This window comes from Streptomyces sp. G-G2, from assembly GCF_030063135.1.
Classification (GTDB): domain Bacteria; phylum Actinomycetota; class Actinomycetes; order Streptomycetales; family Streptomycetaceae; genus Streptomyces.
In genome coordinates, this window is the sequence record NZ_JASISO010000001.1 from 253181 (window position 1) to 310851 (window position 57671).

Annotated in this window: 51 protein-coding genes, 1 pseudogene and 2 riboswitches (2 of these 54 running past the window's edge); of the genes and pseudogenes, 35 read left to right on the forward strand and 17 right to left on the reverse strand. The window is 71.0% G+C overall.

Annotated elements, in window-relative coordinates; translation table 11 throughout:
• From cbiQ to gcvT, 9 genes are all read right to left on the reverse strand, one after another.
• Positions 1-616 carry the 5' portion of a cobalt ECF transporter T component CbiQ gene (gene cbiQ, locus QMF80_RS01130; protein WP_283448693.1) on the reverse strand. 134 nt of this gene lie to the left of the window's left edge, so 616 of the gene's 750 nt are visible here — the first part of the coding sequence; its start codon is at positions 614-616; the stop codon falls past the left edge of the window.
• A gap of 3 nt (positions 617-619) precedes the next feature.
• A complete protein-coding gene (locus QMF80_RS01135) occupies positions 620-1003 on the reverse strand; it encodes an energy-coupling factor ABC transporter substrate-binding protein (protein WP_283448826.1) in 384 nt (127 codons plus the stop codon).
• 11 nt (positions 1004-1014) lie between these two features.
• Positions 1015-1716, reverse strand: a complete 702-nt coding sequence (locus tag QMF80_RS01140) for an energy-coupling factor ABC transporter permease (protein WP_283448695.1) — start codon at positions 1714-1716, stop codon at positions 1015-1017.
• Positions 1717-1746: 30 nt separating this feature from the next.
• A riboswitch (cobalamin riboswitch) is annotated at positions 1747-1939 on the reverse strand.
• Between the two features lie 93 nt (positions 1940-2032).
• The gene (locus QMF80_RS01145) at positions 2033-2521 is read right to left on the reverse strand and encodes an AMIN-like domain-containing (lipo)protein (protein ID WP_502962736.1); all 489 of its coding nucleotides are present in this window, start codon (positions 2519-2521) and stop codon (positions 2033-2035) included.
• Between the two features lie 289 nt (positions 2522-2810).
• Complete coding sequence (locus QMF80_RS01150) at positions 2811-4193, reverse strand: L-serine ammonia-lyase (RefSeq protein WP_283448698.1); 1383 nt, start codon at positions 4191-4193, stop codon at positions 2811-2813.
• A gap of 130 nt (positions 4194-4323) precedes the next feature.
• Positions 4324-6018 (reverse strand): APC family permease, encoded by a 1695-nt coding sequence (locus QMF80_RS01155; protein WP_283448699.1) that lies wholly within the window; start codon positions 6016-6018, stop codon positions 4324-4326.
• Positions 6019-6187: 169 nt separating this feature from the next.
• Positions 6188-7444 (reverse strand): serine hydroxymethyltransferase, encoded by a 1257-nt coding sequence (glyA, locus tag QMF80_RS01160; protein ID WP_283448701.1) that lies wholly within the window; start codon positions 7442-7444, stop codon positions 6188-6190.
• Between the two features lie 17 nt (positions 7445-7461).
• Positions 7462-7845, reverse strand: a complete 384-nt coding sequence (gene gcvH / locus QMF80_RS01165; protein WP_283448702.1) for a glycine cleavage system protein GcvH — start codon at positions 7843-7845, stop codon at positions 7462-7464.
• A 103-nt stretch (positions 7846-7948) separates the two neighbouring features.
• Entirely contained in the window at positions 7949-9064 is a 1116-nt protein-coding gene (gcvT, locus tag QMF80_RS01170; protein ID WP_283448703.1) for a glycine cleavage system aminomethyltransferase GcvT, read from the reverse strand.
• 172 nt (positions 9065-9236) lie between these two features.
• Positions 9237-9337, reverse strand: a riboswitch (glycine riboswitch).
• 265 nt (positions 9338-9602) lie between these two features.
• Here gcvT and QMF80_RS01175 point away from each other — a divergent pair.
• The 11 genes from QMF80_RS01175 (at position 9603) to QMF80_RS01225 (ending at position 21760) form a co-directional block, all read left to right on the forward strand.
• On the forward strand, positions 9603-10307 hold the full coding sequence (locus tag QMF80_RS01175; RefSeq protein ID WP_502962730.1) for an AAA family ATPase: 705 nt from the start codon (positions 9603-9605) through the stop codon (positions 10305-10307).
• A gap of 62 nt (positions 10308-10369) precedes the next feature.
• Positions 10370-11104: an enhanced serine sensitivity protein SseB gene (locus QMF80_RS01180; protein WP_283448705.1), complete on the forward strand. Its 735-nt coding sequence runs from the start codon at positions 10370-10372 to the stop codon at positions 11102-11104.
• A gap of 84 nt (positions 11105-11188) precedes the next feature.
• The gene (locus tag QMF80_RS01185; RefSeq protein ID WP_283448707.1) at positions 11189-11929 is read left to right on the forward strand and encodes an enhanced serine sensitivity protein SseB C-terminal domain-containing protein; all 741 of its coding nucleotides are present in this window, start codon (positions 11189-11191) and stop codon (positions 11927-11929) included.
• 567 nt (positions 11930-12496) lie between these two features.
• Entirely contained in the window at positions 12497-13489 is a 993-nt protein-coding gene (locus QMF80_RS01190) for an ABC transporter permease (protein ID WP_283448708.1), read from the forward strand.
• A 25-nt stretch (positions 13490-13514) separates the two neighbouring features.
• Positions 13515-15308 (forward strand): ABC transporter substrate-binding protein, encoded by a 1794-nt coding sequence (locus QMF80_RS01195; RefSeq protein ID WP_283448709.1) that lies wholly within the window; start codon positions 13515-13517, stop codon positions 15306-15308.
• A gap of 117 nt (positions 15309-15425) precedes the next feature.
• A complete protein-coding gene (locus QMF80_RS01200) occupies positions 15426-16427 on the forward strand; it encodes an ABC transporter permease (RefSeq protein ID WP_283448711.1) in 1002 nt (333 codons plus the stop codon).
• On the forward strand, positions 16424-17509 hold the full coding sequence (locus tag QMF80_RS01205) for an ABC transporter ATP-binding protein (RefSeq protein WP_283448712.1): 1086 nt from the start codon (positions 16424-16426) through the stop codon (positions 17507-17509). The genes QMF80_RS01200 and QMF80_RS01205 overlap by 4 nt, the downstream gene beginning before the upstream one ends.
• Before the next feature lie 14 nt (positions 17510-17523).
• Entirely contained in the window at positions 17524-18582 is a 1059-nt protein-coding gene (locus QMF80_RS01210) for an ABC transporter ATP-binding protein (protein ID WP_283448828.1), read from the forward strand.
• A 266-nt stretch (positions 18583-18848) separates the two neighbouring features.
• Positions 18849-19505: a trimeric intracellular cation channel family protein gene (locus tag QMF80_RS01215; RefSeq protein WP_283448714.1), complete on the forward strand. Its 657-nt coding sequence runs from the start codon at positions 18849-18851 to the stop codon at positions 19503-19505.
• Between the two features lie 124 nt (positions 19506-19629).
• A complete protein-coding gene (locus QMF80_RS01220; RefSeq protein WP_283448829.1) occupies positions 19630-20466 on the forward strand; it encodes a thioesterase family protein in 837 nt (278 codons plus the stop codon).
• A 130-nt stretch (positions 20467-20596) separates the two neighbouring features.
• On the forward strand, positions 20597-21760 hold the full coding sequence (locus tag QMF80_RS01225) for a cysteine desulfurase family protein (RefSeq protein ID WP_283448716.1): 1164 nt from the start codon (positions 20597-20599) through the stop codon (positions 21758-21760).
• Positions 21761-21804: 44 nt separating this feature from the next.
• Here the strand turns inward: QMF80_RS01225 and QMF80_RS01230 are convergent, their stop codons facing one another.
• A complete protein-coding gene (locus QMF80_RS01230; protein ID WP_283448718.1) occupies positions 21805-22431 on the reverse strand; it encodes an N-acetylmuramoyl-L-alanine amidase in 627 nt (208 codons plus the stop codon).
• 68 nt (positions 22432-22499) lie between these two features.
• On the opposite strand from QMF80_RS01230, the gene mnmA reads away from it, so the two are divergent.
• From mnmA to QMF80_RS01255, 5 genes are all read left to right on the forward strand, one after another.
• Positions 22500-23633: a tRNA 2-thiouridine(34) synthase MnmA gene (gene mnmA / locus QMF80_RS01235; RefSeq protein WP_283448720.1), complete on the forward strand. Its 1134-nt coding sequence runs from the start codon at positions 22500-22502 to the stop codon at positions 23631-23633.
• 145 nt (positions 23634-23778) lie between these two features.
• Entirely contained in the window at positions 23779-25101 is a 1323-nt protein-coding gene (locus QMF80_RS01240; RefSeq protein WP_283448722.1) for an AAA family ATPase, read from the forward strand.
• Positions 25098-25910, forward strand: a complete 813-nt coding sequence (locus tag QMF80_RS01245) for an RloB family protein (protein WP_283448724.1) — start codon at positions 25098-25100, stop codon at positions 25908-25910. The genes QMF80_RS01240 and QMF80_RS01245 overlap by 4 nt, the downstream gene beginning before the upstream one ends.
• Before the next feature lie 106 nt (positions 25911-26016).
• Positions 26017-28638: a type I restriction-modification system subunit M gene (locus QMF80_RS01250; protein ID WP_283448726.1), complete on the forward strand. Its 2622-nt coding sequence runs from the start codon at positions 26017-26019 to the stop codon at positions 28636-28638.
• A complete protein-coding gene (locus QMF80_RS01255; RefSeq protein WP_283448727.1) occupies positions 28628-29914 on the forward strand; it encodes a restriction endonuclease subunit S in 1287 nt (428 codons plus the stop codon). Before QMF80_RS01250 ends, QMF80_RS01255 begins: the two co-directional genes overlap by 11 nt.
• On the opposite strand, the gene QMF80_RS01260 is transcribed toward QMF80_RS01255, so the two are convergent.
• Both QMF80_RS01260 and QMF80_RS01265 read right to left on the reverse strand, forming a co-directional pair.
• Positions 29873-30016, reverse strand: a complete 144-nt coding sequence (locus tag QMF80_RS01260) for a DUF397 domain-containing protein (RefSeq protein WP_283448830.1) — start codon at positions 30014-30016, stop codon at positions 29873-29875. The genes QMF80_RS01255 and QMF80_RS01260 overlap by 42 nt on opposite strands.
• Positions 30017-30085: 69 nt before the next feature.
• Positions 30086-30937, reverse strand: a complete 852-nt coding sequence (locus tag QMF80_RS01265) for a helix-turn-helix domain-containing protein (protein WP_283448729.1) — start codon at positions 30935-30937, stop codon at positions 30086-30088.
• Between the two features lie 351 nt (positions 30938-31288).
• Here QMF80_RS01265 and QMF80_RS01270 point away from each other — a divergent pair, with 351 nt between their 5' ends.
• From QMF80_RS01270 to QMF80_RS01280, 3 genes are all read left to right on the forward strand, one after another.
• Complete coding sequence (locus QMF80_RS01270) at positions 31289-31747, forward strand: ATP-binding protein (protein WP_283448831.1); 459 nt, start codon at positions 31289-31291, stop codon at positions 31745-31747.
• Positions 31748-31841: 94 nt separating this feature from the next.
• Complete coding sequence (locus tag QMF80_RS01275; RefSeq protein ID WP_283448730.1) at positions 31842-35447, forward strand: type I restriction endonuclease subunit R; 3606 nt, start codon at positions 31842-31844, stop codon at positions 35445-35447.
• Positions 35448-35491: 44 nt separating this feature from the next.
• Entirely contained in the window at positions 35492-36226 is a 735-nt protein-coding gene (locus QMF80_RS01280) for a M48 family metallopeptidase (protein ID WP_283448731.1), read from the forward strand.
• Between the two features lie 20 nt (positions 36227-36246).
• Here the strand turns inward: QMF80_RS01280 and QMF80_RS01285 are convergent, their stop codons facing one another.
• On the reverse strand, positions 36247-37170 hold the full coding sequence (locus tag QMF80_RS01285; protein ID WP_283448733.1) for an NADP-dependent oxidoreductase: 924 nt from the start codon (positions 37168-37170) through the stop codon (positions 36247-36249).
• 113 nt (positions 37171-37283) lie between these two features.
• Here QMF80_RS01285 and QMF80_RS01290 point away from each other — a divergent pair, with 113 nt between their 5' ends.
• From QMF80_RS01290 to gatB, 10 genes are all read left to right on the forward strand, one after another.
• Positions 37284-38252, forward strand: a complete 969-nt coding sequence (locus QMF80_RS01290) for a GlxA family transcriptional regulator (protein ID WP_283448735.1) — start codon at positions 37284-37286, stop codon at positions 38250-38252.
• 83 nt (positions 38253-38335) lie between these two features.
• Positions 38336-38680 (forward strand): DUF1330 domain-containing protein, encoded by a 345-nt coding sequence (locus QMF80_RS01295; RefSeq protein ID WP_283448737.1) that lies wholly within the window; start codon positions 38336-38338, stop codon positions 38678-38680.
• An 89-nt stretch (positions 38681-38769) separates the two neighbouring features.
• The gene (locus QMF80_RS01300) at positions 38770-39459 is read left to right on the forward strand and encodes an SDR family oxidoreductase (RefSeq protein WP_283448739.1); all 690 of its coding nucleotides are present in this window, start codon (positions 38770-38772) and stop codon (positions 39457-39459) included.
• Positions 39456-40451 carry a methionine synthase gene (locus tag QMF80_RS01305; protein WP_283448740.1) on the forward strand — a complete coding sequence of 332 codons (996 nt, stop codon included), beginning with the start codon at positions 39456-39458 and terminating at the stop codon, positions 40449-40451. The genes QMF80_RS01300 and QMF80_RS01305 overlap by 4 nt, the downstream gene beginning before the upstream one ends.
• Positions 40452-40481: 30 nt before the next feature.
• Positions 40482-42740 carry an NAD-dependent DNA ligase LigA gene (gene ligA / locus QMF80_RS01310; protein WP_283448741.1) on the forward strand — a complete coding sequence of 753 codons (2259 nt, stop codon included), beginning with the start codon at positions 40482-40484 and terminating at the stop codon, positions 42738-42740.
• A 409-nt stretch (positions 42741-43149) separates the two neighbouring features.
• On the forward strand, positions 43150-45552 hold the full coding sequence (locus tag QMF80_RS01315; RefSeq protein WP_283448743.1) for a putative bifunctional diguanylate cyclase/phosphodiesterase: 2403 nt from the start codon (positions 43150-43152) through the stop codon (positions 45550-45552).
• Between the two features lie 189 nt (positions 45553-45741).
• Complete coding sequence (gene gatC, locus QMF80_RS01320) at positions 45742-46038, forward strand: Asp-tRNA(Asn)/Glu-tRNA(Gln) amidotransferase subunit GatC (RefSeq protein WP_073772988.1); 297 nt, start codon at positions 45742-45744, stop codon at positions 46036-46038.
• On the forward strand, positions 46038-47543 hold the full coding sequence (gatA, locus tag QMF80_RS01325) for an Asp-tRNA(Asn)/Glu-tRNA(Gln) amidotransferase subunit GatA (RefSeq protein WP_283448832.1): 1506 nt from the start codon (positions 46038-46040) through the stop codon (positions 47541-47543). The genes gatC and gatA overlap by 1 nt, the downstream gene beginning before the upstream one ends.
• Complete coding sequence (locus QMF80_RS01330; protein WP_283448749.1) at positions 47540-47779, forward strand: hypothetical protein; 240 nt, start codon at positions 47540-47542, stop codon at positions 47777-47779. The genes gatA and QMF80_RS01330 overlap by 4 nt, the downstream gene beginning before the upstream one ends.
• Before the next feature lie 73 nt (positions 47780-47852).
• Entirely contained in the window at positions 47853-49307 is a 1455-nt protein-coding gene (gene gatB / locus QMF80_RS01335) for an Asp-tRNA(Asn)/Glu-tRNA(Gln) amidotransferase subunit GatB (RefSeq protein WP_502962737.1), read from the forward strand.
• 95 nt (positions 49308-49402) lie between these two features.
• Here the strand turns inward: gatB and QMF80_RS01340 are convergent, their stop codons facing one another.
• Complete coding sequence (locus QMF80_RS01340) at positions 49403-50011, reverse strand: GNAT family N-acetyltransferase (protein WP_283448752.1); 609 nt, start codon at positions 50009-50011, stop codon at positions 49403-49405.
• Entirely contained in the window at positions 50008-52041 is a 2034-nt protein-coding gene (locus tag QMF80_RS01345; RefSeq protein ID WP_283448833.1) for a penicillin acylase family protein, read from the reverse strand. The genes QMF80_RS01340 and QMF80_RS01345 overlap by 4 nt, the downstream gene beginning before the upstream one ends.
• A gap of 230 nt (positions 52042-52271) precedes the next feature.
• On the opposite strand from QMF80_RS01345, the pseudogene QMF80_RS01350 reads away from it, so the two are divergent.
• Positions 52272-53003, forward strand: a pseudogene (locus QMF80_RS01350) (siderophore-interacting protein).
• Between the two features lie 22 nt (positions 53004-53025).
• Here the strand turns inward: QMF80_RS01350 and QMF80_RS01355 are convergent.
• Together QMF80_RS01355 and QMF80_RS01360 are read right to left on the reverse strand one after the other, a co-directional pair.
• Positions 53026-53526 (reverse strand): DinB family protein, encoded by a 501-nt coding sequence (locus QMF80_RS01355; protein ID WP_283448754.1) that lies wholly within the window; start codon positions 53524-53526, stop codon positions 53026-53028.
• 124 nt (positions 53527-53650) lie between these two features.
• Complete coding sequence (locus QMF80_RS01360; protein ID WP_283448834.1) at positions 53651-54433, reverse strand: GNAT family N-acetyltransferase; 783 nt, start codon at positions 54431-54433, stop codon at positions 53651-53653.
• Positions 54434-54493: 60 nt separating this feature from the next.
• On the opposite strand from QMF80_RS01360, the gene QMF80_RS01365 reads away from it, so the two are divergent.
• From QMF80_RS01365 to QMF80_RS01385, 5 genes are all read left to right on the forward strand, one after another.
• Complete coding sequence (locus QMF80_RS01365) at positions 54494-54973, forward strand: cupin domain-containing protein (RefSeq protein WP_283448756.1); 480 nt, start codon at positions 54494-54496, stop codon at positions 54971-54973.
• Between the two features lie 265 nt (positions 54974-55238).
• Positions 55239-55793 carry a GNAT family N-acetyltransferase gene (locus tag QMF80_RS01370; RefSeq protein WP_283448758.1) on the forward strand — a complete coding sequence of 185 codons (555 nt, stop codon included), beginning with the start codon at positions 55239-55241 and terminating at the stop codon, positions 55791-55793.
• A gap of 157 nt (positions 55794-55950) precedes the next feature.
• A complete protein-coding gene (locus QMF80_RS01375) occupies positions 55951-56535 on the forward strand; it encodes a hypothetical protein (RefSeq protein WP_283448760.1) in 585 nt (194 codons plus the stop codon).
• Positions 56536-56702: 167 nt separating this feature from the next.
• On the forward strand, positions 56703-56876 hold the full coding sequence (locus tag QMF80_RS01380) for a hypothetical protein (protein WP_283448762.1): 174 nt from the start codon (positions 56703-56705) through the stop codon (positions 56874-56876).
• 80 nt (positions 56877-56956) lie between these two features.
• On the forward strand, positions 56957-57671 hold the beginning of the coding sequence (locus tag QMF80_RS01385) for a helix-turn-helix transcriptional regulator (protein ID WP_283448764.1). 2321 nt of this gene lie beyond the right edge of the window; 715 of the gene's 3036 nt are visible here — the first part of the coding sequence; it begins with the start codon at positions 56957-56959; its stop codon lies beyond the right edge, outside the window.

The following is a 57671-nucleotide window of genomic DNA, read 5'->3' on the forward strand; positions in this document are numbered from 1 at the left end:
CGGCCAGCCCGCTCTGCAGCCGGGACGCCCGGTCGAAGGCGCGGACGAAGGCGGTCGCGGCCAGCCCGGCCAGCGAACGCCAGGCCGCGGCCCGGCTGGTGTGGCCCAGCCGGGCGGCCTGGGCCCGGCGGATCTTCGCGAGGGAGTCCAGCAGCAGGAAGCCGATCCGGTACATCACCAGGGCCACGTCCACCACGGGCCCGGGCACCCCGGCCCGGACCAGCCGGGGCAGGACGTCCGAGACGGGGGTGGTGAAGGCGAAGAGCAGCACCCCGAGCGAGGCCGCCGAGGTCCGCAGCAGCAGCTCGGCCGCGTGCCGGGGCCCGTCGGGGGCCAGGGACACCGGCCCCGCCGGGCCGCCGACCGCGAAGAGCAGCGGGACCGCCCCGGTGAAACAGAACCCCAGCGGGATCCGGAACGCCCGCCACAGCTGCCGCCCGGCCACCCCGGCCGGGCCCAGCAGTACGGCGAGGGTGACGGCGGCGACCAGTGGTCCGCCGGGCCAGGGCGGCAGGCAGACCGCGCTCACCGTGAGGCCGAAGCCCAGCAGGGCCTTCTCCAGGGGGTGTCGGTGGCGCCAGCGGCTGCCGTGCGCCGCCGCGTCGATCGGCAGCACCGGCTACGCGTCCAGCCCGGCCCGGTCGGCGGCCCGCTCGGCGCGCTCGCCCTGGTCGCCCTGGTGGCCCTGGTGGGCGAGGGCGAGCGCCTCGGCGCCCTGGCGACGCCCGCGCCGCACCCCGAAGTAGTAGGCGAGGACGCCCGCGCCGAGCGCCGCCTGGAGGGCGAAGAGCGCCGACTCGATCTCCCCGGAGGGGGGCACGTACAGCGGGGTGAACCACGGCTCGTAATCCGGCTTCAGCTCGGTGATCGCCGTCTCCGCCTGCGCGTCGGCGCCCACGAACGGCTCCTCCTTGCCCTCGCCGAGCCCCAGCGCCACCGGCAGGACCGCCAGCGCCGCCACCAGGAGCAGCAGCAGGGTGTTGATCTTCGCGTTCCGCGTCATCCTGTCGCCCATCAGAGCGCCGCCTCCTGCTTCCCGGTGGTGCGGGCGGGGTTCGGCCGGGCCACGCCGAGGCGCACCAGGTCCGACGTGCTGGACTGCATCAGCAGCCGCATGACCAGGACGGTCAGCAGGCCCTCGCTCACGGCGAGCGGGATCTGGGTGACCGCGAAGATCCCCCCGAACTTCGCGAGCGAGCCGAGGATGCCGGACGCCGGGTCCGGGAAGGCCAGCGCGAGCTGCACGCTGGTCACGCAGTAGGTGATCAGGTCGGCGAAGAAGGCGCCGAAGAAGACGGACACCATGAGCGGGGCGTCGAACCGTTTGAGCAGCCGGTAGACGGCGTACCCGGCCCACGGGCCCGCGATCGCCATCGAGAAGACGTTCGCGCCGAGCGTGGTGAGCCCGCCGTGGGCCAGCAGCAGCGCCTGGAAGAGCAGGGTGATCGTGCCCAGCACCGCCATGATCGGCGGTCGGAACAGGATCGCGCCGAGCCCGGTCCCGGTGGGGTGCGAGCAACTGCCCGTCACGGAGGGGATCTTCAGGGCGGACAGGACGAAGGTGAACGCTCCGGAGGCCCCGAGTAGCAGCGTGCTCTCCGGGTTGGCCTTGACCTCGCGGGTCAGGGAGCGCACGCCGTGCAGGACGAAGGGGGCGGACGCGACGCCCCAGGCGGCCGCGTGCAAAGGGGGCAGGAACCCCTCGGCTATATGCATGTGTAGGGAGACCTCTCCAGCACCTCGTGGATGGAACAACGCACCCTGGTCGGTCTCCTGGCTCACGGGTGCTGATGCCGCGGCGCCGCCTTCCCGGCCCGTACGGTTTCCCGTCCGGTCCAGTGGCTTCCCGCAGGAGTGGCGCCGGACTTCCCGTTCACAGTGGCGAGGGCCGCACCGGTTTTGCACCGGTTTCCCGTTCACCAAGGCCCGCTGACCCTACCCGATGCCCTTGATCACTCCCGCTTCGCGCGGGCGGCCGGGCAAGCGGAAGGGCCGGGTCCGGCGCTCGGCCGGACCCAGCCCTTCCGCGCCGTCAGCAGACGTTCGGATGCGCGATGTCGACCACGTAGCGCTCCGGGTCGTGCAGCGTGGAGGTGGTGAACTGCGGTGCGGTGTCGAAGGCGGCGCCGAAGGAGACGTACCCCTCGTAGTCGCCGGTGAAGGCGAGGCCCTTGAGCTTGGGGAGGTGGAGCTGCTGCAGTGTGGGGCCGGTGTAGACGGAGTGCCCGGCCTCGTCGTGCGCGGCCGCCGGGTGCAGGCGGATCTCCAGGAAGTACGAGCCCGCGAGCGGGACCGGCTTGCCGGAGCCGTCGTAGACCAGCTCGGAGACGGGCGTGACGGTGACCCCGGGCACGGAGCCCTGGAGGTCGATGACGATCCGGTCGTACGTGCAGTGCCCGCCCCAGCGGGCATTGGTCACGAGCGGGGTCTGCGCGGCGGCTGCCGAGGCCGGGACGGCGAGACCGAATCCGGCGGTGAGAAGGACTCCGGTGGCGACGGCCACCAGACGGCGGCGGTGGATGGAACCGTGGATGGAGTCGCGGATGGCGGATATGACGCGGTGCGGCATGACGTCCCCCGATTCTTCGGATGTGGGGACAGTATGGTCATCGCGAAAGACACGCCAGGGGCCCGTACGGTTGCGCGCCCCGCCCCGCCCCGCCCCGCCCCGCCGTGCCCGACGCCGGGCGACGCCTGGGGGCCCCGGTTCGCGGGGTGCGGACCGGGCCCCCGAGGCGACTCTGGCGACAGCGGAAGGCGCCCCCCGGCCACAGGCCGCGGGGCGCTCCTCGGCTACGGGTCCTACCGGTTCAGCACTCGATGACGTTGACCGCGAGACCGCCGCGCGCGGTCTCCTTGTACTTCACCTTCATATCGGCGCCGGTCTCCTTCATGGTCTTGATGACCTTGTCCAGGGAGACCTTGTGGGTGCCGTCGCCGCGCATGGCCATCTTCGCGGCCGTGACGGCCTTCACGGCCGCCATGCCGTTGCGCTCGATGCACGGGATCTGCACCAGCCCGCCGACCGGGTCGCAGGTCAGCCCGAGGTTGTGCTCCATGCCGATCTCGGCCGCGTTCTCCACCTGCTCCGGGGTGCCGCCCAGTACCTCGGCGAGGGCGCCCGCCGCCATCGAGCAGGCCGAGCCCACCTCGCCCTGGCAGCCGACCTCCGCGCCGGAGATCGAGGCGTTCTCCTTGAAGAGCATGCCGATCGCGCCCGCCGAGAGGAGGAAGCGGACCACGCCGTCCTCGTCCGCGCCCGGAACGAAGTTCATGTAGTAGTGCAGGACCGCCGGGATGATGCCCGCGGCGCCGTTGGTGGGGGCGGTGACGACCCGGCCGCCCGCCGCGTTCTCCTCGTTCACGGCCATCGCGTACAGCGTCGCCCACTCCATGGCGTGCGCCTGCGGGTTCCCCTCGGCGCGCAGCTGGCGGGCGGTGCCGGCGGCGCGGCGCTTGACCCGCAGACCGCCCGGCAGGATGCCCTCGCGGGACATGCCGCGCGAGACGCAGGCCTGCATGACCCGCCAGATCTCCAGGAGGCCCTCACGGATCTCCTCCTCCGTGCGCCAGGCCTTCTCGTTCTCCAGCATCAGGGAGGAGATGGACAGGCCGTGCTCCTTCGCCAGGCGCAGCATCTCGTCACCGGAGCGGAAGGGGTACTTCAGCACGGTGTCGTCGAGCTTGATCCGGTCCTCGCCGACCGCGTCCTCGTCCACGACGAAGCCGCCGCCGACCGAATAGTAGGTCTTCTCCAGCAGCGGGGCGCCCGTCTCGTCGTACGCGAAGAGGGTCATGCCGTTCGCGTGGTACGGCAGCGAGCGGCGGCGGTGCAGGATCAGCTGGTTCGGCTCGTCGAAGGCGATCTCGTGGCCATCGCCTATTTCGGCGCCGAGCAGCCGAAGCCTGCCGGTCTGCCGGATCCGCTCGACCTCGGCGTCGGCGGTCTCCACGTTCACACTGCGGGGGGAGTGGCCCTCCAGGCCCAGCAGGACCGCCTTGGGGGTGCCGTGGCCGTGGCCGGTGGCGCCGAGCGAGCCGAACAGTTCGGCCCGTACCGAGGCGGTCTGGGCGAGGACACCGTCCTTCTTCAGCCGGTTCACGAACATGCGGGCCGCCCGCATCGGGCCGACCGTGTGGGAGGAGGACGGGCCGATGCCGATGGAGAAGAGGTCGAAGACGGAGATGGCCACGGTGGCGGACTCCCTTGTCTGCTCGTGGGGTGGGAGGGGGCAGGAGAGGTGGATTGTTCGGATTTTGTCCGACAGCCGAGCTTAACGCGGTGAGGTGAACGGATCGGCTGCCGGGCGGGTCACAGAAGGGTCAGGCATGCGACAGCTCAGGCTCCCCGGCCGGGCCGCTCGCCCCGGCCGGGGTGGCCTCCTGGGCCGGATCGGCGTCGAGGACCGGGCCGAGCACCGGGTCGAGCACCGGGTCGGGGCCCGGGAGCCCGTCCCGGTCGGCCTTGATCCCGGCCCGCACGGCCCAGTAGTAGACCGCCGCGGCCAGGCCCGCGACCAGGGCGATGTCCAGGCCGTCCGGGATCCGGCCGGTGCCGCCGAAGTCGGTGCTGCCCAGGTAGGACAGCAGGGACAGGCCGCCGAGGAAGACCACGATCCACCAGGCCGGGGCGAACTGGCGCAGCAGGTCCTTCTCGCCCTTGCGGGCCAGCACCACGGCCGCGATCGGGGCGGCGACCAGGGTGAGCGCGGTGACGATGCCGGTGTTCGGCCACTTCGACCAGTACAGGGCGCAGGCGGCGAAGACGAAGGTCAGCGGGCACAGCACGGAGGCCATCGGTAGCCGGAACGGCCGCCGCAGCCCCGGCTTGGTGACCCGGAAGACGCCCACCGCGACGGGGCCGATCAGGTAGGAGATGACCATGGCGGCCGAGATGACCGGGGCCAGGGTCTTCCAGCTGTGCCCGACGGTGACCAGCAGCAGGACCGAGAAACCGAGGTTCAGCCACATCGCGGGCCGGGCGGTGCCGTAGACGGGGTGGGTCCGCTTGAGCTTCTGTGGGAAGAAGCCGGTCTCGGAGAGGTTCTGGACCATGTACGCGGCCGAGGCCACGTTCGCGATGTTGGATCCGGCGGGCGAGATGAAGGCGCCGAACTGGAGCATCACCACGACCCAGTGGATCATCAGCAGCTTGGCGAGTTCGGCGAAGGGCGAGTTGAAGTTCACCCCGGACCAGCCACCCGCCTGCGCGAGGTGCTCGGGCGGTACGGCGCCCAGGAAGGCGGCCTGCAGGGCGAGGTAGATGACCAGGCCCAGCGAGAGCGCGCCGACGAGGGCGATCGGGATGGCGCGACCGGGGTTCTTGGCTGCCCCGCCGAGGTTGACCACGGCCTGGAAGCCGTTGAAGGCGAAGACCACGCCGGAGGTGGTGACGGCGGTCAGGACGGCGGACCAGCCGTTGGGGGCGAAGCCGCCGTGCGCGGTGAAGTTCTCGGTGTGGAACCCGGAGGCGACCAGGGCGATCACGGCGAGCACCGGGATGGCGAACTTGACCAGGGTCAGTCCGGCGTTGATCCGGGCCAGCAGCTGGACCGACCAGTAGCAGGACAGCCACAGCAGGACGGTCAGCCCGAGCGCCACCGGCATGCCGGAGGTGGTCAGCTGGTGGGACCGGACGTCGACCAGGCCCTTGGCCCAGCCGAAGCTCCACGAGGACATGTACTGGGTCGCGGCGATCGACTCGATCGGGATCAGCGAGGCGACCGCGATCCACACCGCCCAGCCGGTGACGAAGCCCAGGACCGGACCGTGCGAGAGGTGGCCGTAGCGGGCCATGCCGCCCGGGATCGGGTAGGCGGCGCCCACCTCGGCGTACGACATGGCGATCATGCCGATGAAGACCGCGCCGATCACCCAGGCGACGAGCGCCGCCGGACCGGCGACCTGGGCGGCCGTACCCGCTCCGAAGAGCCAGCCCGAGCCGAAGATCGAGCCTATGCCGATCATGATCAGCGCGAAGAGACCGAGTCCCTTCTTGTTCGCCGCGCTCATGTCCATGGTGGGAATCCGTCCTGACGGGGCTGCCCGGGCCGAGCTGATTGCCTTGATGCGCAGCCTATTTGCCGCGATTCGCCTGGTTCATAGGCAGAAGGGCACCCCCGCCCGGGGCCTTGGTCACGAAGAGGGCCCGGCCTTGTGGAAAACAAGGCCGGGCCCTCTCCCCGTGCTACAGCGACGGGTACAGCGGGAACTTCGCGGCCAGTGCGGACACGCGCGCCGAGAGGTCCTCGGCGTCGAACTCCGGCTTCAGCGCGGCGGCGATGATCTCGGCCACCTCGGTGAACTCCTCGGCGCCGAAGCCGCGGGTGGCCAGGGCGGGCGTACCGATCCGCAGGCCCGAGGTGACCATCGGCGGCCGCGGGTCGTTCGGGATGGCGTTCCGGTTGACCGTGATGCCGATCCCGTGCAGCCGGTCCTCGGCCTGCTGGCCGTCCAGCTCGGAGTCGCGCAGGTCGACCAGGACCAGGTGGACGTCCGTACCGCCGGACAGCACCGAGACGCCGACCTTGGTGACGTCGTCCTGGACCAGGCGCTCCGCGAGGATCTTCGCGCCTTCCAGGGTGCGCTCCTGGCGCTCCTTGAACTCGGGCGAGGCCGCGACCAGGAAGGAGACCGCCTTGGCCGCGATCACGTGCTCCAGCGGGCCGCCCTGCTGACCCGGGAAGACCGCCGAGTTGATCTTCTTGGCCAGTTCCTGCGTGGACAGGATCACGCCACCGCGCGGACCGCCGAGGGTCTTGTGCGTGGTGGTGGTGACGACGTGGGCGTGCGGCACCGGGTTGGGGTGCAGGCCCGCGGCGACCAGACCGGCGAAGTGCGCCATGTCGACCATCAGGTAGGCGCCGACCTCGTCCGCGATGCGGCGGAAGGCGGCGAAGTCCAGCTGGCGCGGGTAGGCGGACCAGCCCGCGACGATCATCTGCGGCTTGGACTCCTTGGCGAGGCGCTCGACCTCGGCCATGTCCACCCGGCCGGTCTCGTCGACGTGGTACGGAACCACGTTGTAGAGCTTGCCGGAGAAGTTGATCTTCATGCCGTGGGTCAGGTGACCGCCGTGGGCCAGGTTCAGACCCATGATCGTGTCGCCCGGCTTCAGCAGCGCGAACATCGCGGCCGCGTTGGCCTGCGCGCCCGAGTGCGGCTGCACGTTCGCGGCCTCGGCGCCGAACAGCGCCTTGATCCGGTCGATGGCGATCTGCTCGACCACGTCGACGTGCTCGCAGCCGCCGTAGTAGCGGCGGCCGGGGTAGCCCTCGGCGTACTTGTTGGTCAGGACCGAGCCCTGGGCCTCCATGACGGCGACCGGAGCGAAGTTCTCCGACGCGATCATTTCCAGGGTGGACTGCTGGCGCACGAGTTCGGCGTCGACGGCGGCGGCGACGTCCGGGTCGAGCTCGTGCAGAGGGGTGTTGAGAACAGACATCAGGATCCCCTGGGGTGTCAGTTGTCGGAGTGGGTGAGCGCGGCGTACTCCTCGGCGGAGAGCAGGTCGTCCGGCTCGTCCGTGATGCGCACCTTGAACAGCCAGCCACCCTCGAAGGGAGCGGTGTTGACGAGCGCCGGGTCGTCCACGACGTCCTGGTTCGCCTCGACGACCTCGCCCGTCACCGGGGCGTACAGGTCGCTGACCGACTTGGTCGACTCCAGCTCGCCGCAGGTCTCGCCCGCGGTCACGGTGTCGCCCACCTCGGGCAGCTGGGCGTAGACGACGTCACCGAGCGCGTTGGCCGCGAACTCCGTGATGCCGACCGTCGAGACGCCGTCCTCGGCGACCGACACCCACTCGTGCTCCTTGCTGTAACGCAGCTGCTGGGGGTTGCTCATGACCTGATTCTCCTGGATGCGGGGGAGTGCTGATGAACAGGGGTATGACGAGGTGAGACGTGCGCCGCGGTGTGCGGAGCGGGCTTCCCGGTGGCGGGAAACGTCACTTCTGGCGCTTGTAGAACGGCAGGGCCACGACCTCGTACGGCTCATGCGTACCGCGAATGTCCACGCCGACGCCGGAGGTGCCCGGTGCGGCGTGCGCCGCGTCGACGTACGCCATGGCGATCGGCTTGCCCAGCGTCGGGGACGGGGCACCCGAGGTGACCTCGCCGATGACCTGGCCGTCGGCCACGACCGGGAACCCGGCGCGCGGGACGCGGCGGCCCTCGGCGACCAGGCCGACCAGCTTGCGCGGGGCGGTGTTCGCGGCGCGCTCGGCGGCGGCCTCCAGGGCGGCGCGGCCCACGAAGTCGCCCTCCTTCTCGAACTTCACGACCCGGCCCAGACCCGCGTCGAACGGGGTCAGCGCGGTGGTCAGCTCGTGCCCGTACAGCGGCATGCCCGCCTCCAGGCGCAGCGTGTCGCGGCAGGACAGGCCGCACGGGATCAGGCCGACGCCCTCGCCCGCCTTGGTCAGCGCCTGCCACAGCTCCACGGCGTGCTCGGGGGAGACGAACAGCTCGAAGCCGTCCTCGCCGGTGTAGCCGGTGCGCGCGATCAGGGCGGGCACTCCGGCGACCGTGCCCGGCAGACCGGCGTAGTACTTCAGCCCGTCCAGGTCGGCGTCGGTGAGGGAGGCGAGGATGGCCGGGGACTCCGGACCCTGGACGGCGAGCAGCGCGTACGCGTCGCGGTCGTCGCGGACCTCGGCGTCGAACCCGGCGGCGCGCTCGGTGATCGCGTCGAGGACGACCTGGGCGTTGGAGGCGTTGGCGACGACCATGAACTCGCTCTCGCCGAGCCGGTAGACGATCAGGTCGTCCAGGATGCCGCCGTCCTCGCGGCAGATGTGCGTGTAGCGGGCGCGGCCGACACCGACGGTGGAGATGTTCCCGACGAGCGCGAAGTCGAGGACCTTGACGGCCTCGGGGCCGGTCAGGGTGATCTCGCCCATGTGCGACAGGTCGAAGAGACCGGCCCGGGTGCGTACGGCGTTGTGCTCGTCGCGCTCGCTGGCGTAGCGCAGCGGCATGTCCCAGCCCGCGAAGTCGGTCATCGTCGCACCGAGGGAACGGTGCAGCGCGTCAAGGGCGGTCAGGCGGGGGGCAGTGCTCATGGGTGTGGCTCCCAGGTCCCGGGGCATCGACAGGGCATCGACATGACATGACGAGGAGGATCCTCCCCATCTGTCATCGGAACCTGAGAGGTTCGCCGAGAGTTCCTCGACTTGCACCTTGGGTGGAGCGCGCACCGGCCAGGAGGCGGTACGGCTCGCTTTTCAGATCTGCCTCATCCACGCGGTACGGGGCCTGAGAGATTCAAGGGAGGGTCTTGCTCCTTCGGCGCCCGGGGTGCGGAGCAACTCCCGGGACTCTCCCGCGCGGATTCAAGCGGCCTTTATGCAATTGGGGTCCAGATGGCGCACATCATTGCACGGCCCGGCCCCGGATGGGCGTACGGGCCCCCGGTCCGGACCCGGTCCGGCGATCGTCCGGTGCCCGTCGGCGCCCTGGTCCACCCTGGTCCACCCTGGTCCGCCCTGGTCCGCCCTCCGGGACGGAGAGCACCGACCGGAACCATGTCCGCCGGATTACCGTCTCTTTACACTCAGTGGGCAAGGGTCCGGGTGACCCGATCCGGGGGAGGCGATCACTGTGCGCAGATTCGGCGCGGGGGCGGGAACGACGGCGGGAACGACGGCGACGGCGGCCGCGGGGGTGCCGGCGCAGCCGGGGTGCCGGCCGCGGGAGTCGGCCGCCCGCCCACCGGCCGTACGGGACCTGCGCGGCCGGGAGCGGGCGCGCGGCGGCCCGGCCCGGCTCGCCTTCGCCGAAGGGGACATCGTCGTGGTGTCCGGGCTGCCCGGCGGCGGCAAGAGCACCCTGATCAAGCGGGCCGTCGCGGGCGGCGGGATCGACTCCCAGGACGCCCGCGAGCGCTGGGAGCACCGGATGCCCCGGGCCCTGCCCTACGCCGCGTACCGCCCGCTGGTGCGCGCCGCGCACTACTGGGGGCTCTGGCGCGTCCTGCGCTCCGGGGACTCCGCGGTGGTCCACGACTGCGGTACGCAGAGCTGGGTACGGGCCCTGCTGGCCGGAGCCGCCCGGCGGCGCGGCCGGGCCCTGCACCTGGTGCTGCTCGACGCCACCGCCGAGGAGGCGCTGGCCGGGCAGGAGGCGCGGGGGCGCGGGGTCTCGGCGTACGCCTTCGCCCGCCACCGGGGCGCGGTCACCCGGCTGCTGCGCGAGGCCGAGTCGGGCCGCCTCCCGGCGGGCTGCGCCTCCGCGGTCCTGCTCGACCGGGCGGCGGCGGCCCGGGTGACCGGGATCGGCTTCGGCGCCGGGCCCGGGACGCATTAGCCTCGGCGTGACGGGTCCCACGGACCGACGGGACCGGCACGGAGATGGGGAGACACGGACCTATGCAGGGCAGCGGCTGGCCGGCCAACGAACTAGAGGCGGTCCTCGGCACGGCGATGGGCGATCCGCAGGCCGGGCCCCGGATCCTCGACACCCTGGCCCGCAGCCAGGTCTGGGTACCGCTGCCCGCGGGCGGCGGCCCCGGCTCGGCGGGCCTGAACCTGCCCACCATGGACATCGGCGGCGCCGCCTACGTGCCCGTCTACAGCTCCGAGGCGCAGTTCCTGGCCTGCGCGGGCACCGGCATGGACTTCGCCGTGGCCCCGGCCGTGGAGTTCGCGCGCGGCCTGCCGCCGCAGCTGGGCATCGCCGTGAACCCCGAGGGCGCCGTCGGCGTACCGCTGCCGCCGCCCGCCGTGGCCCTGCTCTGCCGGGCCGGGCGCACCGAACTGGACGGCGCGGCGACCGGCGGCCGGGTGCGGCTGTACGAACCGGACTGGCAGGACGACCCGGTGGACTTCCTGGCCGCCGCCGCCGAGGAGTTCCGGGCCGGCGCGGTGGTCGCCGCGGCCCGCCGCTGCCTGGCCAGCGTCGAGGGCGGGCCGCCCCAGCTGTACATCGGTGTCCAGCTGCTGGGATGGGAGCCCGAGAACCGGAATGCCCCCATGGAGGCGCTCGGCCGGGCCCTGGGCCGGGTCCAGCCGCCCTGGCCGGTGCAGTTGATCCTCCTCGACGCGGTGGAGGACCCGGTGGCCGATTGGATCCGTGAGCGCGTGCGCCCGTTCTACGCGCCGTAGTGCGGCTTAAGCTGTTCGCATTGCCCGGCCGCACGCGTGGCCCCGGGTACGCGTGGACGACGGGCGGACGAAGAGGGGTACCGGGTGAGTGCGTCAGGCACGGCCGCGGCCGGGCAGGTCGAGCACATGCTGCGCCAGGTGACTCCCGGGCGCTATGACAGCTACGAGCAGCTGCTCCACGGGCTCGCCGAGGGGCGCCTGTGGATGCTGCTGTGGCAGGGGCAGTCGGGCTCCCCGGACGCCCAGTACGGCGGCATGGAGGTCGAGGGGCTCGGTTACGCGCCCTGCGTGACCTCCCCGCAGGAGCTGGCCGCCAGCGGCTGGAACCGCGGGTACGAGGTGGTCACCGGCCGGGACGTGGCCCGCGCCCTCTACCCGGACCGCTGGGGGCTGTGGCTGAATCCGCACGCCCAGGGCGGTGGCATCGGCATCCCCTGGGCCGACCTGCGCCGGATCGCCACCGGCCTCGACCGGATGCCCGCGGGGCCGCTGCGGCTCTCCGAGCCCTCGATCGAGCTGCCGCAGTTCTACGGGCTGCTCACCCAGCACGCCCACCGGACCCCGGCCGTGCGCTCGCTGCGCCGCGCCTGGGTCCAGCCGGTGCTCGGGTCGCCGTACCTGGCCGTCGGCGTCGACCTCTACGACACCTCCGCGCCCGCGCTCGAATCGGTGCGCGAGATGATGCGCCAGTCGGTGGGGGCCGTGCCGGAGGGCGTACCGGTGTGCACGGTCGCCCTGGCCGACGAGCACGACCCGGTCGCGATGTGGCTGCGCGCGCAGGCGCGCCCCTTCTACGACCGCGAGGGCCAGGCCCCGGGGTACTGACCTGACCACCCGCTGGGACGCCCGTACCAGGCCGCATGGAACCACGTTCCGTGCGGCCTTTGGCTTGTCCTGATTTGCCCCGGGGTCCGTGTCCATATAGCGGATGAGAAGCGATGGTTGGGTGGGATGTCCGATTGCGTACCGAACGGACGGTCTTGCTCCGCTGAGAAGACCGTGCAGTCCGGATAGCGGGTAACGGCTCCTCACATCACGGTTGCGCATCCATTCATCTGCGGGTCTGGCGGGTGATCGAGCGCCCCATGAAGACTCCCCACCCAAGAGCCCGTCGGTCCTGCTGTTACCCGACTCGGCATCTGTATTTCACCCTGTACTTCACCCTGCACTTCCTGCGGTTCCTGCACCTCACGCACCACGCGGCACGCACCACTGATGCCGACGCACCGAAGACAAGCACTGAAGACAACGCACTGAAGCACATGCAGTTCCACGCTCTTCCACGCACTCCAGCGCGGTTTCCACGTACTCCGAGCGCCACTCCGCACCAACGCCGCCACAGCGGCGGGCATGGGCCGACCGACCCGTCGGCCGAGAGGGGTCCCCACCACGATGACGGCACCACTGCATGACACGAGCGCGGAGACTCCCGCTCCCGTGTCCGTAGCCGACGTCCCAGCCAAGGCCATCGAAGGCCGCTCACCCGGCCGCATCGCCTGGATGCGGCTCAAGCGCGACAAAGTCGCGCTCACGGGCGGCATCGTCGTGCTCCTCCTGATCCTGGTGGCGGTGTTCGCGCCGCAGATCGTGAGCCTGCTGGGCCACCCGCCCAACGAGTTCCACGAGGACCTGATCGACCCGAACCTGGGCACGCCGATCGGCTCCTACGGCGGCATGAGTTCCGACTTCCCGCTCGGGGTCGAACCCACCAACGGCCGCGACGTGTTCAGCCGGATCGTCTACGGCGCGCGCATCTCCCTGACCGTCGCCTTCCTGGCGGCCATCGTCTCCGTGGTCCTCGGCAGCCTGCTGGGCACGCTGGCGGGCTTCCTCGGCGGCTGGGTCGACGGAGTCATCAGCCGCGTCATGGACCTGCTGCTGGCCTTCCCGCAGCTGCTGTTCACCATCGCCCTGGTGTCCGTGGTCCCCAACTCCCTCTGGGGGTTCGAGGGTTCGGGCGTCCGTATGGGCGTCCTGGTCATGGTGATCGGGTTCTTCGGCTGGCCGTACATCGGCCGGATCGTGCGCGGCCAGACGATCTCGCTGCGTGAGCGCGAGTACGTCGAGGCCGCCCGCAGCCTCGGCGCGGGACGCGCGTACATCCTGTTCAAGGAACTGCTGCCGAACCTGGTCGCGCCGATCCTCGTCTACTCGACGCTGATCATTCCGACCAACATCCTGACGGAAGCGGCCCTGAGCTTCCTCGGCGCGGGCGTCAAACCGCCCACCGCGTCCTGGGGAAAGATGCTCTCCGACGCCGTCCCCATCTACCAGTTCGACCCCATGTACATGGTGGTCCCCGGTGTGACGATCTTCATCACCGTCCTGGCGTTCAACCTCTTCGGCGACGGGCTGCGCGATGCGCTCGACCCCAAGGGCAACTGATCCGAGTCCCCGGACTCATCCACTCATGTCATCCACTCATGGAGGTTCGACAAACGTGATCCGCAGAAAGCAGGCAATAGCGATCACCGCTGTGGTCGCAGCCCTGTCGCTGACCGCCGCGTGCGGTGGGGGCAAGAGCGATGACGGCGCGAAGGGCGGCTCCTCGACGGGCGCCTCCTTCGACGCCGCGACCAAGGGTGTCGTCAACGCGTCCGACAAGAAGGGCGGCGAGCTGAAGCTCTGGTCGCCCCAGGACGTCGACTACCTGGACCCGGCGCGCGCCTACTACGGCTTCGTCTGGAACATCCAGCGCCTGTACATCCGTCAGCTCCTGGCGTACGACAGCAAGCCGGGCAAGGACGGGACCAAGCTGGTCCCGGACCTCGCCGAGGCCCTGCCCGTGCTCAGCAACGACGGCAAGACGTACACGCTGAAGCTCAAGGACGGCGTGAAGTTCGAGGACGGTACGCCGATCACCTCGAAGGACATCAAGTACGGCGTCGAGCGCGTCTTCGCGCAGGACGTCCTCTCCGGCGGCCCGACGTACCTGATCGACCAGCTGGACCAGGGCCAGAAGTACCCCGGCCCGTACAAGGACACCGACCCCAACAAGGCGGGTCTCAAGTCGGTCCAGACGCCGGACGACAAGACGATCGTCTTCAACCTGGCGAGCGCCAACTCGGACTTCAGCTACCTGCTGGCCATGCCGTCCTCCTCGCCGGTCCCGGTGGCCAAGGACGAGGGCGCCAAGTACACCAACAAGCCCGTCTCCACGGGCCCGTACAAGATCGAGTCCTTCACCTCGGGCAAGGGCGCCACCCTCGTCCGCAACGAGAACTGGGACCCGAAGACCGACAAGATCCGCTCGGCCCTGCCGGACAAGGTCTCCTTCACGGTCACCACCAACCCGGACGACATGGACGCCCGCCTGCTCTCCGGCGACATCGACCTCGCCGTCGACGGCACCGGTGTCCAGCAGGCCGCCAAGAACAAGATCCTGCAGACCCCGGACCTGAAGAAGAACGCGGACAACCCCTTCACGGGCTACATCCGCTACATGGCCTTCCCGCAGACGGTCGCGCCGTTCGACAACATCGAGTGCCGCAAGGCCGTCATCTACGCGGCCGACCCGAAGTCGCTGCAGACCGCCCGCGGCGGCCCGACCAGCGGTGACCTCGGCGCGAACATGCTGCCGCCCGGCGTCCCCGGTGCCGACAAGTCCTACGACCCGTGGGGCCTGACCGCCGGTGCCCCGCAGGTCGACAAGGCCAAGGCCGCGCTCGCCGCCTGCGGCAAGCCCGAGGGCTTCAAGACCACGATCGCGGTCCGCAACAACCGCGCCCCCGAGGTCAAGACCGCCGAGTCGCTCCAGGCCGCACTGAAGGCCGTGAACATCGACGCCTCGATCGACCAGTACGACGGCAAGCTCTCCTCCTCCACGATCGGTTCGCCCGAGAACGTGAAGAAGAAGGGCTACGGCATCATCATCATGGGCTGGGGCGCCGACTACAACAGCGGCTCCGGCTTCCTGCAGCCGCTGGTGGACGGCTCGTTCATCCTGCCGAACGGCAACAACAACTACACCGAGCTGAACGACCCCGAGGTCAACGGGCTGTTCAAGAAGGCCGCCTCCGCCGCCACGCCGGAGGAAGCCGCGCCGCTCTACACGGAGATCAACAAGAAGATCATGGAGAAGGCGCTCTACCTTCCCATCAACTTCGACAAGGCGCTCATCTACCACAACCCGCGGTTGACGAACGTGTACTTCAACGACTCCATGGGCCGCATCGACCTCGCCACGCTGGGCGTCGTCAAGTAACAGTCGGCACGTGCCTTCACCGCACATGCGCTAGTCCGAAGGGCAGGTGAAGGCCGTTAGGCGGCGGCTGCCGTCCCCACAAGGGGCGGTGGCCGCCCGCCGGAGCGGCCGACTGCAGTGCTCGTCTACCTCATCAGGCGTCTGTTCAACGTCTTCGCCACGCTGCTGGTGGTCTCCTTGGTCACCTTCGGCATCTTCTTCGCGGTGCCGAAGATCACCGGGTCCGACCCCGCGCTCATGTACGCGGGACGCGAGACCAACGCGACCGCCCTGGCGGGCATCCGCGTGAAGATGGGCTTCGACAAGCCCATCTCCGAGCAGTACTTGCTCTTCCTCAAGGGAGTCGTGGCCGGTCGCGACTACGACTCCGGCGTGGAGAAGACGCACTGCCCCGCTCCGTGCTTCGGCTACTCCTTCAAGAGCGAGGCCCCGGTCTGGCAGCTGATGACCAGCCGCATGCCGGTCACCCTCTCGCTCGCCGCGGGAGCAGCCGTCATCTGGGTGCTCGCGGGTGTGGCCACCGGTGTGATCTCGGCGCTCAAACGCCGGACCGCCATCGACCGCACGGTCATGGTCGGCGCGCTCGCCGGTGTCTCGCTGCCCATCTTCTTCACCGGCATGGTCGCTCCGGCGATCTTCGTCTACGGCCTCGGCTGGCTGGACGTGTCCAACTACCGGCCGATCACCGAGGACCCGGTCGCCTGGCTCAACAGCATGATCCTGCCCTGGATCACCCTCGCCTTCCTCTTCGCCGCCACCTACGCCCGGATCACCCGCGCGACGATGCTCGAAGTCATGGGCGAGGACTACATCCGTACGGCCCGCGCCAAGGGCCTCACGGAGAGCGTGGTCATCCGCAAGCACGCTCTGCGCTCCACGCTCACCCCGATCGTCACGATGTTCGGCCTCGACCTCGGCGGACTCCTCGGCGGCGCGGTGCTCACCGAGACGACCTTCAACTTCCAGGGTCTGGGGACGGCGGCGGTCGCCGCCATCGGCCAGGGCGACCTCCCCGTGATCATGGGAATCACCCTGCTCGCCGCGCTCTTCGTGGTGATGGCCAACCTGATCGTGGACATGCTGTACGCCGTCATCGACCCGCGCGTGAGGCTGACGTGACCGAGAACCCTTCCCTCGTACCCCAGCAGGCCGGACCCTCGGATCCCGCCCGTGCCTTCCTCTCGGTTCGTGACCTCAAGGTCCACTTCCCGACCGACGACGGCCTGGTCAAGTCCGTCGACGGGCTCTCCTTCGACCTGGAGCGCGGCAAGACCCTCGGCATCGTGGGCGAGTCCGGCTCCGGCAAGTCGGTCACCTCGCTGGCCATCATGGGTCTGCACCGCACCGGCAACGCCCGCAGCCGCCCGCACATCTCCGGTGAGGTGCTGCTGGACGGCGAGGACCTGGTCCGGGCCAACGCCGACGACGTACGCAAGCTGCGCGGCCAGAAGATGGCGATGGTCTTCCAGGACCCGCTGTCCGCGATGCACCCGTACTACTCGGTCGGCAAGCAGATCATCGAGGCCTACCGGACCCACCAGGACGTCGACAAGAAGACGGCCCGCAAGCGCGCCGTCGAGATGCTGGACCGGGTCGGCATCCCCGAGCCGGACCAGCGCGTCGACTCCTACCCGCACGAGTTCTCCGGCGGCATGCGCCAGCGCGCGATGATCGCGATGTCCCTGGTCAACAACCCCGAACTGCTCATCGCGGACGAGCCGACGACCGCCCTGGACGTCACCGTCCAGGCGCAGATCCTCGACCTGATCCGCGATCTGCAGAAGGAGTTCGGCTCGGCCGTCATCATGATCACGCACGACCTCGGCGTGGTCGCGGAGATGGCCGACGAGATCCTCGTGATGTATGGCGGCCGCTGTGTCGAGCGGGGCACCGCGGAGCAGGTGTTCTACGAACCCCGGCACCCCTACACCTGGGGCCTGCTCGGGTCCATGCCGCGCATCGACCGCGACCAGACCGAGCGGCTCATCCCGGTCAAGGGCTCGCCGCCCAGCCTCATCAACATCCCCAGCGGCTGTGCCTTCCACCCGCGCTGCCCGTTCGCCGACGTACCCAAGGGCGGTATCACCCGCACCCAGCGGCCCGAGCTGGCCCTGACCAGTGCCGGTCACTGGTCCGCCTGCCACATGTCGCAGGAGGAGCGGACCCGGATCTGGACCGAAGAGATTGCGCCGAAGCTGTGACCGATACGACGGACATGAAGAAGACGGCGGACCGGGCGGCGGACCAGGCCGCGGGTGCGGCCGACGCGGCCGGGGAACCGCTGCTGAAGGTCACCGGCCTGGTCAAGCACTTCCCCATCCACAAGGGGCTGCTGCGCCGCGAGTCCGGGGCCGTGAGGGCCGTCGACGGCATCGACTTCGACGTCCGCCGCGGTGAGACCCTCGGCATCGTCGGCGAGTCCGGCTGCGGCAAGTCGACCATGGGGCGGCTGATCACCCGGCTGCTCGAACCGACGGGCGGCACGGTCGAGTTCGAGGGCCGGGACATCACGCACCTCGGCGTCGGGGCGATGCGGCCGCTGCGCCGCGACGTCCAGATGATCTTCCAGGACCCGTACGGCTCGCTGAACCCGCGCCACACGGTCGGCACCATCGTCAGCGCCCCCTTCAAGCTCCAGGGGGTCAGCCCGGAGGGCGGCCTCAAGAAGGAGGTCCAGCGGCTGCTCTCGCTGGTGGGCCTGAACCCGGAGCACTACAACCGCTACCCCCACGAGTTCTCCGGCGGCCAGCGCCAGCGCATCGGCATCGCCCGCGCGCTGGCCCTCAACCCGAAGCTGGTGGTGGCGGACGAGCCCGTCTCGGCCCTGGACGTCTCCATCCAGGCCCAGGTGGTGAACCTGCTGGACGACCTCCAGGAGGAGCTGGGGCTCACCTACGTGATCATCGCCCACGACCTGTCGGTCATCCGGCACGTCTCGGACCGCATCGCGGTGATGTACCTCGGGAAGATCGTCGAACTCACCGACCGGGACTCCCTGTACGCGGCCCCGATGCACCCGTACACCAAGGCCCTCCTCTCGGCCGTCCCGGTCCCGGACCCGCGCCGCCGGGGCGTCAAGAGCGGCCGCATCCTGCTCAAGGGCGACGTCCCGTCGCCGATCTCCCCGCCGAGCGGCTGCCGCTTCCACACGCGGTGCTGGAAGGCCACGGAGATCTGCGGCAAGCAGGAACCCCCTCTGGTAGCCCTGCAGCCGGGCCACCAGGTCGCCTGTCACCACCCGGAGAACGCCGACACTCCGGCGACGGCCGTATAACCCCGATCGCCGGCGAGGCCCCAGCCCGCCGGCGATCGAGGCGCGCTTTTCCAGCCCCTCCGGACACCCCCCCAGCCCCGCCGGCGTCTGAGGCGCGCTCTTCAGCCCCTCCTGGCATCCACAGCCCCGCCGGCGTTCGAGGCGCTCTTTCTCAGCCCCTCCGGCGATTGAGGAGCGGGGTCCGGGGCGGAGCCCCGACAGCGACCCGCCCGCCCGGCACCCCCCGGTGGCACGGCCCGCCGCCAGGCGCCCGGCACAATGGCCCGGTGCCCCACGATCTCTTCCCGCCCGGTGTCCAGCACGCCCTGGACCTCGCGGGCATCTTCGTCTTCGCCACCGCGGGCGCCCTGCTCGCGGTCCGCAAGAACTTCGACGTCTTCGGCATCGCCGTCCTCGCCCTGGTCACCGCCCTCGGCGGCGGCCTCCTGCGCGACCTGGTCATCGGCGCTGTCCCCCCGGCCGCCTTCGGTGAACTGAGCTTCTTCGTCACCCCGCTGGTCGCCGCCGCGCTGGTCTTCTTCCTGCACCCCGAGGTGCAGCGGATCAACCAGGCCATCAACGTCTTCGACGCGGCGGGCCTCGGCCTGTTCTGCGTGACGGGCACGACGAAGGCGTACGAGTACGGCCTCGGGCTCACCGCGTCGGCCGCGCTCGGCCTCGCGACGGCGGTCGGCGGCGGCGTGCTGCGCGACGTCCTGGTCAACGAGGTCCCGTCGCTGCTGCGCGACCGCGAGATGTACGCCGTGCCCGCGGTCATCGGGGCCGCGCTGGTGGCCGTGTTCATCGGCCTCGGCATGCTGAGCGCCGTGACCAGTGGCATCGCGATCGTGACCACGTTCGTGCTGCGGCTGCTGGCGATGCGCTACCACTGGCGGGCGCCGCTGGCCTGGAACCGCCGCTCGGCGGTCCCCGAGGAGCCGTAATCACAAAAGCTACCGCTTAGTAGTTACTGGAGGTACCCTCACCCCATGTCACAAGCAGCAGCGGCCCAGGCCTCCGGCCCAGGCCTCCGGCGCGGCCTCCGGCAAGGCCTCCGGCCCGGCTTCCATCGGCGACAGCGAGTTCGACCGCGACACCGCCGTCACCGCGCGGGCGGAGGAGCCCGGGGTCTACGACGCCGAGCTCTCCGCCGGGTGGACGATCATCACCGCCGTCAACGGCGGCTACCTGCTCGCGCTGGTCGGCCGGGCCCTCTCGGCGGCCCTGCCGCACCCGGACCCCTTCACGGTGTCCGCCCACTACCTGACCTCTTCGGTCCCCGGGCCCGCCGTGATCCGCACCGAGGTGGTCCGGGTCGGGCGCACCCTCTCCACGGGCCAGGCCTCGCTGTTCCAGTACGACGAGAACGGCGCCGCGGTGGAACGCCTGCGCGTGCTCGCGTCCTACGGCGACCTCGCGGCGCTGCCGGACGACGTCCGTACGACGGCCACAGCGCCCGTGATGCCGGGGTACGCCGACTGCCTGGGCGCCGAGGCCGGTCCGGCCCCGATCCCCGGCAGCTCCGCCATCGTCGACCGGCTCCGGCTCCGGCTGGATCCGGTCACCGCGGGCTGGGCGGTGGGCGCGCCGTCCGGCAAGGGCGAGATGCGGGCCTGGTTCGAACTCGCCGACGGGCGGGACGCGGACCCGCTGTCCCTGCTGCTGGTCGTGGACGCGCTCCCGCCGACCTCCTTCGACCTGGGCCTGATCGGCTGGACCCCGACGGTGGAACTCACCACCCACGTACGCCGCCGCCCCGCGCCCGGCCCGCTGCGGGTCGCGATCACCACCCGGAACCTGGCCGGGGGCTTCCTGGAGGAGGACGCGGAGGTCTGGGACTCCGCGGACCATCTGGTGGCCCAGTCCCGCCAACTGGCCCGCGCCCCCCGGGCAGCCACTGCCTGACGCGCGGCCCGCGCGGCGCCGCGCCGGGCCCCGGCCCGTCGGCCCCGGACCCCGGACCGGGGCTCCGGAGCGGGGTTCGGCGGTACCCGTGGGGTTCGGGGGAGCCGGGGAATCGTAGAATCGGTGAATCATGGCCTACCTCGACCACGCCGCCACCACGCCGATGCTGCCGGAGGCCGCCGCGGCGATGACCGCGCAGTTCGCCGCGACGGGCAACGCCTCCTCCCTGCACGCCGCCGGCCGCCGTGCCCGCCGTACCGTCGAGGAGGCCCGCGAGGCCTTCGCCGAGGTACTCGGCGCGCGCCCGAGCGAGGTGGTCTTCACCGCGGGCGGCACGGAGGCCGACAACCTCGCCGTGAAGGGCCTGTACTGGGCCCGGCGCGACGCCGACCCCGCCCGTACCCGGATCCTCGCCAGCCCCGTCGAGCACCACGCCGTCCTCGACGCCGTGCACTGGCTCGCGGAGCACGAGGGCGCCCGCGTCGAGTACCTGCCCGTGGACCGCTACGGCCGCGTGCACCCCGACGCCTTCCGCGAGGCCGTCGCGCGCGACCCCGACGACATCGCCCTCGCCACCGTGATGTGGGCCAACAACGAGATCGGCACCGTCATGCCGGTCCGCGAACTGGCTTCGACGGCAAGGGAGTTCGGCGTCCCGATGCATTCCGATGCCGTCCAGGCCATCGGTCAGCTCGATGTGGGCTTCGCCGACAGCGGCCTCGCCGCCATGGCCGTCAGCGGCCACAAGATCGGCGGCCCCTACGGCATCGGCGCGCTGCTGCTGGGCCGCGACCAGAGCCCCGTACCCGTCCTGCACGGCGGTGGCCAGGAGCGCCACGTCCGCTCCGGGACCCTCGACGTGCCCGCCATCGCCGCCTTCGCGGTGGCCGCCGTACTGGCCGTGGAGCGTCGCGAGACCTTCGCCCGTGAGGTCGGCGCCCTGCGCGACGAGCTGGTCGCGGCCGTATGCTCCGCGGTGCCCGACGCGATCCTCGGCGGCGACCCGGACGACCGCCTCCCGGCCAACGCCCACTTCAGCTTCCCCGGCTGCGAGGGGGACTCCCTGCTGCTCCTGCTGGACGCCCAGGGCATCGAATGCTCCACCGGCTCAGCCTGCACCGCGGGCGTGGCCCAGCCCAGCCACGTACTGCTCGCCACCGGCACCGCCCCCGACCTGGCCCGCGGCACCCTGCGCTTCTCCCTCGGCCACACCTCCACGGCGCAGGACGTCGCCGCCGTGGCCGCCGCCATCGGCCCGGCCGTCGACCGGGCCCGCAGCGCCGGACTGAGCTGACCGAGCTGACCGGACCGAGCTGACCGGCCGGGGGCCGGCCGGACTCAGGCGAGCAGCGCGCCGACCATGCGCAGATAGCGGTCCCAGTCCCAATACGGGCCGGGATCCGTGTGGTCGGCGCCGGGCACCTCGGAGTGGCCGAGCAGATGCGTGCGGTCGGCGGGTATCCCGTACCGGCGGCAGACGTCGGCGGCCAGCCGCGCCGAGGCGGCGTACATCGCCTCCGTGAAGTCCTCTCGGCGCGTGACGAAACCCTCGTGCTCGATGCCGACGCTGCGCTCGTTCATGGCGCGGCTGCCCGCGTGGAAGGCCACGTCCAGCTCGCGGACCAGCTGCTCCACATGACCGTCCTGGCGGACTATGTAGTGCGCCGAGGCCTTGTGCCAAGGGTTCTGGAAGGCCTCCACCGACGAGGCGAAATCGCCCTGGGTCACATGGACCACGATCCGGTCGATGCGGTAGTCGTCGGGCCGGTCGGCCAGCCGCCAGTTCGCCGGCGACGCCGCCGTCCAGCTCGCGCCCGCGTGATCCAGCGCACCTTCCTGACGCGGTCTGCGCACCCCCGGCAGCAGCCACCAGGCCCGGGAAATCTCGTCCCGGCCCGCCACCGCACCGGCCGCGACCAGCCCCAGTCCCCCCAGCAGTACCGCCCTGCGCCCCTTGAGGCCCATCCGAACCACCCCCCGCACCCGATAACGCGCCGTGGCCCCGCGCGGTTCCCCGTACCCTGGACGGTGCTATGACTGAGAACCTGCCGAGCACCCGCCCCCTTCGCGTCCTGGCCGCCATGTCCGGCGGCGTGGACTCCGCCGTCGCCGCCGCCCGCGCTGCCGAAGCCGGGCACGAGGTGACCGGTGTCCACCTCGCGCTGTCCGCGAACCCGCAGTCCTTCCGCACCGGCGCCCGCGGCTGCTGCACCATCGAGGACTCCCGCGACGCCCGCCGCGCCGCCGACGTCATCGGCATCCCCTTCTACGTGTGGGACCTCGCCGAACGCTTCCGCGAGGACGTGGTCGAGGACTTCGTCGCCGAGTACGAGGCGGGCCGCACCCCGAACCCGTGCCTGCGCTGCAACGAGAAGATCAAGTTCGCCGCGCTCCTCGACAAGGCCCTCGCGCTCGGCTTCGACGCCGTCTGCACCGGCCACTACGCCACCGTCGTGCTGAACGAGGATGGCGGCCGCGAGCTGCACCGCGCCTCCGACATGGCCAAGGACCAGTCGTACGTACTCGGCGTCCTCGACGAGAAGCAGCTCGCCCACGCCCTCTTCCCGCTCGGTGACACCCTCACCACCAAGGAGGAGATCCGGGCCGAGGCCGAGGCCCGCGGACTGGCCGTCGCGAAGAAGCCCGACAGCCACGACATCTGCTTCATCGCCGACGGCGACACCCAGGGCTTCCTCGCGAACCGCCTCGGCAAGGCCGAGGGCGACATCGTCGACGAGTCCGGCGCCAAGATCGGCACCCACGAGGGCGCCTTCGGCTTCACCATCGGCCAGCGCAAGGGCCTGCGCATCGGCCACCCGGCCGCCGACGGCAAGCCGCGCTACGTCCTGGACATCTCCCCGGTGAACAACACCGTCACCGTCGGCCCCGTCGAGGCCCTCGACGTCGGCGCCCTCACCGCGATCCGCCCGCGCTGGTGCGGCTCCACGGCCGCCGCCCCGGGCACCTACACCGCGCAGCTGCGCGCCCACGGCGGCGAGAGCGAGGTCTTCGCCGAGATGGTCGACGGAGAGCTGCGGGTGCGTTTCGCGGAGCCGGTCCGCGGGGTGGCCCCCGGCCAGGCGATCGTGCTCTACGACGGCACCCGCGTCGTCGGCTCCGCCACCATCGCCACGACCACCCGGGCGAGCGCGACAATCACCTCCTAAGACCCTGCTTGGCAATGCTTGCGTCAACGGCCGTTGCCCGTCACTGGCGTATCCCTGCGGAGGGCTTTAGGCTCCCTGGTACGGGTTACCCGTACAAAAATACCTAAGGCGGCAATCCTCGATCCGCCTCTCTGGGAGGTCGGCCGTGCTGCTCAGCTTCCGGGTAGCCAACCACCGGTCCATTCGGGACGAACAAGAGCTCTCTCTTGCCGCTACAGAGCTCAATCAAGGAACTGGTCGGGACAGCGGAGCCCGCTCCGACGGCAAGCCGTTGTCGGTGCTGCCCGTCGTCGGTATTTTCGGCGCCAACGGGTCTGGCAAGTCGAACGTCCTCGCGGGTCTGCGCTTCATGCGCCACGCCGTGCTCGATTCCCTGGCGGCGTGGGACCGCGAGCCCGGGGTCCCCAGAGAGCCGTTCGAGCTCGCTGACGAGGCCAGGGACGAGACCAGCCTCTTCGAGGTCGAGCTGCTGCTCGGCCGAGGCGAGAAGGTCCGGTACACCTACGGGTTCGAAGTATCCGACGACCGCGTAGAGAGCGAGTGGCTGCACGCGTACCCGTCCGGCCGCCGCCAGGTGTGGTTCGACCGGGAGGCCGGTCGTCCCGACGAAGAGGGAGGTGAGTTCCGGTTCCCCGGGGCGGGCCTGACCGGACGCAAGGATCTCAAGGAGATGCTGGTCGCCACGACCCGGAGCAACGCTCTCTTCCTCACCGTGGGTGCAGCCCTAAACCATCCCCAGCTGTCAGCTGTCCACCGCTGGTTCCGGGACAACCTGTGGTTGGTGACGAGTCACAGCGATGTGGCCGAGCGGACGTCCTGGACACGAGACCAGTTGGCCGACCGAAGCGATCAGGAGGAGCTGCGAGAACGGCTCATCACGCTTCTTGCGGCCGCAGACCTGGGTATCACGGGCATCGAGACCGACCCCGATACGGGGGATGTGCGACTCCTGCACCGCGGAGCTGACGGAACCTCTCGACCGCTCGACTTCTGGAAGCAGGAATCGCTGGGTACGCATGCCTGGTTCGCGTTCCTCGGGCCTCTCCTGCACATGCTCAAGCATGGTGGAGTCCTCCTCGCGGACGAGCTCGACTCAAGCCTTCACCCGCTGCTCGCAGCGGAGGTCATCCGCCTCTATCACGACCGGGAAGCCAATCCCGATCTCGCGCAATTGATCTTCACTACGCACGATGCGACCCTGCTCGGTCCGTCGGTCGTCGAGCGCCCGCTCGACCGGGATCAGGTGTGGATCACGTTCAAGGAAAGCAGCGGGGAGTCCGCCCTGTACCCGCTGATCGCGGCTCGCAAGGCCCGCAACGACGAGAACCTGGAGCGCCGCTACCTGCACGGCCACTATGGCGGCATTCCGCGCCTCGCCACCGGTGAGATCGCCCGCCAGCTCACGATGCTGGAAGAGCGCTTGGGTGGTCGGCCGGACTCGGAGCGGAAAGCGACGACGACAGCGTGAGCAGATCACCGAGCGACAGCAAGCGAGTGCGCCGGCGCAGGAGCCAGGACGACGCGGCCACGCCCGTGCGCCGGGATCTCTCCGGGTACTCCGACCAGTCGCACCGCGTGGTCTACATCGCGGGCGAGGGGGAGAAGACCGAGTCCGACTACGTCGCACTCCTCAACAGGGAGTACGGCAAACGGGAGGGTTTCTTTCTCCGTTTCTGCAAAGCGGGGGAGGGCCTGCGCCCTGACGAGGTCGTCGACCGGGTCATCGCCGAGGCGTCGAGTCCCGCCGATGAGAAGTGGGCCCTCTTCGACCGGGACAGCGAGGACCATCGCGACGTCGTGATTCCGAAGGCTATGAGCAGGGCGCGAGAGGCAGGTGTGCAAGTCGGCTTCTCGCATCCCTCGTTCGAGTTGTGGCTCCTGCTCCACTTCCGGCCGTTCACCAGTCAGGAAGATGGCCGTAGCGATGCGATCAAGGACCTGTTGCGCAAGCACCCGAAGGCCAAGGGCTTCGAGGAGTACGACGAGCATGCCGGTGAGCGGGGCAAAGGCCTGGCCGGACAACGCGGCCAGTCGCTCGTGGGCACGGAGAAGGACGCCGTGCGCAATGCGCGCAAGCTGGTGGGTAACTGCTCACACGGCGGCTGCTCCGCGAAGAACGCCAACCACGACAAGATCCCCGGCCCGCGTACGGAGACGCACGACGAGTGGACGCAGCGCTCTGGCCACGCCGCAGGCTGTGACCCGCTCAAGCGCGATCCCTCCACCGACCTGTGGCGACTGCTCACCAGCCTCGGCATCGGGAAGGAAGAGTTGTAGAGCTTCGGGTGCCGGCGATCGGGTCGAGGGTTTCCGTCCGGAGCCCCTACCCGACTACGCTGCCTGAGTTCTCCCGAAACTCCCGTGGCATACGAAGGACCGGTGCGTGGCCAGGATCACACTGCCCCAGCTCGAGCGGCATCTCTTCTCGGCCGCCGACATTCTGCGCGGCCGGATGGACGCCTCGGAGTACCGGGACTACATCTTCGGAATGCTGTTCCTGAAGCGCTCCTCGGACGAGTTCCAGCCCGAATGGGACCGTGTCTACGCGGAGGCCCTGGACAAGACCGGCGAGCGGGCGAAGGCCCTGGCGCGGGCCGACGACCCGGACAAGTACCCCCGGATCTTCTACGTCCCGCCGAGGGCCCGCTGGTGGAAGGGCCCACACGAGGACCCGGAGCACCCCGACCACCCCGTCCCGGGGATCTCCATGCTCACCGACAAAGTGGGGGAGAATCTCGACCAGGCGCTGGTGGCCCTGCAAGGCAGCCACCCCCGACTGGCCGGGGTCGCCTCACACATCTCCTTCAACGAGATCGTCGGCACCAAGCCCCGCTTCACCAACTCCGAGCTGCGCTCCCTCATCCGGCACTTCAGCCTCTACCAGCTCCGCAACGAGGACTTCGAGTTCCCCGACATGCTGGGCGCGGCCTACGAGTACCTGCTCGGCCGGTTCGCCGACTCGGCCGGCCAGCGCGGCGGCGAGTTCTACACCCCGCGCGAAGTGGTCCGGATGATGGTCCGCCTCGTCGACCCGGAGGCCGGAGACAGCGTCTACGACCCCTGCGCGGGCTCGGGCGGCATGCTGATCGCGGCCCAGGAGCACGTGGAGGAGCACGGCGGTGCCCCCGGCGACCTGTCGATCAACGGCCAGGACAAGAACGGCCCTTCCTGGTCCATGGCCAGCATGAACATGGTCCTGCACGGCATCCGTGAGTTCGACCTCCAGCACGGCGACACCCTCGCGGACCCGCTCCACCTCACCGAGGCCGGGCGGCTGCGGACCTTCACCAAGGTCCTGTCCAACCCGCCCTTCTCCCTGAACTACGACGCCGAGCTGGTCGAAGCGGCCGACGAGAAGCACGGTCGCCGGATGAAGTGGGGCGCGACACCGGAGAACGGCAAGAAGGCCGACCTGATGTTCGTCCAGCACATGGTCACCGTGCTGGAGGCGCGGGGCGTGGCGGCCACGGTCATGCCGCACGGCGTGCTGTTCCGCAGCGGCAAGGAGCGGGACATCCGTATCGAGCTGCTGAACGACGATTGCATCGAGGCAGTGATCGGCCTCGGCCCGAACCTCTTCTACGGCACCGGAATCCCGGGCTGCATCCTTGTGCTGCGACCGCCACACCGGAAGCGGGACCGGCTGGATAAGCAAGGCAAGCTGGAGAGGAGGGAGAAGCAAGTCCTCTTCATCAACGCCGACCGGGAGTTCCGTGCGGCGCGCAACCAGAACGAGCTCGGTCCCGAGCACGTCGAGAAGCTGGTCACGGTCTTCAAGGGATGGCGGGAGGAGCCGGGCTATTCGCGCGTGGTGAGCGTGGAGGACTTGCTGGCCGCCGATGCGAACCTGAACATCCGCCGCTGGGTGGACAACTCCCCGCCCGCCGAGCCGCAAGACGTACGGGCACACCTGTACGGGGGCGTCCCGAAGGCCGAGATCGAGGCGAAGGCCGGCCTGTTCTCCGCGTACGGGGTCGATGCCTCGGGCCTCTTCGCGGACCGCGCGGGCGATGAGGAGTACGTCGACTTCCTCCCGGAAGGCCCGGACGCGACGGCTGAGCGCATTGGGGGTCTGGCGGCCCCCAAGGAAGCGCTTCTGCGCAAGGCGTACGAGGAGTGGTGGGCGAAGCAGCCCGCCCACTTCACGGCGCTGGGCGAGGACCGGCGGCTGATGGTGCTGCGCGAGCGGCTCGTGTCCGGCTTCACCGAGGCGGTCGGCGGGGCGGGCGTACTGGACGAGTACACGACCGCCGGCATCCTGGCGGACTGGTGGACGCTCACGCGCTACGACCTCAAGGCGCTGGCCGCCGGCGGGTACGAGCGAGTACTAGACGGCTGGGTCGACTCGGTCGAGACGATGGTCGAACCGGTCATGCCGGACGTGGAAGACGCCGATTCCGGCCCTGGACGCACGCGCGGCCGGGCGAAGACCTCGGTGACCGCCGCCGACCGGCGCCGTGCGCTGGACCAGCCGGTGGTCCGGGCGCTGATCCCGGAGTTCCTGGATGAGGTCGCCCGCGCGGACGCCGCCGTCGCGGTGGCGGACGCCGCGTACAAGACGGCACTGGAGAACCTGGCCGCGGCCCAGCCCCCGACTGCGGATGGGGATGCGGACGGGGAGGACGAGCCGGAGGAGCGCACCCCGGTGACCCCGGAGGAGCTGGCCCGCCTGGAGGAGGTGGTCACGCGTCGCCGCAAGGAGCGCACGGCGGCGTCGAAGAAGCGCTCGGCGCTGGACGCGTGCTTCCTGCCGAACCTGCGCGCGGCTGCCGAGGTGGCCAAGTCCTCGGAGGGCGGAGCGGAGCGGGTGGTCCTGGAGGTCCTGGACGCCGACCTGTCGGCTCGCCTGGAGGCGGCCGTCGCCTCGGGCCGCCGTGAACTGATCGCGGCCTTCCGCCGCTGGGCAGAGAAGTACGCGGTCTCGCTGGAGGCCCTGGAGGCGGACAGCGCGGGCGCGGCGGGGGAGTTCGGGGACTGGCTGAAGGAGCTGGGCTATGCGCGGTGAGGCGGGTGCGGGTCTTACGCAGGTCGAACTTGGCTCACTGTTGCGGGCCGTTGAGGCGGGCAAGAGTCCGATGGCCGACGATGTGCCGGCTGGCCATGGTGAGTGGGGTGTGCTCAAGGTCAGTGCAGTTCAGTCCGGCCAGTTTGTGGCGCGCGAGAACAAGGTCGTAAGCGATGCGTCGCTGATCCAGCCGAGGTACGAGGTGCGGCCCGGTGACCTGATCATGACGCGGGCCAATACCGAGGAATTGGTTGGGCTTGCCTGTGTCGCCGTGGCACCTCCGCAACGGCTCATGCTGAGCGACAAGACCCTCCGTCTTGTTGTGGACGAGTCCGTGGCCGACCCGGCGTTTCTGGCTCTCGTACTGGCGCAACCTTCTTTGCGCCAGCGGATCCGCTCCCTTGCCACGGGCACGAGCGGAAGCATGAAGAACATCGGACAGGCCCAGATCCGCCAATTGCCTGTGCCGGATGTTCCGCTCGATGAGCAACGCCGAATCGTGGCGGCCCACGAGGCGGTCGAGCGGCGTATCGCCGCTTTGGAGCGGGTCCGGGTCAAGTTTGAGGTAGCAGAGGCCGCGCTCTCTGCTGAAGTCCTCTCCAGCGGCGCGGGCAGCTGGCCGACCGTGTGCTTGGAGACCGTCGCGACCGTGGCCGCCGGTGTGACCCTTGGTTCCGAGCCCACAGGCGACGGGACGATTGAGTTGCCCTACCTCCGGGTGGCCAACGTGTTGGACGGAAGTATCGACACGACCGATGTGAAAACCGTCCGGATTCTGCGTTCCCAGTACGACCGGTACGCCCTGCGCGCCGGGGACCTGCTGCTCACGGAGGGGGGAGACCTCGACAAGCTCGGCCGCGGGGCGGTCTGGGACGGCAGGCTGGACCCGTGCCTGCACCAGAACCACGTTTTCCGCGTCCGCTGCGACGAGGAGATGTCCCCAGACTTCCTGGAGTTGTACACGTCCTCACCGGCGGGCCGCGCGTACTTCCAGAGCGTCGGCAAACAGACGACGAACCTGGCATCGATCAACTCGACGCAGGTCAAGGGTATGCCGCTTCCCCTCCCGCCGCGTGCGGAGCAGGACCGACTCCTCGGCCCGGTACGGGGGGTGCGAGCACGCATTGCCACGCTGGGAAAGCAGGTCGAGAAGCTGCGCGTGGTACAGCGGGGCATGACAGAGGACATGCTGACCGGCCGGGTGCGGATGCCGGGACACTGGCGGGCGTCCTGGTCAGCTAGGCCTACCGCCCAGCTCGGCGTTCCGTACGCCTGAGACGAACGCCGTCAGGGCGGCTCGGCCGAACGTGATCACTTGGTCCGGGAACACGCTGTCCCGGACGGCGACCTCGAGGTCGCCCCAAGTGGCGAGTTCCACGCATGCGTTGCCGGAAGCCTCGGAGTACGAGGACTTGAACCACTCCAACTCGGGCAAAGGTGGTACCTCTTACAGATTTCCGGAGATTTCCAGGATGAGATCCCTCGACTCACTGGGATTCAACGCCACCTGTTCGACCAAGTCCAGCCGCCGACGGAAGTTGGCCAGTTGCGTCGGTGAGTCGAAGAAGACCGCACCGATAGGGGAGTCCACCTCGACCGTGTCCAGGTGCGGGTTCGCGGCCGAGACGTACATCATCGTGTCACCAGCCATGGGAAAGCCTTCTGCGGTGAAGGGGATCACGAGCAGGCGGACATTGGGGCGTTCGCTCTCCTCAAGAAGGCGGCGCAACTGTTCTTTGGCGACTCGGCGTCCGCCGGTACGCATGCGGAGGGCGGCCTCATGGATCAGCCCCACGTACGGCACGCCCGGAGTCCCGGCGATAACGATGTGTCGAGCCAGGCGCTGGGCGATGCGCAACTCGACTTCCAACCGGGGCAACGCGGGAACGAAGAGGTCGAAGAGGGCGCGGGCGTGGTCCTCTGTCTGGAACAGGCCTGGGATGTGGGCTGTCTGGAGTGTCCTCAGACTGTGGGCGTGATGCTCCAGTTCCGCCACGTCCAGGAAGTCCGACGGAATCTTGCCCCGGTACTCGTCCCACCAGCCCTTCTTGCGCCCTCCGGTCATCGCGGCCAGAGAGTTGATGAGCTCGGGGTTGTCGCACTCGTAGATGCTCGCAATGCGGCGTAGACGTTCCTCGCTGATGCCGAATCGACCCGCTTCGATGTTGGAGATCATCGTGCGGTCCGCACCCAGACGCTCGGCAGCTGTCGGCGCGGAGATGCCGGCGGCATCGCGTAGGCGACGCAGCTCGGCACCGAATCGGCGCTGGCTGATGGTGGGGTAGTGCCTGGGTGCCATGGGTCAACTCCTCGCTCGCGCGCACAGTTTGCCTAAGCCTGAGTCCGGCCGTCCAGCAAAACTGAATACATGACCCGTTTTAGTGAAGTAGGTAGCACGGGTTTTAGTGATGACGCTAGCGTGTGAGGTAAGCCACAAGGCCCGCCCGCCCCGTGTCAGCGGAAGCGCACCGACAGCCCAACTCCCCCCAGGGGAAACGGCGTCGGCACAGCCACCGCCCCGCACGCACGGCGACCCCGGGTCGCCCTGGCCGACCGACACCGTCACGCCGCACATGGAGGTGCCCGCGTGAAACCGGAATCATAGACCACCCACGCCGACAGCGTCAGTCCCAGCCCCGCACCGCAGCCGATTCCCTTCGTCGGGCCCTGGGAGTACGAGCTCCACTTCCCGCGCGACCCCCGCGCCCCCGGGATCGCCCGTAGCACCCTCCGCGTCGTCCTCGCCACGCACGGGCTCGACGAACTCACCGACCGGGCCGAGTTGCTGGCCTCGGAGCTGGCCACCAACTCCGTCCGTTACACCAAGGGCCCCGCCTCCGTACGGCTGCGCTGGGCACACCCCGTACTGCGGATCAGCGTCTCCGACACCAGCCCGGTGTTTCCGCTGTCGCTCCGGCCGCCAGCGGGACAGGCTGACGAGCAGGGGCGGGGGCTGGCCATACTCGATCTGCTCGCCGATCACTGGGGCGGCTGCTGCCTGGACGAGGTTCTCTTCGGGGTCGGCGGGAAGACCATCTGGTTCGAACTGAAACTGGAGGAAGGCCCTCCGGCATCCCCGCCCCCGGCCGCCGCCTCCCTGGCGGCCTGACCCCCGGACCTGTCCGCGCCCGTAGGTAGAGTGGCTCCTACCCCTGTTCGCAGGGGTGGGGTGCGACGTATGGCTACGGGCGGGGAGACCGGGGATGGGTCAGCCGGAGTACGACGAGGTCGAGAAGCCGCTCATCGGTCAGTTGACCGCCATGGGGTGGCCGTATCTTCAGGGTGCGCCGCCCGGCGAGCCAGCGACTGATCCAGCCCTCTCAGGTCGCGACTGGTTCACGGAGGCCGTCTACGCGGAGCGGTTCCGCACGGCCGTCGCGCGGATCAACCCTCGCCCCGACGGAACCCCGTGGCTCACGCGGGTGCAGTTGGACCACCTCCTCGATCTGCTCCTCGGCACGGTCCCCGGCCAGGGCCTGGCGGGCCGGGGAGTGGCGGGGAACATCGACGTGACCCGGACGCTGCGGGAGGGCGTCAACGCGCGCCTTCTGCCCAGCTGGACCAAGGGTGATCCCGAGCATGTTCGGCTCGTGGACTGGGCGGGGGAGTTCGATGGCGGGGACGCCGGTACCGGTAACGACCTGCTGGCCGTCTCCCAGTTCCGGGTGGAACGCTCCGGCGCGGGCGCCGTCACCCCTGACGTCGTGCTGTTCGTCAACGGGCTGCCCTGGGTGGTGATCGAGTGCAAGGCGCCGCCGGTGGCCAAGGCGGACACGCGCTTCGCGCTCGACTGGGCCGTCGAGGACGTCATCGGTTACGCGGGCGCCGAGGCCCGGGAGCCCGTCGCCGAGTTCGTACGGTTCGCGCAGGTGCTCGTGGCCACTGATCGCGACCACGCGGAGATGGGGACGGTCAGCTCGGAGGAGGAGCACTTCGCGCCGTGGCGCACCGTGTTCCCCGCCCGACAGGAGACCGTAAGGGGGGAGGCCGGGGTACCCGAGGCCCGGGAGCTCACCGCTCAGGAGACCCTGGTCGGCGGGGTGCTGCGGCCGGCGCATCTGCTGACCCTCGTACGGGACTTCACCACCGAAGCGGGCCGTGGACCCCGTACCGTCAAGGTAATCGGCCGCTACCCGCAGTTCCGTGCCGTGCACAAGCTCGCCGCCAGCCTGCGGGCCAGGCGCAAGGCCCTGGCCGAGGGGCGGGACGTCGACCAGCGGGGCGGGGTGACCTGGCACACCCAGGGCTCCGGCAAGTCCCTCACCATGGCGTTCCTCGTCCGGCACCTGCGCAGCAGTCCCGACCTGGCGGGACACAAGGTCGTGGTGGTGACCGACCGGAGGGATCTGGAGAAGCAGATCCGCAAGAGTCTCGCCGCGGCAGACGAGAAGATCTACCGCGCGCAGGATGTCCGCCGCGCACGCCGATACCTCGGCATCGAAGTCCCCGACGTCGTCATGGTCATGCTCCAGAAGGCACGCCGGGACGACTCCGCCGATGACGGCCGGGACGAGGTGCTTGCCACGGACCCCGAGGGCCGGGACCGGGTCCACAACCGGGTGGCGAACGCGAGCTCCGACATCGTCGTGTTGATCGACGAAGCGCACCGGGGTCAGAGCGCCTGGCAGCACGCCCGGCTGCGCGCCATGCTGCCGAATGCCGCGATGGTCGGCTTCACCGGCACTCCGATCATCAGTCGGGCCCGGAAGACCACCCAGGAGATCTTCGGCGCGTACGCCGACACGTACACCCTGCGGGACGCCGAGCGGGACGGTGCGGTCGTTCCCGTGCGCTACGAGGCGCACGAGGCGAGCTTGGAAGTTGTCGAGAAGGCCGCACTCGACGCGGGGTTCGACGAGAAGGTCCCCAGCGACCCGGAGCAGCGGCGCCGGGTGCTTCGCAAGTTCGGACGTAGGAAAGAGGTCCTCGAATCACCGTCCGTGATCGCCGAGAAGGCTGATCACATGGTGCGGCACTGGGCGCGGACTGCCATGCCGGATGGGTTCGGCGCCCAGGTGGTAGCCGTGTCGCGGCGTGCCGCCGTCACCTACCGCGAGGCCCTGATGGAGGCCCTCCGCCGGTTGGTCGCCGAACTGGACAGGCTGAGTGGCGACACTCTGTACGACCCGGCGGCCTCCGCTGATGACGTCGATCTCCTGGGCCTGCTGCGGCACCGGAACCTTCTCGCCTCCATTGACGCCGCCGCGGTGATTTCCAAGTCACCGAAGGGAGGCAAGGCCAAGGATCCCAAGGAATGGGAGCCGTGGACCGGGCACACCACTCAGGCGAAGAACATCGAACAGTTCAAGCGCGGCGTGCCGGTCGTCGACCTGTTCGACCTGGGTCCCGATCCGTCGTGGACCGCTGCCACGCACGGGCAGCCGATGTCCGCGGCCCCTGCCGGCCCGAGTGGTTCGGCGGGTGACCCGTGGCACAAGGAACCGGCGCCCGCCCCGGCCGCTGGGGGACGGGGAGTCAAGGAGGCCGCCGACCGTCACCTGGGCTTCATCGTCGTGACCTCCATGCTGCTCACCGGGTTCGACGCCCCTGCGGAACAGGTGCTCTACCTGGACCGCCCCCTCTTCGGCGCAGGCCTGCTCCAGGCGATCGCCCGGACCAACCGCCCATACGCCAAGAAAGAATGGGGCCAGGTGGTCGACTATGTAGGCGTCGGGCCCGAACTGGCCAAGTCGATGGCTGACTACGAGCAGGCTCATCTGCGTGAGGTGCTCGGATACGAAGATGTGTCCTTTGACCACCTCGATCCCGAGCAGAAGGAAAAGCAGAAGGAAAAGCAGAAGGAAAAGCAGCCCACGAAGGACCGGATGTGGCTCCAGACCGACGCGGCGGCCGAAGCGCTCCTCGGTGACCTGCGTAAGAAGCTCGGTGACTTCCTGGCAAGCCTGGGAGTCGGCGAACTTGCCGAGGAGCCACAGCGTGAAGATCTGCTCGCCGCGCTGGACGACCCGCTGCTCAGGGGGGAGTTCGATGAGCTGGCCCGAAACTTCCTCAATGCCCTTAACGCGGTGCTGCCCCGTCCTGCCGCCCTCGACTACGAGCGGTTCGCCCGGCGCCTCGGGGAGGTGCAGTACCTCGCCCGGGTCCGTTACCTCGACGGGCGCGACCAGTTCAGCCCCCGCCGTTACGGGGCGAAGGTGCGCGCCCTCATCGCCGAACACCTCAGGGCCACCCGTATCACCGAGCGCATTCCGTCGGTGGAGCTCAGCGCACCGGACTTCATGGAGCGGGTCAATGCCAACAGCGACCCCCGGGCGAAGATCTCGTATCTGACCAGCCGGATTCACACGCACATCACCGCGCGGCTGGACTCGGGCGCCACCGGGTACGAGAAGTTCAGCGTCCGGCTGGAAGCCGTAGTGCAGCAGATGGGCCAAGACTTCGCGCAGGCGGCAGCAGCCCTGGCCAGCCTGGCTCAGGAGATCACGGACGAGGAAGGCGGGCGGGCGCAGGACTCGGGGTCCGGACTCGACCCGTGGACGGAGCAGCTGGTGTACAGCCTGCTGGCCGAGAAGCTGGTCGTGGTGGGCGGGACCCCGCTCTCGGAAGGGCTGGACCTTTTCCAGGCGGCACGCGAGGTCACGTGGAAGATTTCCGGCCTGGTCCGCTCTCCGAACTTCGCTACGCTCCCCGATGCCCGGGAGCGGGTCCGGAAGGTGCTGCGGATCTACCTGGAGGACGAGCTCGACCTGGACTGGGAAGTGACAGGGCCCGTGGCGAGCGGGTTGGTGAAGATCGCACTGCACTGGCACGGGGACTTCCTGCGCTACGAGCCACGGCGGGAGAGCTGAGGCTCCGCGTCCGGATTGTCCGGGCCGGGTGATAGGAATGCCCGGTGAGCACCTCCGTCCAGCTGGCGATCGCCTCGCTCCCCGTACCCGAGGAGTGGATCTGGCGCGTCGTGTCCCGGCCCCGGCGCCGGACGCTGGGTATCGAGGTCACACCGGACGGGGAAGTGGTCTTCGCCGTTCCGGCGGACGCGGAACCCAGGGCTGTGGCCGATGCGGTGCGTTCACGGCTTCCGCGACTCGCGGAAGAGGTCCGGCGCCGCCGCCTACGCCCGGCTGAGCCCGTCAAAGAGCTCGTGGGAGGCAGCAGCTTTGCCTACCTCGGACGCAGGTACCGGCTTCTGCCGGTACCCGTCGGGGAAGGTGCGGGCGTGCGCCTGCGGGCGGGGTGGCTGGAACTTCCCGGCCCTGATACGCCTGATGCGGGGGCGCGGGCCCTGGCAGGTTGGTACACCGAGCGGGGGCAGCGCTGGCTGGCCGCCCGGATGGCTCCCATCGCCCTGCGGATCGGTGTGCGCCCCACTCGGATCATCGTGGACGACCTGGGGACACGATGGGGCGCATGCCATCCGGGGGGCCTGATCACCGTTCACTGGGCAGTCATGCAATTGCCTGTGGACTTGATCGAGTTTGTCCTTGTCCATGAGCTCTGCCACATGAGAGAGCCGGGTCATGGTCCGGCCTTCCGGTGTGAGATGGGCCTGGCCCTGCCCGACTACGAAGCCCGCGAGGCGTGGTTCACGGAAGAGGAACCTTTTCTCTGGCGCGGAGCCGTCAGATAGCCGGGCCGGCTTCCGCCCCCTCAGGCGACCGTCAGGACGATCTTGCCGGTGGTCCGGCCCCGCTCGCCGATCTCGTGGGCCTTCGCGGCCTGCTCCAGCGGCAGGACCGTGTCGATCAGGGGCCGCAGCGCGCCCTCCTGCGCCAGGGCGGCGAGGGCGGTCAGGCCCTGGCGGTCCGGCTCCACCAGGAGCACGCTGACGGACACCCCGTCCGCGTCCACCGCCAGGTCCTCGCCGCCCGCGATCGTGACCAGGTGGCCGCCGGGCCGCAGGACCTTCAGCGAGCGCTTCCCGTAGTCGCCGCCGATGGTGTCCAGCACGACGTCGACGTCCCGGACCGCCTCCGCGAAGTCGGTGCTCCGGTAGTCGATCAGCTCGTCGGCGCCCAGTTCGCGCAGCAGGTCGTGCTTGGCGGCGCTGGCGGTGCCGATGACGTACGCGCCGCGCGCCTTGGCGATCTGGACCGCGAGGTGGCCCACCCCGCCCGCCGCGGCGTGGATCAGCACCCGCTGGCCCGGCCGGACGTCCGCGGTGTCCACCAGGGCCTGCCAGGCGGTGAGGGCGGCCAGCGGCAGCGCGGCCGCGGCCACGTGGTCGAGGGCCGCGGGCTTGCGCACGAAGTGCCGGGCGGGCGCGGTGACGTACTCGGCGTACGCACCCGCCTGCTTCGGGAAGTGCGGCATGCCGAACACCTCGTCGCCGGGCTCGAAGATCGTCACGCCCATGCCGACGGCCTCGACGGTGCCGGAGACGTCCCAGCCCACGATCGGGTTCGGGCCCCACGCGATGAGCATGCCGGTGGCCCGGGTCTTCCAGTCGACCGGGTTCACCCCGGCGGCGTGGACGCGGACCAAGACCTCGGTCGGGCCCGGCTCGGGGCGGTCGAGCGTGGTCTCGGTGAGGACCTCGGGTCCGCCCCACTGGTTGACGACGACGGCGCGCATGGATGTCTCCTCGGATCTGCTTCCTCCCGGTCTTCCGGGAGATGTCCCCAGCTTCCGGCCCGTGCGCCGCTCGTAGTGTTGGCCGTTTGGCCACCATGTGACAGGATCTGGCCATGCACCGTGTCGCCGTACTCGCCCTGGAGGGCGTCGCCCCGTTCGAGCTGGGAATGCCCTCGCGGGTGCTCGGCAACGCCCGCGACGCGCAGGGGCGGCTCCTGTACGAGACGGTCGTCTGTACGGCCGACGGGCAGCCCGTGACCAGCGACGCCGGGTTCACCGTGGGCGTCACGGCCGGATCCGAGGCCCTGGCGGCCGCGGACACCGTCGTCATCCCGCCCACGCACGCGATGGGCGGACTGCTCCACGGCGACCCGCTGCCGCCCGCGCTCCTGGCGGCCCTGGCCGTCATCCGGCCCGGCACCCGGCTGGTGTCGATCTGCACCGGCTCGCACATCCTCGCCGCGGCCGGACTGCTGGACGGGCGGCCCGCCACCACGCACTGGCACGAGGCGGACCAGTTCCGCCGCGCCTTCCCCCGGGTCGACCTCGACCCGAACGTCCTCTTCGTCGACGACGGCGACATCCTCACCTCCGCGGGCGTGGCCGCCGGGGTGGACCTCTGCCTGCACCTGATCCGCCGCGACCACGGCAGCGCCGTCGCCAACCAGGCCGCCCGGTACTGCGTGGTCCCGCCCTGGCGGGACGGCGGGCAGGCCCAGTACATCGACCGCCCGGTCCCCGAGGCCACCGTCGCCACCACCACGGCCACCCGCGCCTGGGCCCTGGAGCGCCTCGAGTCGCCCCTCGCGCTCGCCGAGCTGGCCGCGCACGCCCGGATGAGCCTGCGGACCTTCACCCGACGCTTCCGGGACGAGGTGGGACTCACTCCGGTGCAGTGGCTGACCGCCCAACGCCTCCAACTGGCGCGCCAGTTGCTGGAGTCCAGCGACCTGCCGGTGGACCTGGTGGCCCACCGGGCCGGCTTCGGCTCGGCCAACTCCCTTCGCCAGCACATGCGTACGGCTCTCGGGGTGTCGCCGATCGCCTACCGGCGCACCTTCCGCCCCACCGCGGCGGCATGACCCGTGGGGTAATCGACGGGGGCCGCCCGACGCGCCAGGATCGGATCAACAGCCGGTTCCGCCAAGGAAGACGAGGCCCGAAGATGACCGCGTACGCCATCGGCCACATACGACCCGAGACGATGAACGAGGACATCCTCCGGTACATCGAGGAGATCCAGGGCACCATGGACCCCTTCGGGGGCGAGTTCCTCGTCCACGGCAAGGACCACGAGGTCGTGGAGGGCTCCTTCCCCGGTGCCGTGATCGTCATCGGCTTCCCCGACCTCGAGCGGGCCCGCGCCTGGTACGCCTCGCCCGCCTACCAGGAACTGATCCCGCTGCGCACCCGGCACATCGCGGGCGAGGTCATCCTGGTCGAGGGCGTCGCCCCCGGCTACGACGCGAGGAGGACGGCGGCCGCCCTGCGCGAAGCGGCCGCCCTCTGACGGCCCGCCGCCCCGCGCCCCCACCCGCGAGCGCGGGGACCCGCGGGGACTGACCGGAGCGGGCCGGACGGGGTGCGAGCATGGGCGGTATGGCTACTCACCTCATCACCGGCGCCGGTTCCGGCATCGGCGCCGCCGTCGCGCGCCGCCTGCACGCCCGCGGCGACGACCTCATCCTCATCGCCCGGGACGCCGGCCGCGGCAAGGAGCTGACCGCGCTCTTCCCCGGCTCGCGCGCGCTCGTCGCCGACCTCGCCGACCCGGACCGGATCTCCTGGGCCTTCTCCCACCAGCCACTGCCCGACCGGCTGGACTCCCTGCTGCACATCGCCGGGATCGTCGACCTCGGCCCGGTCGGCGAACTGCGCCCCAAGACCTGGCACCAGCAGCTCAACCTGAACCTGATCGCCCCCGCCGAGCTGACCCGGCTGATGCTGCCCTCGCTGCGCGCCTCCCGCGGGCACGTCCTCTACGTGAACTCCGGCGCCGGTCTCACCGCGCACGCCGAGTGGGGCGCGTACGCCGCCTCCAAGCACGGCCTCAAGGCGCTCGCCGACGCGCTGCGCGCCGAGGAGAAGCCGAACGGGATCCGGGTCACCTCCGTCTACCCGGGACGCACCGCCACGCCCATGCAGGCCAAGGTCCGCTCCCAGGAGGGCGAGAGCTACGACCCGGGCGACTGGATCGACCCCGAGTCCGTGGCCACCACCATCCTGATGGCCATCGACCTCCCCCGCGACGCGGAGGTCAACGACCTCTCCGTGCGGCCCGGACGATGAGCGGAGCCGTCATGAACGCAGCCACCGGAGTCGGCTCGCTGCCCGGCGAGGCCGCCCGCGAGGCCGCCAAGACCGTCACCGGGTCCTTCGAGGAGTTCCCGTACCTCGCCGAGCTGCCCGCCCGCGGGCCCGGCGCCGACATGATCGGGCGTTCCCTGGGCCTGCTCGTCGACATGTACGCGCACGTCGAGCCCAGCGGCTGGCGCCTGAGCGACCGGCCCGGCCGGGACACCAAGCGGGCCCGGTCCTGGCTCGGCGAGGACCTCGACGCCCTGGAGGAGTTCACCCAGGGCTACCAGGGGAAGCTCAAGGTGCAGGTGGTCGGGCCGTGGACGCTGGCCGCCGCCCTCGAACTGCACGGCGGCGAGGCCGTGCTGCGGGACCCGGGCGCCTGCCGGGACCTCGGGGGATCGCTGGCCGAGGGGCTGCGCGCGCACCTGGCCGACGTACGCAGGCGGATCCCCGGCGCCGAGATCGTGCTCCAGGTCGACGAGCCCTCGCTGACCTCGGTCCTGCGCGGGGAAGTCCGTACCGCCAGTGAGTACCGCACCTACCGGGCCGTCGACCGGCAGGTCGTCGAAGGGGCGCTGCGCGACCTGTTCGCCGTGCACGAGGGGGAGGCCGTCGTGCACTCCTGCGCGCCCGACGTCCCCTTCGCGCTGCTGCGGCGGTCCGGGGTCGCGGGCGTGTCGTTCGATTTCTCCCTGCTCACCGAGCGCGATGACGACGTCATCGGAGAGGCCGTCGAGGGTGGCATGAAACTCTTCGCCGGAGTGGTGCCGGGCACCGACGGCCCGTTGTCGGACCCGGGCGGTAGCGTCATGGGTGTCAGGAAGCTTTGGCGCAGGCTGGGGCTGGCTCCGGGGACCCTCGCGGAGTCCGTCGTGGTCACTCCGTCGTGCGGTCTGGCGGGCGCCTCGCCCGCCTACGCCCGCGCGGCGATGGCGCACTGCGTCAGGGCGGCGAGGTCGCTCGCCGACAACCCTGAGTGATGTAGAGACGGGCCCACGGGAGGAAACGGCATGGCAGTCGAACAGAAGCACGGTGAGAGCGCGGCGGCGCCGGGCGAGGCACCGGCGGCGGTGCTGGAGCGGCACGCCCTGCTCGCCGAGCAGATCGAGGAGCACCGCTTCCGGTACTACGTGAACGACCAGCCGGTCGTCACCGACGCCGAGTTCGACGTCCTGCTGCGCTCGCTGGAGGCGCTGGAGGAGCAGTACCCGCAGCTGCGCACCCCGGACTCGCCCACCCAGAAGGTGGCCGGGGCGTACGTCACCGGCTTCGCCTCGGTCCAGCACCGCGAGCGCCTCCTCTCCCTCGACAACGCCTTCGACGACGAGGAACTCGCGGCCTGGGCCGAACGGGTGGCCCGGGACGTCAACACCTCCGACTACCACTACCTGTGCGAGCTGAAGGTCGACGGCCTCGCCGTCAACCTCACCTACGAGAACGGCAGGCTGACCCGCGCCGCCACCCGCGGCGACGGCCGCACCGGCGAGGACATCACGCCCAACGTCCGCACCATCGCCGAGATCCCCGACCGGCTGGCCGGGGACCGGATCCCGGCGCTCGTCGAGATCCGCGGCGAGGTCTTCTTCCCGATGGAGAAGTTCGAGGAGCTGAACGCCCGCCTGGTCGAGGCGGGCGACAAGCCCTTCGCCAACCCCCGCAACGCGGCGGCCGGTTCACTGCGCCAGAAGGACCCCAAGGTCACCGCCACCCGCCCGCTGCACATGGTGGTCCACGGCATCGGCGCCCGTGAGGGCCTCGAGATCGACCGCCTCTCGCACGCCTACGAACTGCTCCACGGCTGGGGCCTGCCCACCGCCGAGCACAACAAGGTGGTCGGCTCGCTCGCCGAAGTGCGCGCGTTCATCGCCCACTTCGGCGAACACCGGCACTCCGTGGCCCACGAGATCGACGGGGTCGTCGTCAAGCTCGACGAGATCCCGCTCCAGGGCCGGCTCGGCTCCACCGCCCGCGCCCCGCGCTGGGCGATCGCCTGGAAGTACGCGCCCGAAGAGGTCAACAGCAAGCTGATCGACATCAAGGTCGGCGTCGGACGGACCGGCCGGGTCACCCCGTACGCGCAGGTCGAGCCGGTGACGGTGGCCGGATCCGAGGTCGAGTTCGCCACCCTGCACAACCAGCAGGTGGTCAAGGCCAAGGGCGTCCTCATCGGGGACACCGTGGTGCTGCGCAAGGCGGGCGACGTCATCCCCGAGATCCTCGGCCCGGTGGTGGACCTGCGCGACGGCAGCGAGCGCGAGTTCGTGATGCCGGCCGACTGCCCCGAGTGCGGGACCCCGCTGCGCCCCATGAAGGAAGGCGACATCGACGTCCGGTGTCCCAACGCGCAGACCTGTCCCGCCCAGTTGCGCGAGCGGCTCTTCTACCTCGTCGGCCGCGAATGCCTCGACATCGAGAACTTCGGCAAGGTGGCCGCGGCCGCGCTCACCAGACCGCTGGAGCCCGCCGCCGCCCCGATGCTGGACGAGGGCGACCTCTTCGGCCTCACCATCGAGCAGCTGCTGCCCATCAAGGCGTACGTACTGGACGCCGACAGCGGACTGCCCAAGCGCGACCCGAAGACGGGCGAGGAGAAGATCGTCACGGTCTTCGCCAACCAGAAGGGCGAGCCCAAGAAGAACGCCCTGGCCCTGCTGGAGAACGTCGCTGCCGCCAAGGACCGTCCGCTCGCGCGGTTCATCAACGGGCTCTCCATCCGGCACGTCGGCCCGGTCGCGGCGGCCACGCTGGCCCGCGAGTTCCGTTCCATCGAGCGCATCGAAGCGGCGACGGAGGAGGAACTGGCCGCCACCGAGGGGGTCGGCGCGATCATCGCCGCCGCGCTCAAGGAATGGTTCTCCGTCGACTGGCACCAGGAGATCCTCGCCAAGTGGCGGGCCGCCGGGGTGCGGATGGAGGACGAGGTCTCCGCCGAGGAGGAGGGGCCGCGCCCACTGGCGGGCCTGACCGTCGTCGTCACCGGCACGCTGGCGGGGCACACCCGCGACGGCGCCAAGGACGCCCTGCAGAGCCGGGGCGCCAAGGTCACCGGGTCCGTCTCCAAGAAGACCTCCTTCGTGGTCGTCGGCGACAACCCGGGCTCCAAGTACGACAAGGCCGTCCAGCTGAAGCTCTCGATCCTGGACGACGCGGGCTTCGAGGTCCTCCTGGAACAGGGCCCCGACGCGGCGCGCGAGGCCGCGCTGCCGCTGGAGGAGCCCGCGGCGGGACCGGCGGAGCCGGCTCCGGACGCCGACGCCGCACCGGAGTAACGAAAGAGCGCAGGTCGAACACCGGCGGAGCGCGGGGGGACGACGCACGCGAACGGATGCGGACGGATGCGTGGCGTGCGGCCGTACGGGCGGGCGCACGCGGGGCGCGCGCGGTGGTCGTGAACGGCCGGTACCGGCCTAGGCGCAGGGCTTTGACCTGTCGGATCATCAGAAGGGTTACCCCGAGGGCCTGGTCGGGTCTCACCCGTTCGGCGGATACCGTACTGATGAGGATGGCCGGGTCCCATTCGGGCAACCGCCGCCGACCGCTGCCCCTGGGGCCCCCTCGCGTCCTACTGTGGAGAGGTGCGCCTGTCGTGCACGGTTGCGGGACGTGAATCCAGCCGTGGTGGCATGACATCGGGGCCATCACGAGGCATCGGCATCGCCGGCTGTGAGAGGGACGGGCATGAAACCCATCGAAGGCGCCGACCCGCCACCGGATTCCGGCGGGGCGGGCGGGCAGCTGCCGTCGCTGCGCACCGACCGGGTGGCCCGCACCACCGGGCGGGGCGGCCGCGCGGGTCACGCGCGCCGGGACGCGCGGCCTTCGAGGGTCGAGCGGGCCGACCGGAGCGAACGCAAGGAGCTGACGGGCCGCGGCGGCCGGCCGAGCGGGACGGGCCGAGCGGAACAGCCAGTTCCGGCCGAGCGCGCGGCCCCCGCGGGCCGGTTCGGGATGCTGGGCGCCCGAACCCCCGAGACCCACCCCCTCGGCACCGGCGCCGGAGCGGGCCCCGACGCCCCCGTCCACGGTTGGCGCGCCGCACTGCCGTCCGCCGTCGTCGGCCTCTCCGTCGTCGTCCTCGTCGGCGGCGTCCTCAGCGCCCTGAACAACCGTCACGCCCTCTTCCCCGGCGGCGCCGCCGGCTGGGCGCTCGCCCTGCTCACCGGGATCATCGTCGGCCACCTCGTCGCGCTCGGCCGGGACCGCTGGTGGGGCGGCACCGGCTCCGGCGCCGCCCTCACCCTCGGCGTGCTCATCCTCTACGGCTGGATCCCGGCCGGGCTCGTCTCGCTCGCCGTGGTCTCCCTCGTCGGGGCCGCCCGCAGGCACCGCTGGCGCCAAGGGCTGCTGCACGGCTCCGCCGACATCCTCGGCATCGCCGCGGGGGCACTCGTACTCGCCGCCTTCGGGCACGCGCCCACCGTCGAGGTGCCCTGGCAGCCCACCGGATGGGGGCCCGGGGCGATCCCCGAGATCAGCCTCGTGGCCATCGCCTACCTGCTGGTCACCCGGGTCCTGCTGTGGCTGGCCCTGACCCCGCGCGACGGCGGGCTGCCCACGCTCGCGCGGACCGCCCTGATCCGGCAGGCGCTGGTCGCCGGCGCCCTCCTCGGCATCGCCCCGCTGATTTGCGTGGTCGCCGTCACCCTGCCGGTGCTGCTGCCGCTGTTCGCCGTACCGCTGATCGCCCTCGACTCCACCCTGTGGATCGCCCGGGCCCGCGCCGAGGAGCAGCTGCGCGACCCGCTCACCGGGCTGCCCAACCGGCAGTGGCTGCTGGAGCGCGCCCGGCGGGCCCTGGACGAGGCCGAACGCATCGGCACCCGCGCCGCCCTGGTCCTCATCGACCTCGACCGGTTCCGCGCCGTCAACGACACCCTCGGCCACCTCGCCGGTGACCGGCTGCTCCTCCAGATCGCCGACCGGCTCCGCGAGGCCCTGCCGAAGGACGCCGAGGTGGCCCGGCTCGGCGGCGACGAGTTCGCCGTCCTGCTGCCCGTCGCCGACTCCACCACCAGCGCCCAGCGGGTGGCCCGCGCCCTCGTCGCCGAACTCAGCTCCCCGCTGGACCTCGACGGGCTCACCCTGGTCCTGGAGGCCAGCGCGGGTCTCGCCGTCTTCCCCGACCACTCGCTCGACGCCGAAGGGCTGCTGCGGCGGGCCGACGTAGCGATGTACCAGGCGAAGCGCGACCGGACCGGGGTCGAGGTCTACGAGTCCAAGCGGGACAGCAACACCCCCGACCGGCTCGGCCTCCTCGGCGACCTGCGGCGCGCGCTGGACGCGGGCGAGGTGGAACTCCACTACCAGCCCAAGGTGCGCTTCGACGGGCACGTCGTTGGGCTGGAGGCGCTGGTGCGCTGGGTGCACCCCGAGCGGGGCCGGGTCTCGCCGGACGAGTTCATCGCCATCGCCGAGACCTCCGGGCTGATGCCGCACCTGACCGAGTACGTCCTGGAGACCGCGCTCGCCCAGGTCGCCCGCTGGCGGGCGCAGGGGCTGAAGGTGCCCGTCGCCGTCAACGTCTCACCGCGCGACGTGCACACGCCGGGCTTCGCGGGAGCGGTGGCCGCGCGGCTGGCCCGGCACGGGGTGCCCGCGAGCGGTCTCCAGCTGGAGATAACGGAACACGTGCTGCTGGAGGACCCGCAGCGGGCCGCCGACACCATGGCCGGGCTGACCGGGCACGGCGTGAAGATGTCACTCGACGACTTCGGGACCGGCTACTCCTCGCTCGTCCACCTGCGGCGGCTGCCGGTCAGCGAGCTGAAGATCGACCGGTCGTTCGTGGCCCGGCTGGCGGTGGACGCGCAGGACGCCGAGATCGTGCGGTGCACGGTGGACCTGGCGCACTCGCTCGGCCTGCTGGTCGTGGCCGAGGGCGTCGAGGACGACGAGACGTGGGAGCGCCTGCGGGACCTGGGCTGCGACGCGGTACAGGGGTGGCTGGTGGCCGCCGCGATGCCGCCGCAGGAGGCGACGGCGTGGCTGCTGGCGCGGGGCGAGCGCGGCTGGCGGCGCCCGGCCGACATCACGGCGGAACTCGCCGCCGCCGCGGCCGCCGCCGAAACCCCGACCCCGTAGCCGGGACCGCTCCGCAGGGCCGAGCGGCGCCGTGCCGCCGCCGGCGCCGCGTCGCGCACGACGGTGGCGGAAGGCGACCGCGCGGCGGTCGGCGGGGCCGAGGGAATGGGTTGCGTGGGTCGGGGGCCGGGCCCCATAGGATTGGGTCCGAAACCCGATAGCCGATACACCACCCCAGAGGATCGCTGCATGCCTGGCATCACGCGCGAGGAGGTCGCCCACCTCGCTCGGCTGGCACGTCTGGAGCTGAAAAGCGAAGAGCTCGACCACTTCGCCGGACAGCTCGACGACATCATCGGCGCGGTCGCCCGCGTTTCCGAGGTCGCCGACCAAGACGTTCCGCCGACCTCCCACCCGCTGCCGCTGACGAACGTCATGCGCGCGGACGAGGTCCGTCCGTCGCTCACCCCCGCGCAGGCGCTCTCCGGCGCCCCCGCACAGGAGCAGCAGCGTTTCAAGGTGCCGCAGATCCTGGGGGAGGACTAATCACCATGACGGACATCAACATCATCAAGCTCACGGCAGCCCAGACCGCCGAGAAGATCGCCTCCGGCGAGCTGACGGCCGTCCAGGTCACCGAGGCCCACCTCGCCCGCATCGAGGCCGTCGACGAGAAGGTCCACGCCTTCCTGCACGTCGACCGCGAGGGAGCCCTCGCCCAGGCCCGTGCCGTCGACGGCAAGCGGGAGCGCGGCGAGAAGCTCGGCCCGCTGGCGGGCGTACCGCTCGCGCTCAAGGACATCTTCACCACCGTCGGGGTTCCGACCACCGTCGGTTCGAAGATCCTCGAAGGCTGGATCCCGCCCTACGACGCCACCCTGACGCGCAGGCTGAAGGAAGCCGACGTCGTCATCCTCGGCAAGACCAACATGGACGAGTTCGCCATGGGGTCCTCCACCGAGAACAGCGCGTACGGTCCCACCGGCAACCCGTGGGACCTCACCCGCGTCCCCGGCGGCTCCGGCGGCGGCTCCGCGGCCGCCCTGGCCGCCTTCGAGGCCCCGCTCGCCATCGGCACGGACACCGGCGGTTCCATCCGCCAGCCCGCCGCCGTCACGGCGACCGTCGGCGTCAAGCCGACCTACGGCGCGGTCTCCCGCTACGGCATGGTGGCGTTCTCCTCTTCCCTCGACCAGGGCGGTCCCTGCGCCCGTACGGTCCTGGACGCGGCCCTGCTCCACGAGGTCATCGCCGGTCACGACCCGCTGGACTCCACCTCCATCGACGCGCCGGTCCCGCCGGTCGTCGAGGCGGCCCGCAACGGCTCCGTCGCCGGCATGCGCGTCGGCGTGGTCAAGCAGTTCGCCGGTGAGGGCTACCAGGCCGGTGTCGTCCAGCGCTTCAACGAGTCGGTGGAGCTCCTCAAGGAGCTGGGCGCCGAGATCGTCGAGCTGGACTGCCCGTCCTTCGACCTCGCGATGGCCGCGTACTACCTGATCGCCCCGTCCGAGGCCTCCTCGAACCTGGCCCGCTTCGACGCCATGCGCTACGGCCTGCGCGTCGGCGACGACGGCACCCGCTCCGCCGAGGACGTCACGGCCCTGACCCGCGAAGCCGGTTTCGGCGACGAGGTCAAGCGCCGCATCATCCTCGGTACGTACGCGCTCAGCTCCGGCTACTACGACGCGTACTACGGCTCGGCCCAGAAGGTCCGTACGCTCATCACGAAGGACTTCGAGAAGTCCTTCGAGCAGGTCGACGTGATCGTTTCCCCGACCACGCCGACGACCGCATTCGCCATCGGTGAGCGCACCGACGACCCGCTGGCGATGTACCTCGCGGACCTGTGCACCATCCCGACCAACCTGGCCGGCAACTCCGCCATGTCGCTCCCCTGCGGCCTGGCACCGGAGGACGGTCTCCCGGTCGGACTGCAGATCATCGCCCCCGCCATGAAGGACGACCGGCTGTACAAGGTCGGCGCGGCCGTCGAGGCCGCTTTCGTCGCGCGCTGGGGTCACCCGCTGCTGGAGGAGGCTCCGTCCCTGTGAGTGCACTGACCAAGGCCAAGGGCTTCAAGAAGTCCAAGTCCGGTACGTACCTGTCGATCGGTACGACCGCCTTCGGCGCGCTGAGCGTCGTCAAGCAGGCCCGGAAGGCCCGTACCGAGCACGACACGCTGAAGCTCGTCGACGCCGTCGTGTCCGCCGCCGCCATCATCACCGGCCTCGCGATCCTGTACCGCGAGCTGAAGCGCCTGGGCGACGACGACGTCCTGCTCGGCTGAGAGGGAAAGTTTCACCGTGACCGTCACCGAACTCCTGTCGTACGAGGACGCCCTCGCGTCGTACGACCCCGTCATGGGCCTCGAGGTCCACGTCGAGCTGGGCACCCGCACCAAGATGTTCTGCGGCTGCTCGACCGAGCTGGGCGCCGAGCCCAACTCGCAGACCTGCCCCACCTGCCTCGGCCTGCCCGGCGCGCTCCCGGTCGTCAACGAGATCGGCATCGAGTCGGCGATCAAGATCGGTCTCGCGCTGAACTGCGAGATCGCCGAGTGGTGCCGCTTCGCCCGGAAGAACTACTTCTATCCGGACATGCCGAAGAACTTCCAGACCTCGCAGTACGACGAGCCGATCGCCTTCAACGGCTTCCTCGACGTCCAGCTGGAAGACGGCGAGATCTTCCGCGTGGAGATCGAGCGCGCCCACATGGAGGAGGACACCGGCAAGTCGCTGCACGTCGGCGGCGCCACCGGCCGTATCCACGGCGCGTCCCACTCGCTGCTGGACTACAACCGCGCGGGCATCCCGCTCATCGAGATCGTCACCAAGCCGATCGAGGGAGCGGGCGAGCGCGCCCCCGAGGTCGCCAAGGCGTACGTCGCCGAGCTGCGCGAGGTCATCAAGGCGCTGGGCGTCTCCGAGGCCCGCATGGACAAGGGCCAGATGCGCTGCGACGTGAACCTGTCGCTGCGCCCCACCCCGGAGTCCGAGTTCGGCACCCGCAGCGAGACGAAGAACGTCAACTCGCTGCGCAGCGTCGAGCGCGCGGCCCGCTTCGAGATCCAGCGCCACGCGGCGGTGCTCTCGTCGGGCGGCTCGATCCTCCAGGAGACCCGTCACTTCCACGAGGAGGACGGCTCCACCACCTCCGGCCGCATCAAGGACAACGCCGAGGACTACCGGTACTTCCCGGAGCCCGACCTCGTCCCGATCGCCCCGGCCCGCGGCTGGGTCGAGGAACTGCGCGCCGGGCTCCCCGAGATGCCGCGCGTGCGCCGCAACCGGCTGCGCGAGGAGTGGGGGGTCACCGAGCACGACATGCAGTCGATCCTCAACGCGGGCGCGGTGGACTCCATCGTCGCCACCACCGAGGCGGGCGCCGACTCGGCGGCCGCGCGCAAGTGGTGGATGGGCGAGCTGGCCCGCAACGCCAACGAGCAGGGCGTCGTCGTCGACGAACTGCCGATCACCCCGGCGCAGGTCGCCCGGGTCGCGGCGCTCGTCGCGGGCGGCGAGCTGAACGACAAGCTCGCGCGCCAGGTCATCGAGGGCGTCCTCGCGGGCGAGGGCACCCCCGACGAGGTCGTCGAGAAGCGCGGCCTCAAGGTCGTCTCGGACGACGGCGCGCTCGGCGCGGCCGTCGACGAGGCCATCGCGGGCAACGCGGCCATCGCGGACAAGATCCGCGGCGGCAAGGTCGCGGCCGTCGGCGCGCTGGTCGGCGCGGTCATGAAGACCACGCGCGGCCAGGCGGACGCGGCGCGCGTCAAGGAACTGATCCTGGAGCGCCTGGGCGTCTCCGAGGGCTGATCCCGTCCGCGCCCCACGCGTTTCCCGGCCGCACCGCGCACCGGGCGATCGCGGCCGTCGCCGTCGCCGTCGCCGGCGCCCGTGCGGCGCGGACGCTACGGCCGCGGCGGGCGCGGGGCGTCGAGGAACGCGAGCCGGGCGGGCTTCGCGGGGAGGTACACCTCGGGCAGGTCGATCTCCGGGAGTTCGACCTCCGGGCCCAGCACGAAGCCGGTCCGCTCCAGGCGGGCGATGGCCTTCTCGTTGCGCGCGTCGGGCTCCCCGACGATCCGGCGGGTGCGGCCGTCGGCGAAGACGAACGCCAGGAACGCGGTCAGCAGGCCCGCGCTGAACCCGCGCTCGGCCCGACCCTCGGCGGGGCCGATCAGCAGGTGCACGCCGGTGTCCCCGGGCCGCACCTCGTAGCACTCGCCGACCCGGTCGGCGGCGCAGTCGTACGTCTGGAAGAGGGCCACCGGCACTCCGTCGCGGCGCACCAGGAAGGCGTGGTGGGTGTCGCGGCGGTCGACATCCTCGTAGATCTCCTGGACCAGCTCACGGCTGGCCCCGTTCATGCCCCAGAAGCGGGCGCGTTCCTGGCTGACCCAGCCGTGGACCAGCGCGGAGTCCGCGGCGGGGTCCAGGGGGGTGATGGTGACCGTGCCGAACCCGTCGATGCGCTGGGTGTGGACGGGCTGCCGGGAGGAGGCGGCGGGGGAGGTCATATCGATTCCTTGGAGAGCAGGGTCCAGTCGGTGACGACGGGTACGAGTTCGCCCCGGGCCCAGAGCGGGAGCTGGTCGAGGTGGTGCGCGGAGCCCGTGACCCCGTCCGCGCCCAGGGGGACCGCCCAGAGGCTGTCCTCGCGCCGGGCCAGGTCCCACACGTAACGGGCGGCCGAGGCGCGGGAGGTGAGGTCGGTGACCCCGGGGACGGAGGAGGTGGCGTTCACGCAGTCGTGGTCGCCGCCGAGCCCGGGCCACCGGGCCCCGGGGTCGTGCAGGGCCTGCCAGGGGGCGAGGCGGTGGACCTCGGACCAGGCGGTGGCGGGGGCGTCCGCGGTGGCCGTCTCCTCCAGCGCCGCGCGCAGGTGCGCGGCGCGGTCGAGCCCGGGCAGCAGACCGGTGGTGAGCAGGCCTTCGAGGGCGTAACCGACCTTCGGCAGGAGGTACTGCCAGGGGTGGAAGACCGACGGGCCGGTGGGGGCGCCGGCCAGCCCGGCGAGGACCGGGTCGGCGGCGATCCGGCGGACGACGGCCGTGCGCAGGGCCGCGAAGACGGTGGCGTCGGTGCTGTCGGCGGCCATGTGCCGGTCCCAGCCGAGCAGCCGCCCGCGCAGCTCCGCGGCCGCGGGGGAGAGGCCGGTCAGCGCGGGCAGCCGGTCCAGGAGCGCCGCGGCGGAGCCGAGGAAGGTGTCCCGGTGTACGTCGGCCATGTCCCCGGCGGACCAGTCGCCCGAGCCGCTCAGCAGCTCCCCGATCCGCTGGGCCCGGTGCGGGGGCGCGAACTCCACCCCCAGCGGGGAGGCGATCCCGCGGGCGTTGGCCATCACCGCGACCCCCCGCACGGGCTCGGCGGGCAGCGGGGCCCAGCCCCGCCAGGCGTACGCGGGCTCCCAGGCGGGCACCGGCCGCAGCCGGTTGTCGCGGTGGCGCAGCGGTACGGCGCCCGCGACCCGGTGCAGCAGGCCGCCCGCGGTGTCGGCGGCGTGCACCACGTTGACCGGCTCGGCCCAGCCGTCGACGGCGCGGTCGATGTCGGCGACGGAACGGGCGCGCAGCAGGGCCGGGAGCGCGGCGAAGCCGAGGTCCGCGCGGACCCGGGCCGGGTAGCGCAGGCTGATGCTCTGCTCAGGGGTGTCGATGATCACCGGGCCGCGCGCTGTCTCCAGGACCTCCACCTCGACCTCGGTGGCCGGAGCGCCGTCGGCGCCCGCGACGGTGAGCCTCTCGGTGTGCCGGGCGACGGCCTCGACGGCGCCGTCCGGGCCGAGGGCCTCGACCCGCTCCTGCCCGGGGCCGCCGACACGGGTGAGCCGCTCGACGTACAGGTCCTGGTAGTCGGCCATGGCGTTGGTGATGGCCCAGGCGGCGGTGCCGGTGTGGCCGAAGTGCGCCAGGCCCGGGACGCCGGGCACGGCCAGGCCGACCACGTCGAACTCCGGGCAGGCCAGCCGGATCTGCTGGTAGACCCCCGGGTCCTCGATGAAGCGGTGCGGATCGCCCGCGATGATCGCGGCGCCGGTGGAGGTGCGTTCGCCCGGCACCAGCCAGCCGTTGCTGCCCGCGGTGCCGGGGCCGTCGGTGGCGAACAGGGTGATCGCCCCGTCGCCGAGGGCCCGGGCGACCCGGGCGCGCCAGAGCTTGGTGGGGAACCCGGCGAACAGGACGTGGGTGGAGAGCCAGATCCCGAGGGGGACCCAGGGCTCCCAGGGGGTGGGGGCCAGTCCGGTACGGGCGAAGCGCTCGTCGCGGGCCGCGCCCGCCGCCAGGCCGTCGTTGACCCCGTCGACGTACGCCCGTACCCACGCGGCGGTCGCCGGATCGAGGGCCTCGAAGCAGCGCCGTGCGGTGTCGTCGAGCATGCACTGGCGGGCGAACCGGTCCCAGGGGACCTCGGCGGCGCCGAGGAAAGCGGCGGAGGACCCCTGCGAACGGCGCCGCTCGACCTCCAGCTGCCAGGCCCGGTCCCGGGCGGTGACGCTGCCCTGGGCGTAGGAGAGGCGCAGGGCGTCGGCCGCCCGGAGATGGGGGATGCCCCACGGGTCGCGGTAGCGGTCGTGGCCTGCGCGGCGGTCGTGGCCTGCGTGGTCGGCTGTGCCGTCCCTGCCGTCCCTGCCGTCCCTGCCGTTCTCTTCCTCCGGGCTCCGCGGGTCGGCGTTCTGTGGGCCCGAACTGGTCACGCTGGTCACACGGTTCCCCAAGTGCATTAGGTTAGGCTGGCCTAACTATAAGGGTGAAAGCGCGTAGGGGGGAAAGGGCGGGCATGGGCGTAGCCAAGGGCTGGGAGGGCGTGGTCCTCAAGCTGCTGCGGGGCAAGGACTTCACGTTCACGGTGACGGGGGCGGAGCAGGTCACCGACGCCTACCGACGGGTGCACCTGACGGACGGCGGACTGCTCGCCGCGGTGGGCGGGTCGCCGCACCCGACGATGTGGGTGCGCGTGTGGTTCGAGAGCGAGGGCAAGCCGCACCAGCGCGCCTACACACTGGTGGACCCGGACCCGGCGGCGGGCACCGTCACGCTGGAGTTCGCGCTGCACGACGGGGTCGCAAGCCGCTGGGCGAGGGCCGCCGCGCCGGGGGACACGATCGACGCGACCGTGCGGGGGACCGGCTTCACGGCCCCCGCTCCGGAGCCCGAGCGGCTGCTGGTGATCGGCGACTCGGCCTCGCTGCCCGCCGTGAACTCACTGCTGGACGCCTATCCGCGGACCCCCGCCACCATCTGGCTGGAGACGCAGCACGCCTCGGACGGCGACCTTCCGGTCCGCGTGGACGCGGCGCGCCATGAGCTGCGCCGCGTCGCACGCGGTGGATCGGCCCTGGTGGACGCGGTCAAGGAGCAACTGCCCGCGCTGATCGGCGATCCCGCGTCGGCCTAGGTGTGGCTGGCGTGCGATACGTCGACCACGCGGACGCTGACGTCGTACCTGCGCAAGGACCTGGCGCTGTCCAAGCCGCGGGTCAACGGGCTGGGGTACTGGCGGCCCGCGTAGCGCTGGTCGCCCGAGCGCGGGCTCAGGTGCCGGTGGCGCCGTCGATGGCCTCGCGGAGGAAGTCGGCGTGGCCGTTGTGACGGGCGTACTCGTGGATCATGTGGAGCATCACCAGGCGCAGCGAGACGTCCGCCTCCCACCTCGCGTTGTAGCCCGTCACGTCGAGGGACTCGGCCTCGGACTCGAAGCGGCGCGAGAAGGCGGTCTCCGCCTCCCACGCGGCGAAGGCCTCGGCGCGGGTGGAGGAGGAGGCGTCGTACGCCTCCTGGAAGTCGTGCGTGTCGGACCAGACGAGCGGCACGTCCTCGGCCGCCAGGACCCGGCGGAACCATTGGCGCTCCACCTCGGCCATGTGCCGTACCAGGCCCAGCAGGGTGAGGGTCGAGGGCGGCGAGGCGCGCAGCCGCAGCTGCTCGTCGGTGAGGCCCTCGCACTTCATGGCGAGGGTGGCGCGGTGGAAGTCGAGGAAGGAGCGGAGCGTTTCGCGCTCGTCACCGGTCAGCGGGGGTCCTGTGCGATCCATGGTCGTGATCCTGTCAAGCGGCCGCGTGGAGCGAAAGGCCCGGGCGCGGTTCCGCCCGCGGGCCCGGGGGCATCACCCTCCGGGCCCGAGGGGCCCGGGCCCGCGGCGCCCGCGGAGCGGGGCCCTACTTGCCGACCCATACGTACGGCACCGTGACGCCCAGCACCCCGAAGCCCAGCCGCTCCAGGATCGGCCGGCTCTCGCTCGACGCGTCCACCTGGAGGTACGGGATCCCCAACTCGGCCGCGGCGAGCGCCCGATGGGTCACCAGGGCCCGGTAGATGCCCTTGCCGCGCCACTCGGGAACCGTGCCGCCGCCCCACAGACCCGCGAAGGACGCGCCGGGGGTGATCTCCATCCGGGCCGAACTGACCGGCTGGCCGCCCGCCATCGCGACCACGGCCAGGATCGTCTCCGGGGCCCGGGTCACCTGGGTGACCAACGCGTGCCGTATGCGCGGCCGGTCCTGGCCGAAGGCCTGGGCGTGGACGTCCATCATCAGGTCCACGCCCTCGACGTCCGTCACGTTCACCAGGGTCACTCCCTCGGGTGCCCTCACCTCGCCCACGATGTCCGCGACCCGCGCCACCATCAGCGTCTCCGGCGGCTCCGGCACGAAACCGGCGGCGAGCAGCCGTTCACCGAGGTCCGCGGGGGCGTCGTAGTCGTACATCTTCCACTCGAACTCCGACACCCCGAGGCCGTCGAAGTACGCGATCTGGGCCGCGATCTGCGCGTCCGCGGTGCTCTCGTCCAGGTCCGAGTGGAGCACTCCGTTCCAGCCTCCTCCCCGCGAGACGCGTCGTACGACCGCCCCCGCGCGCTCCACCACGGACTGATCCCCCTCCGACTGGGCGCCCCGGCGGGCCTCGGCGTCGAAAAGGGCTCTCACTGCGTCAAGATCCATCGTCATTCACGCAGCTCAGCAGCCGACCGGTCACCAGCGCAAGTGCATTAGCCTCCGGACATGACCGATGGGACCGATCACAGCCGCCGCCGCACCGCCGAGAGCTCCGACGGGCTCGTCCACACCGGCAGGGCCGCTCCCGACGCCGCGGCCGACCGGGGCTGGCTCCTCGGCCACTTCAAGGACGCGGACGATCCGCGCCACAGCGCGGACGTGGAGATCAAGTGGGGCGTGCATCCCCGGGGTGACGAGCGCGCGCGGTGGGTGACCGGCGAGCAGCGCACCGCCCTCCAGGTCCTGATCAGCGGACGCTTCCGGCTGGAGTTCCCCGGGCGGACGGTGGTCCTCGCCGAGCAGGGGGACTACGTGCTCTGGGGGCGCGGAGTCGACCATTCCTGGTACGCGGAGGAGGACACGGTCGTCCTCACCGTGCGCTGGCCCTCCCTCCCGGGCTACCGGGCGGATCGGGTGGATCGGGCTGGCCAGGCGGATGGGGCGCCGGATGCGGCCGGCCAGCCGGACGAGCCGCCCGCCCCGTAAGCCCTCCGCCCCGTAAACCCCCGCGTCCTGTGACGACGCACACGAAGCGGGCCGACGACCACGAATCGCTGCGATCGTGGAGGTGTAGACCACCTCGGGCATAGGCGTTCTTTCCGACAAGCTGCTCCCCGGCGACCGGCAAGGATCCGATCCACCAGGGAGCACGTTCGTTGGCAGCAAGCGCCCGCTGGTGCATACGGCACCGGCTCGTCGCCGTACTGCTCTGGCCAAGAAGACGGCACCGCAGGAATCCGAAGGGATCCGCATGTTCTCGATAGACCTGGCCGACGACGCCCAGCTGTTCCCCCTGGAACCCCGGCACGCCGAGGAGTTCTTCGCCCACATCGACCGCGGCCGGGAGTTCATCGGCGAGCACATCGGCTTCGCCGACGCCGCCGCCGACCTGGAGTCGGCGCGCACCCTGCTGAACACCTATGCCCAGCGGACGGCCGTCGACGGCGGCAGGCTCTACGGCATCCGGGTCGACGGCGTCCTCGTCGGCGGCGTCCTCTACCGGATCTTCGAAGCGGACACGGGCAATTGTGAGATCGGCTGCTGGCTGGAGCCCGCCGCCGCCGGACGCGGTCTGGTCACCACGGCCTGCCGGATCCTGATCGACCACGCCTTCCACGACCGCGGCATGCACCGGGTGGAATGGCGCGCCTCCGCGCTCAACACCAAGAGCCTCGCCGTCGCCGAACGCCTGGGCCTGACCCGCGAAGGCGTCCTGCGCGAGAACTACCGGCACCGGGGCGCCCTGCGGAGCACCGAGATCTGGGCCGTCCTGGTCCACGAATGGCCCGCCGCGCCCACCGTCTGAGCCCTCCCCCGCGGGTGCGGCCGGGGACCGCGGCGGGTCCGGCCCGCCCGCCCCGGCCGACCGCGGTCCCCGGCCCGCCCGGAGCCGCGGCAGATCACGGCCGAGGCGCCGCGCGGCTCTCAGGAACCTCTCAGATAGGCCGCCTACCGTGCCCCGCATGGACACCACGAAGACCTCCGCCAAGAACGCGCCCGAGCCGGGCGCCACCGACCCCGCAGACGCCACCGCCCCGGCCCCGGCCGCAGACGACGCGGTCACCGACATCGCGGACCTGGTGGGCGAGCCGGAGGGCGAGGACGGGGAGGACTCCGGGGACCTGCTGGACCAGGAGACCGAGGAGCGGCCCACCGGTGTCCTCGCCGCCGCCGCCGCCATCGCGGGCGCCGGTCTCTCCCTGATCGCGCTCAGCGGCACCTGGGTCTCCCGGGTGATCTCCGAGCGCCAGGGCCTGATCGGCCAGATCGACTCCGTCAACGCCACCTCGACGGAACAGAAGATCAACGCGCTGTACAGCGACGGCTGGCACATGACCGCCCTCGTCAACGGCGTCTTCTCCACGATCGCCCTCCTCATCGGCATGTTCGTGCTGGTCGGCCCCGCCTTCGGCGCCCCCGGCCGGGTCAACCCGAACTGGGTCAAGGCCGTCTCCTGGGCCGCCGTCGCCCTCGGCCTCGTCGGCGTGCTGATCTTCGGCCTGATGTACTTCGACGTCCTCTTCCCGCTGCCCAAGGCCGCCGCCTAAGCGTCCGGCTGCCCCGCCTTAGGGCGGACCGCAGGACTCCGGGCCCCGCCTAAGGCCCTCGGGGCCGCCGAGATGCGGCATGCGCCCGATGTCCCCGTACCCCCTGGGACGAGATTCTTGGAACACACCGAACAAGGTGTCCGAGAAACGAAACCAGGGAGTACGAGATGTTCGTATACGAGATCAACAACACCCACCGCGAAGACCTCCTCCGCGAGGCCGCCGAGTACCGCCGGTCGCTGCAGGGCGCGGACCGCGCCACCCGCCGCGGCTTCTCCCTGCGCAAGACATCGGAGGGGACGGTGAGAGGGAACCGGAGCCGCTTCACCCCGGCCGCGTGACCCGCGCCGTTCAGCACGTGGTCTGACACGTGATGAGAAGCGCACCGATTTCCAGTGCCGGTGTCCAGGACCGCTGTGCGATGCTCGGCGGCGTGGAAACCAGATCTGTCAGCCCGGTGTTCGTCGGCCGCGCCGATGAACTGGCCGTACTCGTCGACGCGCTGAACCGCGCCGACGGGCAGGAACCCCAGGCACTCCTCATCGCGGGAGAGGCCGGAGTCGGCAAGACCCGCCTCACCGAGGAGTTCCTCTGCGCGGCGGACCGGCGGGGCGCCGTCGTGGCCGTCGGAGGCTGTGTGGAGATAGGGGCGGAGGGCCTTCCCTTCGCCCCCTTTTCCGCTGCCCTGCGCAGCCTGCGCCGCCAGCTCCCCGACGAGCTGATCGCCGCGGCCGCGGGCCAGGAGGACGAACTCGCCCGGATCCTGCCCGAACTCGGCGAGACCCCCCGGGGACCCCACGACGAGGAGAGCACCGCCCGGCTGTTCGAGCTCACGGTCCGCCTGCTGGAGCGGCTCGCCGCCGACCGCACCATCGTGCTCGTCCTGGAAGACCTGCACTGGTCGGACACCTCCACCCGGCACCTGCTGTCCTACCTCTTCCGCAGCCTCGCCGCCGGGCGCCTCGTGGTCGTCGCCACCTACCGCGCCGACGACGTGCACCGACGCCACCCGCTGCGCCCCTTCCTCGCCGAACTCGACCGCCTGCGCACCGTCCAGCGGATCGAACTCGCCCGCTTCAACCGCGCGGAAGTAAGCCGACAGCTCGCCGGGATCCTGGCCTCCCGACCCGAGGAAA

Coding starts and splice junctions, on each gene's coding strand:
- QMF80_RS01155 (WP_283448699.1), bottom strand. CDS start 6,018: ATGGACATGAGCGCGGCGAACAAGAAGGGACTCGGTCTCTTCGCGCTG.
- QMF80_RS01365 (WP_283448756.1), top strand. CDS start 54,494: ATGACCGATGGGACCGATCACAGCCGCCGCCGCACCGCCGAGAGCTCC.
- QMF80_RS01255 (WP_283448727.1), top strand. CDS start 28,628: ATGCGCGGTGAGGCGGGTGCGGGTCTTACGCAGGTCGAACTTGGCTCA.
- glyA (WP_283448701.1), bottom strand. CDS start 7,444: ATGTCTGTTCTCAACACCCCTCTGCACGAGCTCGACCCGGACGTCGCC.
- QMF80_RS01380 (WP_283448762.1), top strand. CDS start 56,703: ATGTTCGTATACGAGATCAACAACACCCACCGCGAAGACCTCCTCCGC.
- QMF80_RS01140 (WP_283448695.1), bottom strand. CDS start 1,716: ATGCATATAGCCGAGGGGTTCCTGCCCCCTTTGCACGCGGCCGCCTGG.
- QMF80_RS01210 (WP_283448828.1), top strand. CDS start 17,524: ATGAAGAAGACGGCGGACCGGGCGGCGGACCAGGCCGCGGGTGCGGCC.
- gatC (WP_073772988.1), top strand. CDS start 45,742: ATGCCTGGCATCACGCGCGAGGAGGTCGCCCACCTCGCTCGGCTGGCA.
- QMF80_RS01300 (WP_283448739.1), top strand. CDS start 38,770: ATGGCTACTCACCTCATCACCGGCGCCGGTTCCGGCATCGGCGCCGCC.
- QMF80_RS01190 (WP_283448708.1), top strand. CDS start 12,497: ATGACGGCACCACTGCATGACACGAGCGCGGAGACTCCCGCTCCCGTG.
- QMF80_RS01180 (WP_283448705.1), top strand. CDS start 10,370: ATGCAGGGCAGCGGCTGGCCGGCCAACGAACTAGAGGCGGTCCTCGGC.
- QMF80_RS01290 (WP_283448735.1), top strand. CDS start 37,284: ATGCACCGTGTCGCCGTACTCGCCCTGGAGGGCGTCGCCCCGTTCGAG.
- QMF80_RS01340 (WP_283448752.1), bottom strand. CDS start 50,011: ATGACCTCCCCCGCCGCCTCCTCCCGGCAGCCCGTCCACACCCAGCGC.
- gcvH (WP_283448702.1), bottom strand. CDS start 7,845: ATGAGCAACCCCCAGCAGCTGCGTTACAGCAAGGAGCACGAGTGGGTG.
- QMF80_RS01375 (WP_283448760.1), top strand. CDS start 55,951: ATGGACACCACGAAGACCTCCGCCAAGAACGCGCCCGAGCCGGGCGCC.
- QMF80_RS01355 (WP_283448754.1), bottom strand. CDS start 53,526: ATGGATCGCACAGGACCCCCGCTGACCGGTGACGAGCGCGAAACGCTC.
- QMF80_RS01275 (WP_283448730.1), top strand. CDS start 31,842: ATGGGTCAGCCGGAGTACGACGAGGTCGAGAAGCCGCTCATCGGTCAG.
- QMF80_RS01135 (WP_283448826.1), bottom strand. CDS start 1,003: ATGACGCGGAACGCGAAGATCAACACCCTGCTGCTGCTCCTGGTGGCG.
- QMF80_RS01265 (WP_283448729.1), bottom strand. CDS start 30,937: ATGGCACCCAGGCACTACCCCACCATCAGCCAGCGCCGATTCGGTGCC.
- QMF80_RS01360 (WP_283448834.1), bottom strand. CDS start 54,433: ATGGATCTTGACGCAGTGAGAGCCCTTTTCGACGCCGAGGCCCGCCGG.
- QMF80_RS01370 (WP_283448758.1), top strand. CDS start 55,239: ATGTTCTCGATAGACCTGGCCGACGACGCCCAGCTGTTCCCCCTGGAA.
- QMF80_RS01315 (WP_283448743.1), top strand. CDS start 43,150: ATGAAACCCATCGAAGGCGCCGACCCGCCACCGGATTCCGGCGGGGCG.
- QMF80_RS01225 (WP_283448716.1), top strand. CDS start 20,597: ATGGCCTACCTCGACCACGCCGCCACCACGCCGATGCTGCCGGAGGCC.
- gcvT (WP_283448703.1), bottom strand. CDS start 9,064: ATGAGCACTGCCCCCCGCCTGACCGCCCTTGACGCGCTGCACCGTTCC.
- gatB (WP_502962737.1), top strand. CDS start 47,853: ATGGGCCTCGAGGTCCACGTCGAGCTGGGCACCCGCACCAAGATGTTC.
- QMF80_RS01295 (WP_283448737.1), top strand. CDS start 38,336: ATGACCGCGTACGCCATCGGCCACATACGACCCGAGACGATGAACGAG.
- QMF80_RS01285 (WP_283448733.1), bottom strand. CDS start 37,170: ATGCGCGCCGTCGTCGTCAACCAGTGGGGCGGACCCGAGGTCCTCACC.
- QMF80_RS01195 (WP_283448709.1), top strand. CDS start 13,515: ATGTCATCCACTCATGGAGGTTCGACAAACGTGATCCGCAGAAAGCAG.
- ligA (WP_283448741.1), top strand. CDS start 40,482: ATGGCAGTCGAACAGAAGCACGGTGAGAGCGCGGCGGCGCCGGGCGAG.
- mnmA (WP_283448720.1), top strand. CDS start 22,500: ATGACTGAGAACCTGCCGAGCACCCGCCCCCTTCGCGTCCTGGCCGCC.
- QMF80_RS01230 (WP_283448718.1), bottom strand. CDS start 22,431: ATGGGCCTCAAGGGGCGCAGGGCGGTACTGCTGGGGGGACTGGGGCTG.
- QMF80_RS01305 (WP_283448740.1), top strand. CDS start 39,456: ATGAGCGGAGCCGTCATGAACGCAGCCACCGGAGTCGGCTCGCTGCCC.